The 57671-nt window shown below is 36.7% G+C and carries 58 protein-coding genes, 1 tRNA gene, 2 other RNA genes and 1 other annotated feature (2 of these 62 cut by a window edge); of the genes, 53 read left to right on the top strand and 8 right to left on the bottom strand.

What is annotated here, in order from left to right:
- Positions 1-84 (top strand) — a sequence feature (ribosomal protein L10 leader region); it begins 33 nt to the left of the window's first position.
- A gap of 27 nt (positions 85-111) precedes the next feature.
- The 17 genes from rplJ to feoB all read left to right on the top strand — a co-directional run bounded on the left by rplJ (position 112) and on the right by feoB (position 13027).
- Positions 112-648: a 50S ribosomal protein L10 gene (rplJ, locus tag ESZ47_RS05735; protein WP_148605557.1), complete on the top strand. Its 537-nt coding sequence runs from the start codon at positions 112-114 to the stop codon at positions 646-648.
- A 46-nt stretch (positions 649-694) separates the two neighbouring features.
- Positions 695-1060: a 50S ribosomal protein L7/L12 gene (rplL, locus tag ESZ47_RS05730; protein ID WP_146957043.1), complete on the top strand. Its 366-nt coding sequence runs from the start codon at positions 695-697 to the stop codon at positions 1058-1060.
- A 92-nt stretch (positions 1061-1152) separates the two neighbouring features.
- Positions 1153-1788 (top strand): class I SAM-dependent methyltransferase, encoded by a 636-nt coding sequence (locus ESZ47_RS05725; RefSeq protein WP_148605555.1) that lies wholly within the window; start codon positions 1153-1155, stop codon positions 1786-1788.
- Positions 1766-2278, top strand: a complete 513-nt coding sequence (tadA, locus tag ESZ47_RS05720) for a tRNA adenosine(34) deaminase TadA (RefSeq protein WP_148605553.1) — start codon at positions 1766-1768, stop codon at positions 2276-2278. The genes ESZ47_RS05725 and tadA overlap by 23 nt, the downstream gene beginning before the upstream one ends.
- A 47-nt stretch (positions 2279-2325) precedes the next feature.
- A complete protein-coding gene (locus ESZ47_RS05715; protein ID WP_148605551.1) occupies positions 2326-2844 on the top strand; it encodes an HD domain-containing protein in 519 nt (172 codons plus the stop codon).
- Positions 2845-2868: 24 nt separating this feature from the next.
- An RNA gene (gene ffs, locus ESZ47_RS05710) (signal recognition particle sRNA small type) lies at positions 2869-2953 on the top strand.
- Positions 2954-3097: 144 nt separating this feature from the next.
- The gene (gene dnaX / locus ESZ47_RS05705) at positions 3098-4831 is read left to right on the top strand and encodes a DNA polymerase III subunit gamma/tau (protein ID WP_148605550.1); all 1734 of its coding nucleotides are present in this window, start codon (positions 3098-3100) and stop codon (positions 4829-4831) included.
- A gap of 48 nt (positions 4832-4879) precedes the next feature.
- The gene (recR, locus tag ESZ47_RS05700; protein WP_148605548.1) at positions 4880-5485 is read left to right on the top strand and encodes a recombination mediator RecR; all 606 of its coding nucleotides are present in this window, start codon (positions 4880-4882) and stop codon (positions 5483-5485) included.
- Entirely contained in the window at positions 5482-5742 is a 261-nt protein-coding gene (locus ESZ47_RS05695) for a YaaL family protein (RefSeq protein ID WP_148605547.1), read from the top strand. Before recR ends, ESZ47_RS05695 begins: the two co-directional genes overlap by 4 nt.
- Positions 5743-5771: 29 nt before the next feature.
- A complete protein-coding gene (gene tmk / locus ESZ47_RS05690) occupies positions 5772-6413 on the top strand; it encodes a dTMP kinase (protein WP_148605545.1) in 642 nt (213 codons plus the stop codon).
- Positions 6410-6739 carry a cyclic-di-AMP receptor gene (locus ESZ47_RS05685; RefSeq protein WP_148605543.1) on the top strand — a complete coding sequence of 110 codons (330 nt, stop codon included), beginning with the start codon at positions 6410-6412 and terminating at the stop codon, positions 6737-6739. The genes tmk and ESZ47_RS05685 overlap by 4 nt, the downstream gene beginning before the upstream one ends.
- The gene (locus tag ESZ47_RS05680) at positions 6739-7635 is read left to right on the top strand and encodes a DNA polymerase III subunit delta (protein ID WP_148605541.1); all 897 of its coding nucleotides are present in this window, start codon (positions 6739-6741) and stop codon (positions 7633-7635) included. Before ESZ47_RS05685 ends, ESZ47_RS05680 begins: the two co-directional genes overlap by 1 nt.
- Before the next feature lies 1 nt (position 7636).
- The gene (gene rsmI / locus ESZ47_RS05675; RefSeq protein WP_148605539.1) at positions 7637-8506 is read left to right on the top strand and encodes a 16S rRNA (cytidine(1402)-2'-O)-methyltransferase; all 870 of its coding nucleotides are present in this window, start codon (positions 7637-7639) and stop codon (positions 8504-8506) included.
- Positions 8507-8508: 2 nt separating this feature from the next.
- Positions 8509-9240 carry an acyl-[acyl-carrier-protein] thioesterase gene (locus tag ESZ47_RS05670; protein WP_148605537.1) on the top strand — a complete coding sequence of 244 codons (732 nt, stop codon included), beginning with the start codon at positions 8509-8511 and terminating at the stop codon, positions 9238-9240.
- Positions 9241-9267: 27 nt separating this feature from the next.
- Positions 9268-10260 (top strand): UDP-glucose 4-epimerase GalE, encoded by a 993-nt coding sequence (gene galE / locus ESZ47_RS05665; protein WP_148605535.1) that lies wholly within the window; start codon positions 9268-9270, stop codon positions 10258-10260.
- Positions 10261-10438: 178 nt separating this feature from the next.
- A complete protein-coding gene (locus ESZ47_RS05660; RefSeq protein WP_148605533.1) occupies positions 10439-10912 on the top strand; it encodes a ferrous iron transport protein A in 474 nt (157 codons plus the stop codon).
- 3 nt (positions 10913-10915) lie between these two features.
- Positions 10916-13027, top strand: coding sequence for a ferrous iron transport protein B (gene feoB, locus ESZ47_RS05655; RefSeq protein WP_148605531.1), 2112 nt, complete (start codon positions 10916-10918; stop codon positions 13025-13027).
- A 535-nt stretch (positions 13028-13562) separates the two neighbouring features.
- On the opposite strand, the gene ESZ47_RS05645 is transcribed toward feoB, so the two are convergent.
- The gene (locus tag ESZ47_RS05645; protein ID WP_148605528.1) at positions 13563-14528 is read right to left on the bottom strand and encodes a LacI family DNA-binding transcriptional regulator; all 966 of its coding nucleotides are present in this window, start codon (positions 14526-14528) and stop codon (positions 13563-13565) included.
- 159 nt (positions 14529-14687) lie between these two features.
- Here ESZ47_RS05645 and ESZ47_RS05640 point away from each other — a divergent pair, with 159 nt between their 5' ends.
- The 8 genes from ESZ47_RS05640 (at position 14688) to ESZ47_RS05605 (ending at position 23100) form a co-directional block, all read left to right on the top strand.
- Positions 14688-16652, top strand: a complete 1965-nt coding sequence (locus ESZ47_RS05640) for a sucrose-specific PTS transporter subunit IIBC (RefSeq protein WP_148605526.1) — start codon at positions 14688-14690, stop codon at positions 16650-16652.
- 46 nt (positions 16653-16698) lie between these two features.
- The gene (locus tag ESZ47_RS05635) at positions 16699-17964 is read left to right on the top strand and encodes a glycoside hydrolase family 32 protein (RefSeq protein ID WP_148605524.1); all 1266 of its coding nucleotides are present in this window, start codon (positions 16699-16701) and stop codon (positions 17962-17964) included.
- A 100-nt stretch (positions 17965-18064) separates the two neighbouring features.
- A complete protein-coding gene (locus ESZ47_RS05630; protein ID WP_148605523.1) occupies positions 18065-18931 on the top strand; it encodes an ROK family protein in 867 nt (288 codons plus the stop codon).
- 418 nt (positions 18932-19349) lie between these two features.
- Positions 19350-19422 (top strand) — tRNA-Lys (locus ESZ47_RS05625).
- Between the two features lie 57 nt (positions 19423-19479).
- Positions 19480-20250 (top strand): M15 family metallopeptidase, encoded by a 771-nt coding sequence (locus ESZ47_RS05620; protein ID WP_148605521.1) that lies wholly within the window; start codon positions 19480-19482, stop codon positions 20248-20250.
- 98 nt (positions 20251-20348) lie between these two features.
- The gene (locus ESZ47_RS05615) at positions 20349-20996 is read left to right on the top strand and encodes a deoxynucleoside kinase (protein ID WP_148605519.1); all 648 of its coding nucleotides are present in this window, start codon (positions 20349-20351) and stop codon (positions 20994-20996) included.
- Positions 20997-21065: 69 nt separating this feature from the next.
- The gene (gene proB, locus ESZ47_RS05610) at positions 21066-21854 is read left to right on the top strand and encodes a glutamate 5-kinase (RefSeq protein ID WP_148605517.1); all 789 of its coding nucleotides are present in this window, start codon (positions 21066-21068) and stop codon (positions 21852-21854) included.
- A gap of 4 nt (positions 21855-21858) precedes the next feature.
- A complete protein-coding gene (locus ESZ47_RS05605; protein ID WP_148605514.1) occupies positions 21859-23100 on the top strand; it encodes a glutamate-5-semialdehyde dehydrogenase in 1242 nt (413 codons plus the stop codon).
- Between the two features lie 70 nt (positions 23101-23170).
- Here ESZ47_RS05605 and ESZ47_RS05600 read toward each other — a convergent pair whose 3' ends face one another.
- Complete coding sequence (locus ESZ47_RS05600) at positions 23171-24127, bottom strand: nucleoside hydrolase (RefSeq protein WP_148605513.1); 957 nt, start codon at positions 24125-24127, stop codon at positions 23171-23173.
- Positions 24128-24232: 105 nt separating this feature from the next.
- Between ESZ47_RS05600 and ESZ47_RS05595 the strand changes: the two genes are divergently transcribed.
- The 6 genes from ESZ47_RS05595 to ESZ47_RS05570 all read left to right on the top strand — a co-directional run bounded on the left by ESZ47_RS05595 (position 24233) and on the right by ESZ47_RS05570 (position 30468).
- Entirely contained in the window at positions 24233-25243 is a 1011-nt protein-coding gene (locus ESZ47_RS05595; RefSeq protein ID WP_148605511.1) for an NAD(P)/FAD-dependent oxidoreductase, read from the top strand.
- A 292-nt stretch (positions 25244-25535) separates the two neighbouring features.
- A complete protein-coding gene (locus tag ESZ47_RS05590) occupies positions 25536-26822 on the top strand; it encodes an ABC transporter substrate-binding protein (RefSeq protein ID WP_148605509.1) in 1287 nt (428 codons plus the stop codon).
- Complete coding sequence (locus ESZ47_RS05585; protein WP_148605508.1) at positions 26809-27699, top strand: carbohydrate ABC transporter permease; 891 nt, start codon at positions 26809-26811, stop codon at positions 27697-27699. Before ESZ47_RS05590 ends, ESZ47_RS05585 begins: the two co-directional genes overlap by 14 nt.
- Complete coding sequence (locus tag ESZ47_RS05580; protein WP_148605506.1) at positions 27692-28510, top strand: carbohydrate ABC transporter permease; 819 nt, start codon at positions 27692-27694, stop codon at positions 28508-28510. Before ESZ47_RS05585 ends, ESZ47_RS05580 begins: the two co-directional genes overlap by 8 nt.
- 10 nt (positions 28511-28520) lie before the next feature.
- A complete protein-coding gene (locus ESZ47_RS05575; protein ID WP_148605504.1) occupies positions 28521-29621 on the top strand; it encodes an ABC transporter ATP-binding protein in 1101 nt (366 codons plus the stop codon).
- A 1-nt stretch (position 29622) separates the two neighbouring features.
- A complete protein-coding gene (locus ESZ47_RS05570; protein ID WP_148605502.1) occupies positions 29623-30468 on the top strand; it encodes a metallophosphoesterase family protein in 846 nt (281 codons plus the stop codon).
- Positions 30469-30531: 63 nt separating this feature from the next.
- Here the strand turns inward: ESZ47_RS05570 and ESZ47_RS05565 are convergent, their stop codons facing one another.
- Together ESZ47_RS05565 and ESZ47_RS05560 are read right to left on the bottom strand one after the other, a co-directional pair.
- Positions 30532-31407 carry a DNA/RNA non-specific endonuclease gene (locus ESZ47_RS05565; protein WP_148605500.1) on the bottom strand — a complete coding sequence of 292 codons (876 nt, stop codon included), beginning with the start codon at positions 31405-31407 and terminating at the stop codon, positions 30532-30534.
- A 95-nt stretch (positions 31408-31502) separates the two neighbouring features.
- Positions 31503-32156, bottom strand: coding sequence for an HD domain-containing protein (locus ESZ47_RS05560; protein WP_148605498.1), 654 nt, complete (start codon positions 32154-32156; stop codon positions 31503-31505).
- Between the two features lie 237 nt (positions 32157-32393).
- Here ESZ47_RS05560 and metG point away from each other — a divergent pair, with 237 nt between their 5' ends.
- Together metG and ESZ47_RS05550 are read left to right on the top strand one after the other, a co-directional pair.
- Positions 32394-34508 (top strand): methionine--tRNA ligase, encoded by a 2115-nt coding sequence (metG, locus tag ESZ47_RS05555; RefSeq protein ID WP_148605496.1) that lies wholly within the window; start codon positions 32394-32396, stop codon positions 34506-34508.
- Between the two features lie 108 nt (positions 34509-34616).
- Positions 34617-35600: a biotin--[acetyl-CoA-carboxylase] ligase gene (locus tag ESZ47_RS05550; protein ID WP_148605494.1), complete on the top strand. Its 984-nt coding sequence runs from the start codon at positions 34617-34619 to the stop codon at positions 35598-35600.
- A 36-nt stretch (positions 35601-35636) separates the two neighbouring features.
- On the opposite strand, the gene ESZ47_RS05545 is transcribed toward ESZ47_RS05550, so the two are convergent.
- The gene (locus tag ESZ47_RS05545; protein ID WP_244307560.1) at positions 35637-36209 is read right to left on the bottom strand and encodes a biotin transporter BioY; all 573 of its coding nucleotides are present in this window, start codon (positions 36207-36209) and stop codon (positions 35637-35639) included.
- A 134-nt stretch (positions 36210-36343) separates the two neighbouring features.
- Between ESZ47_RS05545 and bioA the strand changes: the two genes are divergently transcribed.
- The 19 genes from bioA (at position 36344) to ESZ47_RS05450 (ending at position 52537) form a co-directional block, all read left to right on the top strand.
- Positions 36344-37693, top strand: coding sequence for an adenosylmethionine--8-amino-7-oxononanoate transaminase (gene bioA, locus ESZ47_RS05540; RefSeq protein ID WP_148605492.1), 1350 nt, complete (start codon positions 36344-36346; stop codon positions 37691-37693).
- Positions 37683-38360, top strand: a complete 678-nt coding sequence (gene bioD, locus ESZ47_RS05535) for a dethiobiotin synthase (RefSeq protein WP_148605490.1) — start codon at positions 37683-37685, stop codon at positions 38358-38360. The genes bioA and bioD overlap by 11 nt, the downstream gene beginning before the upstream one ends.
- A gap of 196 nt (positions 38361-38556) precedes the next feature.
- Entirely contained in the window at positions 38557-39576 is a 1020-nt protein-coding gene (gene gap / locus ESZ47_RS05530) for a type I glyceraldehyde-3-phosphate dehydrogenase (protein WP_148605488.1), read from the top strand.
- A 169-nt stretch (positions 39577-39745) separates the two neighbouring features.
- Complete coding sequence (locus ESZ47_RS05525; protein ID WP_148605487.1) at positions 39746-40555, top strand: metallophosphoesterase; 810 nt, start codon at positions 39746-39748, stop codon at positions 40553-40555.
- Between the two features lie 134 nt (positions 40556-40689).
- Complete coding sequence (gene fabZ, locus ESZ47_RS05520; protein ID WP_148605485.1) at positions 40690-41136, top strand: 3-hydroxyacyl-ACP dehydratase FabZ; 447 nt, start codon at positions 40690-40692, stop codon at positions 41134-41136.
- Entirely contained in the window at positions 41129-41587 is a 459-nt protein-coding gene (locus tag ESZ47_RS05515; protein ID WP_148605483.1) for a MarR family winged helix-turn-helix transcriptional regulator, read from the top strand. Before fabZ (ESZ47_RS05520) ends, ESZ47_RS05515 begins: the two co-directional genes overlap by 8 nt.
- 11 nt (positions 41588-41598) lie before the next feature.
- Positions 41599-42570, top strand: coding sequence for a beta-ketoacyl-ACP synthase III (locus tag ESZ47_RS05510; protein WP_148605481.1), 972 nt, complete (start codon positions 41599-41601; stop codon positions 42568-42570).
- A 75-nt stretch (positions 42571-42645) separates the two neighbouring features.
- Positions 42646-42885, top strand: coding sequence for an acyl carrier protein (locus ESZ47_RS05505; protein WP_148605479.1), 240 nt, complete (start codon positions 42646-42648; stop codon positions 42883-42885).
- 49 nt (positions 42886-42934) lie between these two features.
- A complete protein-coding gene (locus tag ESZ47_RS05500; RefSeq protein ID WP_148605478.1) occupies positions 42935-43900 on the top strand; it encodes a nitronate monooxygenase in 966 nt (321 codons plus the stop codon).
- 57 nt (positions 43901-43957) lie between these two features.
- Positions 43958-44896, top strand: coding sequence for an ACP S-malonyltransferase (locus ESZ47_RS05495; protein WP_148605476.1), 939 nt, complete (start codon positions 43958-43960; stop codon positions 44894-44896).
- A gap of 1 nt (position 44897) precedes the next feature.
- Positions 44898-45629, top strand: a complete 732-nt coding sequence (gene fabG, locus ESZ47_RS05490; RefSeq protein ID WP_148605474.1) for a 3-oxoacyl-ACP reductase FabG — start codon at positions 44898-44900, stop codon at positions 45627-45629.
- 119 nt (positions 45630-45748) lie between these two features.
- A complete protein-coding gene (gene fabF / locus ESZ47_RS05485) occupies positions 45749-47011 on the top strand; it encodes a beta-ketoacyl-ACP synthase II (RefSeq protein WP_148605472.1) in 1263 nt (420 codons plus the stop codon).
- A 3-nt stretch (positions 47012-47014) separates the two neighbouring features.
- On the top strand, positions 47015-47476 hold the full coding sequence (gene accB, locus ESZ47_RS05480; protein WP_148605471.1) for an acetyl-CoA carboxylase biotin carboxyl carrier protein: 462 nt from the start codon (positions 47015-47017) through the stop codon (positions 47474-47476).
- An 81-nt stretch (positions 47477-47557) separates the two neighbouring features.
- Positions 47558-47989 (top strand): 3-hydroxyacyl-ACP dehydratase FabZ, encoded by a 432-nt coding sequence (gene fabZ, locus ESZ47_RS05475; protein WP_148605469.1) that lies wholly within the window; start codon positions 47558-47560, stop codon positions 47987-47989.
- A gap of 1 nt (position 47990) precedes the next feature.
- Positions 47991-49364, top strand: coding sequence for an acetyl-CoA carboxylase biotin carboxylase subunit (locus tag ESZ47_RS05470; RefSeq protein WP_148605467.1), 1374 nt, complete (start codon positions 47991-47993; stop codon positions 49362-49364).
- A gap of 59 nt (positions 49365-49423) precedes the next feature.
- Positions 49424-50266 carry an acetyl-CoA carboxylase, carboxyltransferase subunit beta gene (gene accD, locus ESZ47_RS05465; RefSeq protein ID WP_148605465.1) on the top strand — a complete coding sequence of 281 codons (843 nt, stop codon included), beginning with the start codon at positions 49424-49426 and terminating at the stop codon, positions 50264-50266.
- The gene (gene accA / locus ESZ47_RS05460) at positions 50267-51070 is read left to right on the top strand and encodes a carboxyltransferase subunit alpha (protein WP_148605463.1); all 804 of its coding nucleotides are present in this window, start codon (positions 50267-50269) and stop codon (positions 51068-51070) included. It begins immediately after the preceding gene.
- A 54-nt stretch (positions 51071-51124) separates the two neighbouring features.
- Positions 51125-51482, top strand: a transfer-messenger RNA (tmRNA) gene (ssrA, locus tag ESZ47_RS05455).
- A 230-nt stretch (positions 51483-51712) separates the two neighbouring features.
- Positions 51713-52537: a VanW family protein gene (locus ESZ47_RS05450; protein WP_148605462.1), complete on the top strand. Its 825-nt coding sequence runs from the start codon at positions 51713-51715 to the stop codon at positions 52535-52537.
- Between the two features lie 214 nt (positions 52538-52751).
- On the opposite strand, the gene ESZ47_RS05445 is transcribed toward ESZ47_RS05450, so the two are convergent.
- The 3 genes from ESZ47_RS05445 to ESZ47_RS05435 all read right to left on the bottom strand — a co-directional run bounded on the left by ESZ47_RS05445 (position 52752) and on the right by ESZ47_RS05435 (position 54871).
- On the bottom strand, positions 52752-53093 hold the full coding sequence (locus ESZ47_RS05445) for a ribonuclease G (RefSeq protein ID WP_148605460.1): 342 nt from the start codon (positions 53091-53093) through the stop codon (positions 52752-52754).
- Positions 53094-53232: 139 nt separating this feature from the next.
- Positions 53233-53742, bottom strand: coding sequence for a ClbS/DfsB family four-helix bundle protein (locus ESZ47_RS05440; protein ID WP_148605458.1), 510 nt, complete (start codon positions 53740-53742; stop codon positions 53233-53235).
- A 19-nt stretch (positions 53743-53761) separates the two neighbouring features.
- Positions 53762-54871, bottom strand: a complete 1110-nt coding sequence (locus ESZ47_RS05435; protein ID WP_148605456.1) for an SLC13 family permease — start codon at positions 54869-54871, stop codon at positions 53762-53764.
- A gap of 425 nt (positions 54872-55296) precedes the next feature.
- On the opposite strand from ESZ47_RS05435, the gene ESZ47_RS05430 reads away from it, so the two are divergent.
- Positions 55297-57671, top strand: the 5' portion of a protein-coding gene (locus tag ESZ47_RS05430) for a valine--tRNA ligase (protein WP_148605454.1). 307 nt of this gene lie beyond the right edge of the window; only the first 2375 of its 2682 coding nucleotides appear in the window; the start codon lies at positions 55297-55299; the stop codon falls past the right edge of the window.

Below are 57671 nucleotides of genomic sequence, written 5' to 3'. Positions count from 1 at the left end.
GTGCTTGCATCTTAATATCCTGCCGAGGAAGTTTAAAAACTTTTCCCGTGTGTCTTTTGGCACATGGGATTTCTTTTGCAAAATAAATTTAAAGAAAGGAGAAATATCAATATGAGTGAAAAAGCTATTGCAGTTAAGGCACAAAAAGTTGAAGAAATTGCTGAACAATTTAAGTCAGCTGCTTCAGCTGTTGTTGTTGATGCTCGTGGATTGACAGTTGCTCAATCTACTGAATTACGTCATCAATTGCGTGAAGAAGGTGTTGCTCTTGAAGTTATCAAGAATAAAATCTTGACACGTGCTGCTGAAAAAGCTGGTTACGCTGAATTGAACGACATCTTTGCCGGTCCTTCAGCTGTTGCCTTTTCAACTGACGACGCAGTTGCACCAGCACGCATCTTGAAAAAGTTTGCTGATGATAACGCAGCCTTGGAAATCAAGGGTGGTGTTGTCGATGGTACTATTGCTAACATTGATGACATTAACAAGTATGCATCATTGCCTTCACGTGAAGGATTGCTTGGTCAATTGATGGCAGAATTCCAATTCTCAATTCGTTCATTTGCATATGCTGTTAAGGCAGTGCAAGACAAGTTGGAAGAGGAATCTGCAGCTCCTGCTGCAGAAGCATCTACAGATGCTGAATAACATTTAACTAAAAATACAATTAAAAATCACTTGGAGGATTTAGATCATGGCTTTTGATAAAGACGCGATCATCGCATCATTAAAGGATGCAACGATCTTGGACTTGGCTGACTTGGTTTCAGCTATCGAAGAAGAATTTAACGTTTCAGCAGCAGCTCCTGTAGCAGCCGCTGGTGCAGCTGACGGTGCAGCCGCAGCAAAGTCAGAATTTGACGTAGAATTGACTTCAGCAGGTACTGCTAAAGTTAAGGTTATCAAGGCAGTTCGTGAAGCAACTGGCTTGGGCTTGAAGGAAGCTAAAGACTTAGTTGATAACGCACCTTCAGTTGTTAAAGAAGGCTTGAGCGAAGACGATGCTAACGCATTGAAGGAATCTTTGGAAGCAACTGGTGCTTCAGTTACTTTGAAGTAATCTTTTTCAAAATAAAAGGAGAAGTACTTTGGTACTTCTTTTTTTGTACATAATCTTACCAGTGATTGCTAAATTATTAAGGAGTAGATAGAATGACGGATAAAAAAAATTCTAGCGAGCAATATTTTACAGCTAATCCCAATGCTGAACATAACTACCACAATTTTGAGTTTAATTTATTAGGTCATCAGTTAGAGTTTACAACTGATAGTGGTGTGTTTTCAAAGTCAACTGTGGATTTTGGTACAAGAACTATGTTGAATGCTTTGGAAAAAACATCGCTTCCTAACGGTAAAATACTTGATTTGGGTACCGGCTATGGTCCGGTTGGAATTAGTTTAGCGAAAGCATACCAACGCCAAGTAGATATGGTTGATGTTAACGAAAGAGCATTAGATTTGGCTCGGAAAAATGCTGAAAAAAATGGAGTTTCACAGCAAGTTATGGTTTTTCAATCAGATATATATGCGAATATAAAGGACAAATATGCCTTGATTATGGTTAATCCACCAATTCGAGCTGGAAAAATAGTTGTAACCAAAATGCTGCAAGAAGCAAAAAATCATTTGCAAGATGGTGGAAAATTAATTGCTGTTTTACAAAAAAAGCAAGGTGCGCCATCAGCACAAAAGAATATGGCAGCAGCTTTTGGCAATGCAAAAATTATTCATAAAGATAAAGGATACTATATCTTGGAGAGCATGTATGGCACAGGGACCAACATTTAGCGACGAACAAGTTGATTATTTTATGCAAGAATCTTTAAACGAAGCCAAAAGTGCACGTGATGAAGGGGAAGTACCAATTGGTGCTGTCATTGTATATGAAAATCAGATTATAGCGCGCGCGCATAATCATCGTGAAGCCAATCAGATTGCCACAGCTCATGCTGAACTATTAGCAATTGAATCTGCTAATAGTTGGCTCAAATCTTGGCGATTAGAAGATACCGCATTGTTCGTAACGCTCGAACCTTGTATTATGTGCGCTGGAGCAATTATTAATGCACGTATTCCAGTGGTTTATTATGGTGCGGAGGATTCAAAAGGTGGTGCAACGCGTTCACTATATACATTGTTAGAAGACAAGCGTTTAAATCATATTGTTGAAGTTCATGATGGTATACGTAGTAAAGAAGCAAGTGAATTGTTGCAACTTTTTTTTAGTGATATTCGTGCAAAGCGCAAGATTAAAAAAATCAATAATTTTTATTTATGACCAAAATAGTTTATAATAATTGGTAGAAATTAAAAAGAGGAAAATGAATGAAAAATCCAAACGCTTGGCGTGCTGATAGTGACTATTTGAATATTATTGATGATTTATTGCAGCGCGAAGAAGTACAAAAGCTTTCAAATTATACACAACATCATTTTTCTGATCGTTTAACGCATTCAATATCTGTATCTTATCAGTCATACTTGATCGCTAAAAAAATTGGTGCAGACGAAGTTGCGACTGCTAGGGCAGGCTTGTTACACGATTTATTTTATTATGATTGGCGTGTAACAAAGTTTGATGAGGGTTCTCATGCTTATGTGCATCCTCGCATAGCATTAAAAAATGCACGTAAAATTACAAACATTAGTGATAAAGAAGCTGACATTATTGTAAAACATATGTTTGGTGCTACTGTTGCGTTGCCAAAGTATCGTGAAAGCTGGATTGTCAGCTTAGTTGATGATTTTGCAGCAGTAAATGAGTATTTTATACCGAAAACATATTTAACATATTTCAAGTGGCACGAAAAAATAACTAATAAATTTGTATCTGTATTTGCTTAAAGCAGCAAAATTAGATATAATATAAAGGCAGGCAAGCGTTGGCTCCCGAACCGGGTCAGGACAGGAATGTAGCAGCTCTAAGGTTGTTCGATGTTGTGCTTGTGTACATAAGTGGCCGCGTAGCGGTCTTTTTTTATAAACTAAACGTTGAAAATTAGTGTTTTTTGAATTAATAACGTTCAATTGTATAAAATTATTAGCTAACATAACAGTAACACGTATGTTTGGCAATGATATATGGAGGTGATGGAAATTGGCATATCAAGCATTATACCGCGTCTACCGTCCACACTCTTTTGATGACATGGTTGGCCAAAAAATCATTACACAAACGCTTAAAAATGCAATTAAAACTGAGCAAACAGGTCATGCGTATTTATTTAGTGGCCCACGTGGAACAGGTAAAACTTCAGCAGCTAAAATCTTTGCTCGTGAGATTAATGGTATTGCATCAGATATAGAGGATTCACAAATTCCAGATATCATTGAGATTGATGCAGCTTCAAATAATGGTGTTGATGAAATTCGCAATATTCGTGATGGGGCTAATTACGCGCCAATAGAAGCAAAGTATAAAATTTATATTATTGATGAAGTTCATATGCTTTCAACTGGTGCTTTTAATGCACTTTTGAAAACATTAGAGGAACCACCAACTAATGTTAAATTTATTTTAGCGACGACTGAACCACAAAAAATACCTGCAACTATTTTATCTCGAACTCAAAGATTTGAATTCAAACGAATTGATGATGAAACAATAAAAGCTAGAATGGCTGAGATTTTAAAAAAAGAAAATGTTGCTTTTGATGATGATGCATTGCAAGTCATTGCTAATGTTGCTGAAGGTGGTATGCGTGATGCCTTATCTATTTTAGATCAGGTATTGGCTTTTGGTTTTGACCACGTAACACTTGAAAATGCTCTCCAGGTAACAGGTTCCACGGAATCCTCACAACTAATCTCTTATCTACAAAAAGTGAGTGTTTTTGATACAGAATCTGCGCTGAAAGTGCTCCATGACATACTGTTATCTGGTAAAGATGCCACACGCTTTGTGGCAGATTTATTGAGTGTTTTGCGCGATGTGATGTTAGCCCAAATTGCTCCTAATTTAGTAAAAACCACTGCACCATTGCATGATTTGCAGTTACTAACATCAGAGTTGGGCACATCACGTATTCAACAAATGATGGTCACATTGGACGATATTCAAAAGCAATTATTACAGACGATGCAGAGTGATGTGTATTTGGAATTGCTGACGGTGAAATTATCCATTTCTGATGCCAAAGAAATGACTCATGAAAAAGTAGTGTCGAAACCTGTTTTACCAAAACTAGCCACGAACAAAGAAACTAATTCACACGAAAAATCAGCTTCTGATGCTATCTTTGAAAAAGAAATGACAGTACCAGCAAAAGAGATCACTACAGCAGTTTCTGATGTCAATACTACAACGCAAGAATTGTTGGCACGTACCGGACAAAAGGCTGTTTTTGCTGTTTTAGTGGCAGCTAAGCGAGAAGCATTGATTCGAGTGAAAAATGCATGGACTGATCTATTACAACGATTTGATGTTAAGCAACAAGCATTGCTTACTATTGCTGAACCTGTAGCGGCTAGTGAAGAAGCAATAGTTTTGGCTTTTGATTACCCGGCACTACTAGAACAAGCCTTGCAAAATAAAATATTGCAAAATCAGTTAGTAGCACAATTAAAACAGCAAGCCCTTCCTACTGAAATTATTTTAATCTCACAGGATGAATGGTCTTCGGACCGAGCTACATATGTTACTAATTTACGTTCAGGAGAGACATTAAACATTCGCTTAGTAGATGTCCCTCGTGTTCAATATGTTAATTCTGGGGTAGATCAACCAAAAACTATATCTTTGCAAGAACAAGAAATACCAAATGACGATCCAAAGGTTGTTAGTGAAGCCAAAGCATTATTTGGCGAAGAACTAGTAAATATTGTTGACTAATTAGGAAGGAAAAATGTTCAGCGCTGAAGCGCGAGACAATCTAAAACTATGCAATATCCTGAACCTATCGCTAAATTAATAGATAGTTATACGAAATTACCCGGAATTGGTTCAAAAACAGCCACAAGATTAGCTTTTTATACGTTAGGCATGGCTGAGAGTGACGTGAAAAATTTTGCAAACTCATTGGTTTCAGCTAAAACTGATTTAACTTTCTGCTCTGTTTGTGGTAATATTACCTCAAATGACACAGATCCATGCGTTATTTGTCGTGATGAATCTCGTGACCAAACAACAGTTTTTGTGGTTGAAAATTCTCGTGATGTTATGGCCATGGAAAATACTCGTGATTATCATGGTTTATACCATGTATTGAATGGTGTTATTTCTCCTAGTGCAGGTACTGGACCCGAAGATATTAATTTGCCGAGTTTAATTAAACGATTATCTGAACATGAAGAAATCAAAGAGATTATTGTTGGTACCAATGCTAATGCTGAAGGGGAAGCAACAGCAATGTATTTAGCACGCTTGTTGAAACCTGCTGGTATTACAGTAACACGCTTAGCACATGGATTAGCAGTTGGGTCTGATATTGATTATGCAGATGAATTAACACTAATCAAAGCAGTACAAGGACGGACAAGATTATGATATTTGGCAAAAAAAAGACAGGGTTACGTGAAGAATATGATCGGGCACTTGTATTTCAGATTGACAAAGCGAAAATTGACTGGGATACTGCGCAAAATTCTGAAGCTGCATTACTAGATGGTCAGGTAAATTTACGTCTTATACAGGCTCAAACTGCGTTAGCTCGCTCGAAATTTAATTATTTATATCGTGAAGCTCGTCGCCGCAAAACTGTAGGCCACATGCAGACTCATGTTTTGAAAACAGATCGTATCTAAATTTTAAATAATTTTTTATAAGGAAAAATATGCTGAATCCAATATTTATATCATTTGAAGGTCCAGAAGGGGCCGGGAAAACTAGTGTTCTTAATACGCTTATTGCAGAACTAAAAATGCAGTTTGGCAATGATTTAGTCAGCACACGTGAGCCTGGTGGTAATCCAATTTCTGAGGCAATTAGAGAAATATTACAGCCAGAAGAAGACAATGGTATGGATAAAAGAACTGAAGCACTTTTATATGCAGCAGCTCGTCGACAACACCTTGTAGAAAACATTTTACCAGCATTGGCCAAAAATAAACTTGTAATATCTGATCGCTATGTGGATAGTTCTTTGGCCTATCAAGGCGGTGGACGTGATTTAGGTGTTGACAATATATGGCAAGTCAATCAATTTGCTATAGATGGACTTTTGCCAGATTTAACAATTTATCTCGATGTGCCAGTTGAGCTTGGTTTAGCACGTGTAAATGAAAATCGTCAAGGGAAGATAGATCGGTTAGATAAGGAAAGCTTAGCCTTTCATCAGAAGGTTCGCAAGACATATTTAAAACTTCAAAGTGAATTTTCTGATAGAATTAAAATAGTAGATGCTACACAACCACTTGATAAAGTTATTGATGATACGCGGACACTTATCAATCATATTTTGGAGGAAAAATCATGAAATTAGTTACTGCTATTGTTCAGGATAAAGATACAACTAAACTCAGCAATGCTTTTGTTAAAGCAAACATTCGTGCAACCCGTTTAGCGACTTCTGGTGGTTTTTTACGATCAGGTAACACCACTTTTATGATTGCTATTGAAGATGAACGTGTATCAGAAGTGATGGATATCATTAAAAAAGTTTCACAGAAGCGTAAACAATTTATGGTTCCTCCTATAAGTTTAGATGTTAGTGGTGATCATGCAGGTGCCTATCCAATTGAAATTGAAGTTGGTGGTGCAACTGTGTTTACCCAAAGTATTGATTCATTTGAACAGTTCTGATGTTGCCTGATTTTGTTAAAATTGCACAACAGAATTATCCTACTGAAGTGACTCGTTTCCAAGACTTATTAAAACGAGATAAGCTGAGTCATTTATATTTATTAGTTGGGCCAAGTCAGTCTGCAAAGCTGGCTTTTTCGCGTTATATTGCTTGGCAAGTAGTTCGTGCAGATGATCGCAATGCTTTACGAATAGCTGAGAACGAACACCCAGATGTACATATTGTTTCACCCATTGCACCTTCAAATGCACTAAAGGTCTCTCAAATCCGTGATTTAATGCCAGAATTTGTTACAACAACTACCGAAAGTGCACGAAAAGTTTTTGTTTTAGATGCTGTTGAAACTATGACCGTTAGTGCAGCCAATTCATTACTTAAGTTTATTGAAGAACCTGCCGGTCCACAGTTAATTATGATGCTGACAGAAAACCTCTCTGATGTGTTGCCAACCATTCAATCACGTGCACAAATTGTTCATCTCCTAACCGCAGAAATTAATAAGGACGATATTGATAGCGATTGGCAAAAACAAACTCAGCTTGATTTATTTAAGTGGTTTGAACTCATGATGCAACGGCGTATTGAGTCCTTTGCGTTTATTCAAACAAAAATCATTGGTCATCTTACCAATTTAAAACAACAGCAATTATTTCTGAACTGGCTACACAAATTAGCTCGAGATACAATTATTTATAATAAAGTAGACGATGAAAAATTAGCTTTTCCTAATTTAGTTGGTTTATATAAAACATTGATGCAACATTATGATGTTCATCAGCTCGTAAAGGCAAGTGATGCGATATTTGCTGATGACCAACTGCGTAAAGTAAATTTATCATTGCAAGCGCGGTTAGAAAAAATGACACTTGAAGTCATTATTGCTTTGGGGGAATGACATGCAGCAACAGAAAAGTTTTGAAAAGAGAGAGACAGGATCGCTTTTTTTAGTACCAACACCTATTGGTAATTTACAGGATATGTCGCTGAGAGCCATTGATACTTTACATCAAGTAGATATCATTGCTGCTGAAGACACACGGCATACACAACAATTATTGAATCACTTTGAAATTGCGACCAGACAAACTAGTTTTCATGAACATAATTGGCAAGCTAAAATTCCAAGTTTAATTAATGATTTAAAAAATGGAAAAGATGTTGCGCAAGTAAGTGATGCGGGCATGCCTTCTATTTCAGATCCAGGAAAAGAATTAGTTGCCGCGGCAGTAGCGGAAAATATTGTGGTTGTACCTATTCCCGGCGCAACTGCTGGTGTAACAGCTTTGATTGCAAGTGGATTAGTACCACAACCTTTCTATTTTTATGGTTTCTTACAGCGTAAGAGTAGCGAACAACTTTCAGAATTACAACAGTTATCCACAATGCGTGATACTGTAATCTTTTATGAGTCACCGCATCGACTAAAACAAACTTTATCAAATATTCAAAAAGTTATGGGCGATGAAAGAAAAGTTGTTCTGGCACGTGAACTTACTAAGCGATATGAAGAATTTATACGAGGGACAATTGGAGAAATCGTTCTTTGGGCACAGTCTAATGAAATTCGCGGTGAATTTGTTGTTATGATTGATGGTTTTCACGGTATAGTTCAGGTATCAGATGATCAATCAAACCTATCTGTTCAAGAGGCAGTTACGCTTCTCATTGAAAAGGGTCTGAAGCCGAATGCAGCTATTAAACAAGTTTCGAAGGAACGAGGTTTAGATAGACAAACAGTTTATGCTGACTATCATGAATTAGATTAATTATGAAAAAATTTGAAATCAAAAGACGTGTTGAATATTATGAAGCAGACACAACACAAAAATTATCGCTCCCAATGATTTTGAACTGGGCAGTTTTGGCCTCGAAATGTCAGAGCGATGAATTAGGTGTGGGGCAGGATTTTCACTTAGCTCGAGGTCTTGGCTGGGTTATTTTACAGTACGAAGTGAAAATTAAGCGTCGTCCAAAAATTGGTGAAATGATTCGTATTCAGACAGTCGCAACGCAATACAATCCTTTTTTTGTTCGTAGACCATTTGTATTTTTAGATGAAGATGATCATGAAATTATTCGTGTAGATTCAATTTGGACAATGATTGATATGGTTCACCGTCGTATGGCGCGATTGCCAAACGATATTATTGAAAAGTATGATGCGGAACGTGTGAAGCAAATTTCACGTATCCCAAATCCGGATAAATTTGTTGATGATGATCAGTATATAGAACGCGATTATCATGTTAGATATTTAGATATCGATGCCAACAAACATGTCAATAATTCTAAATATTTTGAGTGGATGCAAGATGTCATGCCTCCCGAATATTTGTTGACTCATGAGATTACCTATATTAATTTAAAATTTGAAAATGAAATTCGTTTAGGGCACACTATTTTGTCTCAAGTGGTGCAACAAGGACTTACAACGAAACACAGAATTATGATGAATAATGTCGTAAGTGCTGAAGCAGAATTCAAGTGGCAAGAAATTTGATATAATGGTGTGTAGAGGAAAAAAATTATGGCTATTTTAGTTCTTGGTGGAGCCGGTTATATTGGTTCACATATGGTTAAGCGTTTGGTTGAGGCCAAGCATGACGTTGTTGTCGTTGATGCGTTGTTTACAGGGCATCGCGCAGCTGTAAATCCTAAAGCAAAGTTTTATCAAGTAGATATTCGTGATAAGGCGGCGTTATCAGAGGTGTTTGACAAAGAAGATATTGAACAGGTTGTTCATTTTGCAGCATTCTCAATTGTGCCGGAATCTGTTGCTAATCCACTTAAGTACTTTGATAATAATACAAGTGGTATGATTACTTTGTTAGAAGTGATGAAGGCACACGATGTCAAACAAATAGTGTTCTCATCCACAGCTGCAACGTATGGTAATCCTGTCAACATTCCGATTAAAGAGACTGATCCACAACGCCCAATTAATCCTTACGGTGAATCAAAGTTGATGATGGAAAAAATCATGGGTTGGTCTGATCAAGCTGATGGTGTTAAGTGGGTTGCTTTGCGCTATTTCAACGTTGCTGGAGCCTCTGATGATGGTACAATAGGTGAAGATCATTCACCTGAAACGCATTTGGTACCAATCATTTTGCAAGCTGGTTTGGGTCAGCGTGAATACATTGAGATGTTTGGGGATGATTATAATACTCCTGATGGCTTTAATGTCCGTGACTACGTCCATGTATTAGATTTAGCTGACGCACATATTTTAGCATTGAAATATCTAGCTGATGGAAACGATTCGAACCAATTTAACTTGGGATCTGCCACTGGCTTCTCTGTGAAAGAGATGGTTGAGGCGGCTAGAGAAGCTACTAGTGTTGATATTCCAGACAAGATTGGACCACGTCGAGATGGCGACCCAGATATTCTGATTGCTAACTCAGATAAAGCACGTGATGTACTTGGTTGGGCACCTAAGTATGATAATGTGCAAGATATCATCAAAACTGCCTGGAATTGGCATAAGAACCATCCAACTGGTTATGATGACAAATAACTATAATTTAAAAATGTTCTTACCGAAAGAAACTATGATTTTGGTAAGAATTTTTTAGTTGTTCTCTTTTATAATGAGTTTATTGTAATTTAAAGTTCATCATTGATTAATTTTAGTGCGTGGAATATACTAGTAAGTACGTAAAAAATTACAAAGTAAAGAATAAACGAGAATAAATATGGAAATATTATCTGATTTAACTGGAAAAGGCACATATATTATTAGGGAATTAACCTGCAATCGTCGTTTAGCAAAGCGTCTCGCAGAGATTGGTATCAAAGCAGGTAAAAGCATTGAGGTTATATCATTATCTGACCACACAGCAGGTTTGATTATTTATTTTCAAGGACAACGTTTAGCTATGAGCAACGAAATTGCTAGTCAAATAAAGGTCGTACCAGTTAACGAAATAGCTAATGATAACTATAAGACATTAGCTGATATGGCTATTAATCAACCGGGGGTGGTGGTAAAAATTTTGGGAAGTAAAGCACTTCGTAAACGGTTGATGGATATGGGTCTTACTAAAAATACAGTTGTTAAAATTGAACGTGTAGCACCATTAGGTGATCCGATTGAGTTAATTGTAAGAGGATATAAATTGAGTTTAAGAAAAAGTGACGCACAAGCAGTCGTATTGACAGAGATTTAGCCTATGAGTAAACAATATACAGTGGCCTTGGCTGGGAACCCCAATAGTGGTAAAACAACACTTTTTAATCTATTAACAGGATCTCATCAGCATATTGGTAATTGGCCGGGGGTCACAGTTGAAAAAAAGTCAGGCCGTTTGAAACAGCACACGGAAACGATTGTTCAAGATTTACCTGGAACCTATTCTTTATCAGCATATAGCCCCGAAGAAATTATTACACGTGATTTTTTAATTGATGAAAGTCCGGAACAAATTGTCAATGTAATTGATGCTACAAATATTGAGAGAAATCTTTATTTCAGTCTCCAACTAATGGAAACAGGTGTTCCTATTATACTAGCATTAAATATGCTGGATTTAGTGACAAAACAAAAAAAATACCGAATAGATATAAAAAAATTGTCTTATTTGCTAAATGTTCCCGTAATCAGCATTAGTGCATTAAAAAAACAGAATATCAATTATTTAACAAAACAGATTATTACTAACAATGAAACAAAACAAATCTATTCATATCCTGTTTATGATAAACGCTTAGAATCAGCGTTATCAATGATTGAGGAACAAGTTAAAGGTCTTGTTAAAGAAAATCATTCTCGCTGGTATGCTATCAAGTTGTTTGAACGTGATGAAGAAATGAATAACTTAAACCTAACAGAAGCACAACAGGATGAAATCGATAATATTATCTCTACAGCAGAAATACTATTTAACGATGATAGTGATAGTATTATTGTGAATGCACGTTATGAATATATCGAACGAATCATGAATATGTGTGTCGTTCAAACAAGTAATTTCTCAATGAGTATGAGTGATCGTGTTGACACAGTGATAACTAATCGTATCCTTGCGTTACCTATTTTTGTTTTTGTGATGTGGTTGGTATATTTCTTATCAATTCAAACAATTGGTACAATAGGCAGTGATTGGGTTAATGATGTATTATTTGGTGAATTTATTCCAAATAACACAAATGCGATTTTATCTTATTTACATGTATCAATCTGGCTGAAAAGCTTAATTATTGACGGTATTATTAGTGGTATCGGTTCTGTGTTAGGTTTTCTACCACAAATTATAATGCTGTTCCTATGTTTAAGTATTTTAGAAGATTGCGGTTATATGGCACGAATAGCCTTTGTTATGGATCGCATTTTCCATCGCTTTAATTTATCTGGTAAGTCATTCATACCAATGTTAATTTCAACTGGTTGTGGTGTCCCAGGAATTATGTCTACGCGTACCATTGAAAGTAAAAGTGATCGTCGTATGACTATCATGTTAACTACTTTTATGCCATGTTCAGCTAAATTAACAGTCATTGCATTAATTAGTGGTACTTTTTTTCCAGAAAATTCCTGGGTTGCTCCAACATCCTATTTCATCGGTATTTTGACTGTCATTGGATCGGGTATTTTTTTAAAAAAGACAAAACTTTTTTCAGAACCACCAACACCGTTCGTGATGGAATTGCCAGCCTACCATTTACCTAGTATTGGGAATGTCAGCCATAGTGTTTGGATTAAGGCGCAGGCTTTTATAAAAAAAGCAGGAACTATTATTTTTGCTTCATGTGTGGCAATTTGGTTTTTATCAAACTTTAATTTTCACTTACAAATGGTAGACCAAAATGAAAGTATTTTACGAGATATTGGCACAATTATTGCACCTATTTTTGAGCCATTAGGGTTTGGTGATTGGCATGCTACAGTAGCTGTTATAGCTGGGTTAATTGCTAAAGAAAATTGTGTTAGTACCTTGAATATTACTTTCGGCACAACAACAACATCTTCATTTATAGATGCTTTACGCCATACCTATTCACCTATGGCTGGATATTCTTTTTTAATTTTTAACATGCTTTGTGCACCTTGTTTTGCAGCTATAGGCACAATGTACAAAGAATTTGGGGATGCACTTTGGACTTGGCGAGCAGTTATTTATCAAACAGTGGTGGCTTATATGTGTGCGCTGATTATCTATCAAGTGAGTCAGATTATACAAGGAAATATTTCAATCAATTTTGTTGTTTTGGCAACGGTAGCAATTTGCTTAATGTTTTATGGTATTTTTGTGAAACGAAGTCATCCACAGCTGGAATTATATTAGAAAGGCAATTTGATATGTCAACATTTATTATAGCAAGTGTTATTTTTGTTCTGTTTGTACTGGTTATATACAATAAGTTTTTCAAGAAGAATGCTAGTGGTGGTTGCCATGATTGCGTGGAAATTGGTTGTCCTTTAGCTGACAAATCAAAAATACTAAGCAATAAAAAAACACATAATTAGTCTATATAAACACGAAACCCCGATGAACTAACACGTTCACCGGGGATTTTTTATTATGAGAGAGAATATTTGAGAGAAGAGAATAGTATATTCGGGAGAGAATATAAGTTTATTTATAGTCGCGGGGAGAACGCGACTTGGCTCCCTTTTACCATGGGGTTTCGTGTTCCTGATGTGATGGTCATCAGTTATGCTGCTTATACTTTCAATCCTCCAAAATTTAGATTATTGTATTTATGATATTTTAAGTCAACGTAGCTTGTTGTTTGAGATAACTTGCTTTGTTGATGCTTATAATATAACCATCTAAAATTAAATACACTTAAATTGAAAATAAAGTGAATATTAAATTACTATTTTTTAGTTGAATCACGTATTGTTAGTTGACCGTCTATGACGATACGTATTTTATTAAGGGGCTTGTTATCTCGAACCATACGGAACAACTTGTATATTTGCTTCCCAGTCTGATAAAAATCATATTCAAAACTGGTTAGATTTGGCGTGACGGTAGTACTTAGATCAGATTTACCAAAACCAATGTATTGTGCATTCTGATGCATCGCTAGTCCAGCTTGAAGGGCACCAATCGTGATACGATCTGTTGCACCAATAATTAAATCAAACGTTTGAGATTGCATAGCCTTTTGTGCAACTACTTTTGCTTCTGCAATGCTAAAGTTTGAATTAACAACTGTAATGTGGGTACTCGATAATCTTTTTTGGATATTCAGGAAACGATCATGTCCGATTGCCCAATCTTTTGTTTCATCAATTTTTAAGAGTAGTACATTTTTAGGGGATAGTGATGCAGCAAACTCACCGACAATTGTTCCAGATGCCAAGTCATTCATCACTACACGGTGAAAAGAGGGTTCCTCTTGTCCCTGAATAACTACAGGAGCGTCAAAATCAGCTAATGCAGCACGTAATTCATCATTTAAGTTGGCAGTTAATACAATTAAACCGCCTACATTTTGTGTTCTAAGCTTTTCAATAGCAGCTAGCTCTCGTTCAATTGATTGATAGGTGTTCACAATTAAGAATGTATCATTCTTATTAGCTGCATCTAAACCACGTAACATTTCTACTTGCGCGGTTGAATCTAATCTTGGCACAATGACACCGACAGTGTGGTTGACTTTCTGTTTTAAACTTTGTGCAAAAGTATTTGGTTGGTAGTTATTTTCAATGACGACCTTATCGATTTTTTCACGTGTTTTTGTACTAACAGGACCACCATTTAAATAGCGAGAAACAGTACTTTTAGCTACCTGGGCTATATTAGCAATATCAGTTATTGTCAATTTTTTTTCCATAGTCACATATTACCATGAAAGCAATGAAAGCGTTGTCATTAACTTGTAATATTTAAATTAAAAAGAGTATTGCATTTATTTTTGAAAGCGTTTACAATGAAGTCATAAGGAAATGGAAACGGTTCCAAAAACAGAAAATATAATCATAGGAGCAGTAAAATGGATCATAAAAAAGTAGCAAGTCGTATTGCCGACGCCATTGGTAAAGACAATATTGTGGCTGCCGCACACTGTGCTACGCGTCTAAGATTGGTGATTAAGGATATCAAAAAAATCAATCAAGATGCTCTGGACAACGACCCAGATCTCAAAGGGACATTTAATGCGAACGGACAATATCAAATTATTGTGGGCCCTGGAGATGTTAATAGTGTATACGATGAGTTTGTTAAAATTACTGGTGTAAAGCAAGCTTCAACAGCTGATTTGAAAAAAATTGCTGCACAGTCAGGCAAAAAAAATCCATTGATGGATTTGGTTAAAGTATTATCAGATATATTTGTACCTTTGATCCCAGCTTTGGTTGCTGGTGGTCTGTTGATGGCGTTAAATAACATATTAACAGGTCAAGGAATGTTTGGTGCTAAGTCATTGGTTCAAATGTTCCCACAAATTAATGGTTTAGCAGAAATGGTTAATTTAATGGCTTCTGCACCATTTACTTTCTTACCAATTCTAATCGGATTCACGGCAACAAAACGTTTTGGTGGTAATGAAATTCTGGGTGCCGCTGCCGGTATGATGTTAGTGATGCCAAGTTTAATTAATGGATATAACGTCGCTGAAGCAGTTGCAACAGGTAAGATGCCTACATGGGACTTATTCGGATTGTCAGTTGCTCAGGCTGGATATCAAGGTCAAGTATTGCCAGTTATTGGTGTTGCGTTTATTTTAGCCAATTTAGAAAAGTTTTTCCACAAGCATTTGAAGGGGGCAATTGATTTTACTTTTACACCGATGTTAGCTATCATACTAACTGGTTTTGTTACATTTATTGTTGTTGGTCCAGTGTTACGTATCGTTTCTAATGGTATTACAGATGGATTAACATGGTTAGTTACAACGTTTGGTTTCGTTGGTTATGGTATATTTGGTAGTTTTTACTCGGCTATTGTTATTACTGGTTTGCATCAAAGTTTCCCGGCTATCGAAACACAATTATTAGCTGATATTTCTAAAACAGGTGGTGACTTCATTTTTCCAATTGCTGCTGCCTCAAACGTAGCACAAGGTGCTGCAACATTTGCTATCTATTTCTTAAGCAAGGGGAATGAAAAGGTACGCGCATTAGCTTCATCATCAGGCGCTTCGGCCATGCTTGGTATCACTGAGCCAGCAATGTTTGGAGTTAACCTTAAATACAAGTTCCCATTCTTCATTGCGTTAGGATCAGCTGGTATTTCAAGTTTGGTAATGGGACTGTTTAAAGTAATGTCATCTTCTCTTGGACCTGCCGGAGTTATTGGATTTATTGCTATTCCAGCAAATAAATGGGTAGGATTCTTTATCGCCATTATCTTGTCCTTTGTATTAGCGTTTACTGTTACATTAGCATATGGGCGTAAGCACATGCCAGTTTCATCACCAAAATCTACAGAAACACCTTCTGTTTCTGAGCATAAAAGTGGTTTTGAAGTGGATGCTCCTGTTTCTGGTCAAGTAATTCAATTATCAGATGTTCAAGATGATGTTTTTTCAACTGAAATGATGGGTAAAGGTGTTGCTATTGAACCTGTAGAAGGTACGATTTATGCCCCAGCTGATGGTGAAATTTCGGTGGCTTATGAGACAAAGCATGCTTATGGTTTGACAACCGAGGATGGTCTTGAAATATTAGTTCATATTGGTCTTGATACGGTTAATCTTGAGGGGAAAGGCTTTGAAAGCTTTGTAAAACAAGGGCAAAAAGTTAAAAAAGGAGATAAACTAGGTACTTTTGATATAAACGCCATTACAAAAGCAGGTTATCCTGTTACAACTATGATTATTATTACGAATACAGCCACATTTGAGGATGTTATTGTTGATGCAGGATACAATAGTGACGTTCAATCAGGTAATATTATTATAACGGCAGTACCAAAAACTAGCGTTACACTTACTGGTACACCAGCAGAAATATAAGAAGGGGAAATCGTATTCTTCCGGAATACGTCAAAAAAACGAATTCATGCTTATCCAAAATGACAAGAAACATTATGAAAAATACCATTTATACCCAACACATGGACTGTTAAATGATCCTAACGGCTTGATATATTTTAAAGAACAATATCATGTATTCTTTCAATGGAATCCACATGATTGCAACCACAAGTATAAGGAATGGGGACATTTTGTTTCCGATGATTTAAAGACATGGTCTCGTGTTGAAACAGCTTTGAAACCTTCTATTTCTGGCATGGATTCAGCTGGTATATATTCTGGTACAGCTTTTGTCAAAGACGATAAGTTATATGTTTTCTATACAGGAAATGTTCGTAATGATGCTGGTCAAAGTATTGAATCTCATCAAATGTGGGCCGTGAGTGAGGATGGCATTCATTTTACAAAGTTAGGAGAACTGTTTCCTCATCCAGAAGGATTTACGAAAGATGTACGTGATCCGAAGGTTTGGCAGGGCAAAAATGGACACTATTTCTTAATGGTTGGTGCACGTTCAACTGATGATGTTGGTGATATCCTGCTTTATGAATCAGTAGATTTTAATGATTGGCAGTTACACGGCTCACTCATTGAAGGCGAATTAACTGAATTTCGTGGTTATATGATTGAATGTCCTGATTTAATTGAAATTGATGGTAAATACGTACTCATGTTTTCGCCACAAGGATTACCGGCTGATTCAGTTAACCATCGCTATGAAAATATTCATAACACGGGTTATGTTGTTGGTGTTTTTGATGAAGAGACAATGCATTTCATCCCCGAGACGGAATTTAAAGAAGTCGATAATGGCTTTGAGTTTTATGCACCACAAACAATGCATGCTAAAGATGGTCGCAAGATCATGTGGGGATGGGCTGGTATGATGACGCCAGAACGTGAAATCATGACACCAACTATTGCTAATAATCAGTGGGTTCACGTGCTGAGTCTGCCACGTGAACTACATGTCACTAAAGAAAATATTTTGACACAAAAACCCATTAACGAAATACTAGATCCAAAACCCTTGAAAGACTTTAATGAAGTTAGTGTTGGACAATACACAATTGATTCGCAAGCAGACTGGCAAATATCAATTGGTAATGATGTAATCCTGACAAGAACAGGCAATCAATTAGTTCTTTCACGACGTCAGTGGGAATCTGGTGACATCGAGACAAGAGAGATTGAAGGTGACATTGACAATACATTATTGATTGTTGATACAGACATTGTTGAGATCTATACAAATCATAATCAATCAGTTATGACAGCACGTTATTTTTAATCATTGAAAATATTTGTGTAAACGATTACAATGTAATTGTAGTAACTGATTGACGTCTAACACACACGAGTTATTTCGTGAAAAAAGGAGCAAATGAAACATGAGTTTATTAGGTGCAATTGAAGCAGGTGGTACAAAGTTTGTGGTCGCAGTTGCAGATCATGATTACAATATTGTTGAGCGAACATCTTTTCCAACACTTGATGGTCAAAAAACTGTTGAGCAAGTTATCGCTTTCTTTGATAAGTTTGATGATATTGATGCAATTGGAATTGCAGCTTTTGGTCCAATTGATATTGTGAAGGGTTCTAAAACATATGGACATGTTTTAGATACACCAAAGCGTGGTTGGTCCGGATATGATTTTCTCGGCGCTATGAAAGCTTGGCGCGACATCCCTTACTACTGGACAACCGATGTTAATGGTGCAGGTTGGGCTGAATTTGAGACTGGTGCAGCTAAAGATGTTGACAACATGGTTTATTTGACTGTTGGTACTGGTGTAGGCGCTGGAATTGTTTCCGGTGGTAAGTTAGTAGCTGGCTATGGGCATCCTGAAGCAGGGCACATTTTCTTGCAAAAGCACCCACTTGATAAGTATGAAGGCCATTGTCCATTCCATGGTGATAACTGTCTAGAAGGATTAGCTGCAGGTCCAGCTATTGAAGAACGTTGGGGACGTAGTGCTAAGGAAATTCCTGATGATGATATTGCCTGGAAAATTGAAGCTTTCTACCTTGCTCAAGCTGCACTTGATTACACAATGATTTTACGCCCTGACAAGATTGTATTTGGTGGTGGTGTTCCTCACCGTGAAATATTATTTCCGTTAGTTCGTGAAAGTTTTGCTGAACAAATGAGTGATTATCTAGCTGTTCCAGACTTGGATGAATATATTGTACCTGTCGCAAATGGTGATAATGCTGGTATTCTAGGGTGCTTCTATTTAGCAAAAACATTACTTTAATTTTCAATTTATCCTCAGTTTACGTAAATTTAATTTTGAGACGTTATATTATAAACATCAACAAAGCAAGTTATCTCAAACAACAAGCCAAGTTGAATTAAAATAATTATCATCTATAAATTAAAATTTGGAGGATTGAACAGTATAAGCGGTATGACTGATGATTATCACATCAGAAACACGAAACCTCAAGGCAAAAGGGAGCCAAGTCGCGCTCTCCCTCGCGACTATAAATAACTCATATTCTCTCCCGAATATACTATTCTCTTCTCTCAAATATTCTCTCTCAAGAAATATCCCCGATGAACGTGTTAGTTCATCGGGGTTTCGTGTTTTTCTTTGAGTTATTTTCTATAAAAATGTTGCACGATGGTTAAAAATATGATAATATATTTTATGTTGTGAAACACGACATTTTGGTCAGCTAGCTCAGTTGGTAGAGCAACGGACTCTTAATCCGTGGGTCCAGGGTTCGAGCCCCTGGCTGACCACTCAAAAGAACCAGTAAACTTAGTTTACTGGTTTTTATTATTTTTAGGGAATTTATCATGAAAAAAAGCTTAAAAACACAATATGTGATTAGTCTATCGTTTTTAGTAATTATAATTGTTGGTAGTATTGCGTTCTATTCGAAACATCCTCATTCGAAAAAAGTACAATCTTCTGCCACTTCTTTAGCGAAAACAACTAAGGAGCAAAGTGAACAATTACCTCAAGGGGTTAAATCGTCAGATTGGAATTTGTTATTAGTGAACAAAAATCATATTCATCAATCAGAAATTAGATTTGACCAGGCCACGGTAGATTCAAAACAAATAGATAAGCGAATTGAACAACCATTGGCATATTTTCGCGAAGCAGCTAAAAAAGCTGGGTATGCAACTATTTTGGTATCAGGATACCGATCAATTGCTTACCAAACGACTGTTTACAATAATTCAATCAGTCAATATGAAGCAAGTGGTATGAGCACACAAGAGGCAAAAGAATTGACTGAATCGGTGATTCAAGTCCCAGGAGCTTCAGAGCATCACACAGGTCAAGCTATTGATTTAGCAGGCGCTGACGCGCTTGCTGCTCATCCCTCGTTAGAATCAGCTATGGATCAATTTAAATCTCAACAATGGTTAATCAAGCATGCACCTGAATTTGGGTTTATTTTACGTTATCCAAGCGACAACCAGTCGATAAAAGAAACAGGAATTGACTATGAATCTTGGCACTTTCGTTATGTTGGTATCGCCAATGCGGCTTATATCACACAACATCATATGACACTAGAGTCCTATATAAATATTTTGAAAAAAAATAACAGATAATACTAAATTTGACCTTCTATACATTTAGTTAGCAGGAACAATGTAATTTTGATATACTATATTAGTAATATTTTTATCGGAAACTAAGGAGAATTGGCATGATTGTACTGTCAGGCACCATCGGCGCCGGAAAAACTAGTTTAACAAAGATGTTGGCCAAACATTTAGATTCACAAGCTTTTTATGAAAGTGTTGATGATAATCCAATTCTGCCACTATTTTATAAGGATCCTAAAAAATACGGTTTTTTGCTACAAATTTATTTTTTGAATAAAAGGTTAGAGCAAATAAAAAAAGCACAGGTTAGCGAAAAAAATATTCTAGATCGTTCAATATTTGAAGATGCCTTACTATTTCAATTAACTGCTGATTTAAATCGTGCGACACAAACAGAAGTTGATATTTATAAGTCATTGGTAAATAATATGATGGCTGAAATTCCAGGAAGTGACACGTCAAAAGATCCTGACCTATTAATTCATGTTCGCGTAAGTTTTGATACAATGTTGGCACGTATTAAAAAAAGAGGTCGCTCGTTTGAACAAGTGGAAGCCAACCCAGATTTGTATGACTACTATAAACAACTTAACAAGCGCTATGACGACTGGTTTGCTGCTTATAATCGCTCACCAAAGATTCAAATTGATGGTGACCGTTTTGACTTTGTGGAAAACGAAGAATCAGGAGAAAAAGTGTTAGATATGATTGATGCTAAGTTGTCCCAAACTGGCGTATTCTTATTTTAAAAATCCCTAAATTTTTGAAATTAGGGATTTTTTTGATATAATGATTAAAATTAGTTAAGGAATATATTAATGAATAGTTGGCATAGAATTGTTGTTAAAGTTGGCACAAGTACAATTGTTAAGCAAGATGGGCAAATTAATTATCCTGTCGTTAATCGTTTAACGCAGACGCTTTCTAGTCTCCAAAAATCTGGACATGAAATTTTACTTGTCACGTCTGGTGCTATTGGTGTTGCGCTGGATCAAATGAATCTAACACAGCGGCCGCAAGGCATACCAGAACAACAAGCTTTGGCGGCTATCGGGCAAGGCTATTTAATGTCACTATACAATCAAAGCTTTGCCTTCTATCAACAGGTCGTGGGTCAAGTATTGTTAACATATGACGTTTTTGATAATAAAGTGATGTTAGAAAATACGTTAAATGCTGTTGAAATGATGTTTTCACAGCATGTCATTCCAATTGTTAACGAAAACGATGTGATTGCTGTTGATGAATTAGATCATCAGCATTCATTTGGTGACAATGATCGTCTAGCTGCGATCGTCACAAGAGAAATCAGTGCAGATGGTTTGATTATCTTAAGTGATGTTGACGCCTTGTACACGGCTAATCCAGCGATTGATGATTCAGCGCAAATTATAGACAGCGTGACTGAGATTACAGACGAAATTCGTTTAAGTGCCACTGGATCAACTTCAGGACTAGGAACAGGTGGTATGAGTACTAAGCTTGCGGCTGGTGAATTTGTCATGAATGCTGGCAGTAAGATGATACTGATTAATGGTAGTAATCCAGCGCTCATTTTAGAAGTTATTGCTGGGAAAAAAATTGGTACATTATTTCAAGGAGTATAAAATAATGAATTCAGTAGAAGAAATTGGTCGACGTGCTAAGGTAGCTGCTGCAGAAGTGGCTAATTTGCCTGCCGATATCCGTAGTCAAATATTAGTTGATATGGCAACCGCTTTGGAAGAAAACTGGGCAGCAATTGCTGCGGCTAACAAAAAAGATTTAGCGGTGGCCACAGGACTTTCTGTACCGATGCGTAATAGACTAACGCTTAATCAAAAAGTAATTCATGACATTGCTATTTCTTTGTCATCAGTAGCTGCATTGGATGACCCGCTAGCTGGTCCTTATGATCACTGGCGCCATTCTACTGGCTTTGAGATTATTAAAAAAACAGTTCCTTTGGGTGTAGTTGCGATGGTCTTTGAAGCAAGGCCAAATGTGACAATTGATGCAGCTGCTTTAACTTTCAAGTCTGGTAATGCTGTTATTTTAAGAGGTGGGAAAGAAGCTATTAATTCTAACATTGTGTTAGCAGACACTTTGCGTGCTGTGTTGTCTAATCATGAGCTTAACCCAGACATTATACAGTTGATTACAGATACGACCCACGAATCAGTCAACACTTTGTTAAATATGCGTCAATATATTGATGTACTTATCCCTAGAGGATCTGGTCAGTTCATTGATTTTGTTGTTAAAAATGCAACAGTACCTGTGATTGAAACTGGTGCTGGAAACACACATATTTATGTTGATGCGAGTGCTAAGCAAGACGAAGCTATTCGTGTGATCAATAATGCGAAAACACAGAAGCCAGCTGTATGTAATGCTGCTGAAAAATTATTAATTCATGAGGCAATTGCAGAAGAATTTTTGCCTCGAGTTGTTGGTGATTTACTTACATCAGGTGTTGCTGTGCGTGGTGATCAACAAGCAATTAATATAGACAAACGCATATCTGCAGCTACTGTAGAGGATTGGTATACAGAATACAACGATTTGATTATAGCTGTAAAAATTGTTAAAGATACAAATGAAGCTATTGAATGGATTAACGAACACACAACTCATCATTCAGAAACAATTATCAGTGAGGATACTGATAATGTTAAAGATTTTATGAATAAAATTGATGCAGCTGTCGTGTATCAAAATGTTTCAACACGTTTTACAGATGGATTTGAATTTGGCTTTGGTGCTGAAATCGGTATTTCTACACAAAAGTTACATGCTCGTGGTCCAATGGGGCTAAATGCGTTGACGACTATTAAATATGAAGTGTTTGGTGATGGACAAATTAGAGCATAGATGAAGTGTTTAGTGTACAAAAAAACGATTCACTTTACAAAGAAGTATTGTGAATCATTTTTTTATTGGATTATTTAAGTACAGATAACATCAAATTTTGAAAATCATTGACAAAGCGTTTGGCATCAACTAAAACAGCAACTTTGCTTGTTGTTGGCTCCAAAAGGCGTTCTTTATCACCGATTGTGCGACCGTAATCACCATTTTCTTGGTTGTAGGTAACATGCATAGCTAATGGTAGTGTTGTGACATAGCTTGGGTCAATTCCAACAGCAACAGCAAGTGGATCATGCAGTGCAGCACCGTTTTTATTGATATTCAGGTGATCATAAGCATCAATATAGAAATCCATCAAATCAGCAAAAACTTTACCAGCTTTGGTGTTTAATAAACGCCAATCAGCGGTTTCTTTTTTAGTTAATAACGTACGTAAAGTTACGTCAAGACCAACCATTGTGAGATTTTTTTGATGTGTGAACGCAAAATCAGCAGCTTCGGGGTCTTGATGAATATTTGCCTCGGTAAATGGTGTCACATTACCTGGAACAGTTAGTGCTCCACCCATTAGAGTAGTATTGCCGATGAGCGTTGCTACTTTGCTATCTTTTTTGATTGCTGCAGCTAAGTTTGTCAAAGGTCCGGTTGGAATGAAAATAAGGTTTTCTTGATACTGATGGGCTGCCTCAATCAGAAAATCAACAGCTGATTGTTTCTCAACTGCTCGCGGTGATTGTTCTAAGATCACGTCACCAACGCCATTTTTACCATGAATCATTTGTGAGATAGGCATGACTTCAAATTGATTGGTTGTACTTGAATGACGAGCACCAATAAATACTGGAACATCATCAGCACCAAGTAAATGTAATAAGTTCAGCGAATTTTGTGCTGCTGTTTCAACAAGTGTGTTACCATAACTAGAGATAATACCAATCAAATCGACATTTGGATCAGCTACAGCATAGGCGAGCGCGAGAGCATCATCCACGCCAGTATCTAAATCAAGAATCATTTTTTTAGTAGCCATAAATTATAATTGTGTGCAGACGCACATTTCCTCCAAGTTGTAATATATATTCATTATAACGGACGAAACTCAATTTTGTAACAATGTAGAATCGGAGAATATAAAATGACAGAAATGTATGATATCGCAATCATCGGCGGCGGACCAATTGGTATGTTTACAGCATTTTACGCTGGTTTGCGAGATACAAAGGCTGTTTTAGTAGAGAGCTTAGCTACATTAGGTGGTCAAGTCACTTCGCTGTATCCTGAAAAAAAAATACTGGATGTTGCGGGATTTGTTGGTGTAAAGGGGTCGGAATTAATTGATTCATTAACAGAGCAAATGCAGTTATTTCCTATAGAAGTGAAGACGTCCGCTACTGTGACTAACTTAACGAAAACAGATGGTTTATTCACAGTAGAAATAAACTATAAGCAAACCTTTCAAGCTAAAACGGTTATTATAGCTACAGGTAAGGGCGCATTTGAGCCAAGAAAAATGCAGGGAAATAATGTTAATGAATTAGTTGGACAGGGTGTGCACTACTTTGTGCCAAATAAACATTATTTTGACCAGCATGATGTTGCTATTGCCGGTGGTGGCGATTCAGCTGTTGACATGGCAACGATGTTAAATGAATTGACACATTCTACCACACTTATTCATCGGCGTAATCAATTTCGTGCAATGGAACAGAGTGTGAAATTGTTAGATGAATCGTCAGTGGTAAAAGAAACACCAAAGAAAGTGATGAATGTTACTAAACAAGATGATGGAAAATTGAAAATTATCTTAGCACAAGTTAAGGACGAGACAGTGGTCAATGAAATAATTGTCGATGACTTAATTATTAACTACGGTTTTATTTCCGAAAATAAAACCGTACAATCTTGGGCAGTGCAACCTGGACACAATAACCAAGAATTTAGTGTCAATCAAAATTTGCAAACAACTGTGCCAGGTGTGTTTGCTATTGGGGATGCGAGTTTTTATGATGGGAAAGCTGACTTGATAGCTGTTGGATTTGGAGAAGCACCGACCGCAGTTAACGCGGCGATAAAATTTTTTGATCCTAATCGTCGTGGGCCAGGGCATTCTAGTTCCATTGTGGTTGAAGATAGGCAATTGAAATAAGATTAAAATTAAATTTTAGGTTTATTAACAAATTGTTGATAAGCCTTTTTTATTTTCAGTAAAATAGTAGTTTCACAAAAATCATCAGTAAATAAATCATAATTTTAATTATCTAACTCTTGATAAAGATCGTTTGGATAAGGGGTAAAAACGTGATGGATAGGTAGAACAGTATAATTAATTTGAATCCTGAAGATAACAATACAAAAGGTTTACTTTATACATACAGTCTTCAGAACAAATCAAAAAAATATCGTGTTATGCTTTGGTTATCGAGAAGGGGAGAATACAAATGGAGATGAAGAAAGCAATTTGGATAGTAGTTGCCACTTCGGTTTCTGTAGTGGCTCTTGGTTACAGTGCTTTAACTAAGGCAAGTGCTAGTCGTAGCAACAAAAAAGTTGTTAAAATTTCTTACTGGCATGTTAATGCACAAACGCAGGGAGGACAATCCGTAGAGACTCTTGTTAAAGATTTTAATAGAACGCATAAATATATTAAGGTTACGGCAAAATACAATCCAAACATGTATCAAGGGTTGATGCAAAATTTACAGTCTGCACAAGCTTCGGGAAAAGTGCCTGACGTCGTGCAGATTGGTTGGGCATATACAAACTATTTTGCTGATAATTTCAAATACTTAGCACCAGCCAATGCTCAAAAAAAATTTGATACCAAAAAATCATTTATAAACACAACATTTACAAAACATACATTGTCTTTTGCCGAAGATGATAAAAGAAATCTTGTTGGCTTACCATACTCTCTGAGCACACCAGTTCTGTATTATAACAAGACGATGTTGAGTAAATATGGTGTTGATCCACAGACTTTAAGCACATGGGAAGGCGTTAGCGCAGCAGCTAAAAAAATCAAAGAAGCTAGCGGTAATTACGGCCTTTACATTCAAGAACCAGGTGATACGTGGGCGCAGCAGTCTTTGATTCTAAGTAATGGTGGCAGTATTGAAAAAAAAGGTAAAGCATCTTTTGCTAGTTCAGCGGGTGTAAAGGCTTATCAATTCTATCAAGATATGGTAAACAAAGATAAGACTGCATTACATACGCCATGGGCACAAGGCGTTGATGATTTTGTTAATGGCAATGTCGCTATCGCTTACACGACTGTAGCGCAAGCATCGCACATTAAGCAAAGTGTTAATTTTGATGTTGCGGCAAGTGTTGCACCACATTTTGAAGGACATAAGTCAGTTGTCCCTGTTGGCGGATCGATGCTTACTATCACAGCGCGCTCAATAACACAGCAAAAAGCTGCATGGACTTTTGAAAAGTATATGTATACAAATAATTCATTGGTTACTTGGAGCAAAGGAACTGGGTATTTGCCACCAACTAAGAGTGCATTGAAGTCTGAGGCTTTCAAATCTTACTTGACGGAGAATCCAATGCTCAAACCAGCTAGTAGTCAGTTAACCACCGCAGTTGCATGGACGTCATTTCCGAAAAGTGGTTTGGATGCTGAGCAAACAATGATTGACGCACGAGATAAAATTTTATCAGGTAGTGACGTTAAGTCAACTTTAAAAGATGCACAGGAAAAAATAAATGCACAACAATGATCATAAAAGAAAACTGTTGGTAACTGTTTATCTTTTGCCAACAGTAGCTATATTGTTTATTTTTATGGTTATTCCCATTATTTACACATTTTACTTGAGTTTTTTTGACTGGAATTTGATTGCACCAACCAAAAAGTTTGTTGGATTAGAGAACTATATCACCATATTCACTGATTCTGTGAATCGCAAAGTATTATTAAATACAGTATTTTATATTGTATTGTTGCTAGCTTTGAACTTTATTTTACCGTATTTCATTGCCATTGTTGTTCAGTTCTTCATTGGAAAAATGAAGGGTCCCTACAAAGTCATTTTCTTTATTCCAAGCATTTTTTCCCTAGTAGTCGGAGCAATGTTATTCTCCTGGATTATGAACCCAGTTTCTGGTCCACTAGCAATTGTCATGAAAATGGTAGGGTTCTCACTTCCAAATTGGACAAATTCAGGTGGTATGGCAATTGTGATTATTTGCTTGATTACAAATTGGAAGGTATTTGGCTATAATTTTGTTCTACTATTGACAGGATTAGGTGCGATTCCCAAAAATTTAATTGATGCTACAAAAATTGATCGTATTCCAAAATGGCGTGTTATTTGGAATATTGTTTTACCGTTAAACAAAAGCATTGCGTTATATGTTTTAATTCTTACAATCGTACAAGGTCTACAATTTGTTTTTACACCTATTAGTGTTATTACACAAGGTGGACCGTACTACGGATCTTCAAATATTTTGTATCATACTTATTTGAATGCATTCGTACTTTACAAAACGGGTAATGCTTCGGCGTTAGCGATGCTCACGTTCATTATTTTTCTAGTGTTGCTTTATGCTGAAATGAAATTCGTGGAAGGAAAATCGAATAATTATGCCTAAATCGAAAATTAGTGCGTGGCACCTATTGTTAATGCTCTTGTCATTGATGCTCTTGTTACCCGTTGTATTTATGATTTCCAATTCATTTAAAACGCTACAAGATTCGTATCATTCAATGTTGCAAATTATGCCAAGTAGAATCACCTTGGTCAACTACCAAACGCTCGCAAAGCAGGTGCACTTGTTGACTATTATTTGGAACACTTTTTTCATGGCAACTTTGGTTACACTGGGGAAAATTATTACTGGTCTGTTGTCAGCTTATGCTTTTAAGTATTTTTCGTTTACTGGTAAAAAATGGTTATATTTAATCTTTGTGTCGACAATTTTTGTTCCTTTTACAGTTGTCATGATTCCAAATTATTTGGTTATTTCAAAAATAAATTTGTTGAACACGGCTTTCGGTGTTGCTTTACCTCAATTAGCTGATGCCACAGGTATTATGCTTTTTCTTAGCGCAATGGATAAAATCCCTGTTAGTTTGACAGAGACGTTGCAAGTTGACCGCATACCCGCTCACAAAGCCTTAAGAGATGTTATTATGCCAATTATTCGTCCAAGTATTATCAGTATAGGTGCAATATTTTTTATTAACTCATGGAATGAGTATGTTTGGCCAACGTTAATTTTGAAAGATAAAAATAGTTTTACATTACCTTTGGCGCTACAAAATTACATATCTAATGAAGGTGGGACTAATTTTCCATTGGCGATGGCTTTGTCGACAATCACTATTATGGTGCCACTGTTAATCTACTTAGTATTCCAAAGATATATTTTAAATAGTATTAGCAGTTCTGGATTAAAATGAGGAGATAACTATGTCAGCTCGTCAGGCTATTCAACTAAATAATGTGACCAAAAAATTTAAAAAAACGACTGTCATTGATGAGATGAACTTACAAATAAATGAAGGGGAATTTCTTGTATTATTAGGACCTTCCGGGTGTGGAAAATCAACAATGTTAAGATTGATAGCTGGTCTAGAAAAAGCTAATAGTGGCGAAATATTAATTAATGGTCAAGACATCAAGCAAGATAGTTATTTTGCCAATAATTTTGCAATGGTGTTTCAAGATTATGCGCTATATCCTAACATGACAGTTTATCAGAACTTGGAATATGCTTTGAAAGTCCACAAAGTACCAAAAAGAGAACGGCAGACACGCCTCAATAAAGTTTTAAATATGTTAAATTTAACAGCATACCAAGATCGACTACCCGGACAATTGTCAGGTGGGCAAAAGCAACGTGTGGCTTTAGGTAGAGGCATGGTCAAAAAAAGCAACATCTTTCTTTTAGACGAACCATTGTCAAATATTGATGTTCAGTTGCGTGAAAAAGCTCGTGATGAAATTAAAAGTATGCATGATACAAGTCACCAAACTATTGTTTATGTGACACATGATCAGCTAGAAGCGATGTCGTTAGGAGATCGTATTGCAATCATGAATAATGGTGTTATCCAAATGATTGATACGCCTAACAATATTTACAACAATCCAATTAACTTGTTCGTAGCGGAATTTGTGGGTGTTCCGCAAATTAACACATTGACGGGAGAAATTATTGATGGACAAGTATATTTTGCTGGGTACTCTCTAATTGCTGATTATTCACGTCTCAACAAGTTAGGTCTAATATCGGGAAATATTTATATTGGTATTCGGCCAGAAAATATTCACGTTTCTGAACAGCCACAAAATGCGGCCTCTATTCCGGTTATTGTTGATAAAATTGTCGACTATGGTCGTTACCAAGAGTTGATGTTAATTATCGCTAATGGTCAACTGATTAAAGCAACAACAACTAACAATCAATTTGTAATCGAAGACAACGTTTATGCAACACTGGTAGATAAAAAAATATTATTATTTAATCAGCAAACAAAACAAAATATTGAATACAGTTTAGAGAATTAACATGACAAAACAAACAATTATTCATATTTCAGATACACACCTAACACCATTGGGTAGAGAACCTTCATTTAACCAAGAATTAAATCCGTATAAAAAATTACAGCGGGTTTTTGAAGATGTTCAGAAAATGGACAATAAACCTAATTATGTAGTTATTACTGGCGATTTGATACATGAGGGTCAGGCATCCGATTATGCTCACTTAAAAGAAATGCTTGCACAACAAGAAAACGAATTATTGATACCAATTTATGTGGTTTTGGGTAACCATGATCGTACGAAAGCTTTCTATTCTGGTTACTTGTCAGAACCGGCAAAACAAAAATATTATTACAAAAAGCATATCAATGAAACAGACAACTATTTTTTGGATACAACATTTGAAAACTTGGAGCAAGGATATCTTGATCAAAATCAGTTAACTTGGCTTTCTAATAATTTGTCCCAGAATCCCAATACACCAGCATTGATTTTTATGCACCATCCAATTTCTGGCGCTTCGCTAACGAATATGAGATTCAGTATTTTACAAAATGGTTCAGAGTTGTTGAATCTATGTAAAAATTTTAACGTTAAAGGAATATTTTCTGGACACATTCATTTTTCAACGACCTATTTAACGGATTCTATTTTAAATAGTGTCAGTGATTCAACAGCCTATCACATTGATTGTCGAAAACATCATCAACATTATGTCAGTGATGTCATTAGCTATAATATTATTACGCTCTCAGATGATGCCGAGCTTGGGATAGAAAATCGTTACCTTTATTGCGGTCAAAAAATCGTCAAAAAATTGACAGTAGAAAAAATAGACTTTATTAATTCTGCTACTTTTACCAAATAAGCCCGTTAAATCAAGTCAGCGCAACCAAAAAAATAGAGATGACTCGATTAGGTCATCTCTATTTTACTTAGCGGAATCAAGGACAGTAGCTTTTCCAGTAGCATAGTCAATTTGAATCCCTGGTTGAACATTGAAAATCCAATAATTTAGATTCAAAGTTTTACCATTGTCTTCGATAGATTTTGCCATGTAATGTACACCACGAGCCAAGCGTTCATTATCATTATAAAGCGGTGTTACTTGTGCACGTATGGTAATTTTAGGATTGTTGTTGATAGCGTTTCGAATGTCATTTTCTGGTACTAATTGTCCTGGATAAGCATTTTCAACACGTGTACCAGTAATCATATTTTCTGTCACCATTGTGGGTAATCCAAAGAATTGATAGCCAACAATGTGTGATTTATTCCAGAGAGCTTGTTTACCGTTGCCTAGTTTTACGTTAGGATTATCATGGTAGCCGCCGGACCACTTTGTGCCATCATATTGGTCGTTAATAAACCAACCAGATGGACGGACATCATAAGGAATACGGTCAGGACGTTTGGTTACTTTAGATATTGCTGTTTGACTAGCAATAAAATTAGCTTGCTGAGAACGGCCCAGTGAATCTAGGGATGAAAGGCTCAGACCATCCACAGGATTTAGTTTAGATGCTTGACTAGGAAAAGTATCTTTCATTTCTTGGTCTGTAAAAGTTGCCTTGTTATCATTGACATGAACAATATCACCATCTAGTGTGCCATCCCATTGCAAGGCTAATAGTGCTTGATCAGATTTAGCAGTGACTGTAGTATGTATGGGTTCTTTGGTAGTATTTGTGGGTTGATAATTTTGCCAAAGATAAAATCCAGCAACAAAAATTAAAATAATGAGGGACAGTACTTTGTTTTGTGAATTAGCTTTACCTTTACGTCTATAGGTGCGTTTTCGTGCCATATTTCTCTCTCTTTCAGTCTTTATATCATAACATGTATGGATATCTTTGTATTTATAAAATATTCAAGCGTGTCTCATGACAGAAAGACAGAAAACTAGCGTTCCAGCTGCCATTCGGATTTGAATTGTTCTAAAAATGACAACATAAATTGTTGCCGACTGTGAGATATTTGACGAGCGGTATCTGTGTTTAGTTTATCTTGAATACGCAATAGTTTTTCATAAAAATGATTAATTGTGGTACTCTTATCATTTCTGTATTCTGTTTTATCTCTAGCGATACGTGGCGGAATCGTTGGATCATAGAGTATGCGATTCTTAACGACGCCATAGGTAATGGCTCGGGTAATGGCAATAGCGCCCATTGCTTCTAATCGATCAGCATCTTGCACGATTTGTCCATTTAGTGTCAGCTGTTTAGCCCCATCAAGAGATTTAGACCAGGACATGTTATCTATAATGTAAATTATCTCATCGATAGATTCCGGTTCAACGCCTATTGATAATAAAAATGAAATCGTTTGATTTTTTGCAGCAAGTACTTCGTCATCTGTTTCGTATAACTTATCATCATACACATCATGTAAAAGAACAGTAGCACGTACTATAAATGAATCGGCTTTGTCTTCCTGAACAAGAATTTTATTTGCCAGAGCTAAAGTACGCTCAACGTGATCAACGCTATGTCCAGTTTTGTCTTGGTTAAGTATGTTTTTCATGTAATGCTCAATTAATGTTATTTTTTCCATTATTCATATTCCTTCAACTTTATTTTGATTCTATATTAATAAGTTTAAACTATACTAGCATCTTTAAGTCCAAAAATTATCGAATTCCACATAAAACCTTAAAAAATCAACATTACTCTCTATGAAAACCTATTAATTTTGGTTATAATTATTTTAATATAACTTTACCTCATACGGTAAAAGACACGCTCAAAAGAACGACAAAGTCGGGCGTTTTAAAGAAAGAGGAAGACTCATATGTCAGAACCAAATAATATTTTGTTTAACACTGGAAATCACACTGATTCGGCTGTCATTTATGACAAGTTTTCAAAAGCAGAACAGCAATTTTCAGTAAAAAAAGATAAAACTTTTTACATAACAACACCGATTTATTACCCATCTGGAAAGCTTCAACTAGGAAATACTTATACAACTGTACTTGCTGACGCAGCAGCACGCTATCATCGTTTGTTAGGTGAAGATGTGTATTTCTTGACTGGAACAGACGAACATGGGCTTAAAATTCAACAAAAAGCAGAGGCTTCTGGTGTATCAGAGATAGAATATCTAGATGGCATGGCCAAGCAAATTAAAGATTTGTGGCAACTTATGGATATTTCCTACGATGACTTTATTCGTACGACTGAAGATCGTCATGAAAAAGCAGTTGCCAAGATATTTACGCAATTACTTGAAAACGGTGATATTTATAAGGGGGAGTACGAAGGTTGGTACTCTGTTTCTGATGAAGAATATTTCACAGAGTCTCAATTAGCCGAAGTTTATCGTGATGATGCCGGAAAAGTAATTGGTGGTAAAGCACCATCAGGACACGAAGTAGAACTTGTTAAAGAAGAGGCTTATTTCTTCAAGATGAGTAAGTATGCTGATTGGTTATTGGACTATTACAAGACACATCCGGAATTCATTCAACCAGAAGCACGTATGAACGAAATGATTAATAACTTCATTGCGCCAGGGTTGGAAGACTTGGCAGTAACGCGGACATCATTTAATTGGGGTATTTCAGTACCTGGGGATGAAAAGCATGTTATCTATGTTTGGATTGATGCCTTAGCTAACTATATTACAGCATTGGGCTACAACTCTGATAATACAGAATTATTTGACAAGTTTTGGCCTGCAAATGTTCAACTAGTTGGAAAAGAAATCGTTCGTTTCCATACTATTTATTGGCCAATTATGCTTCATGCTTTGGGGTTAGAATTGCCTAAATCAGTGGTGGGGCACGGTTGGCTTGTGATGAAAGACGGTAAAATGTCTAAATCAAAGGGTAATGTAATTTATCCTGAAGTGCTTGAAGAACGTTATGGGCTAGATGCTGTTCGCTATTATTTGTTACGTTCAATGCCATTTGGTAATGATGGTGTATTCACACCTGAAGATTTCGTGGCACGTGTGAACTATGATTTAGCTAACGATTTAGGTAACTTGCTCAATCGAACAGTTGCTATGATTAACAAATATGTTGGTGGTGTTATTCCGGAACTGCATACAGGAAAAACGGCTTTTGATGAAGATTTAGTCCGGACAGTTGAAGATGCGATCGTTGGATACAATAAAAACTTTAAGGAATTGCGTACAGCTGATGCGCTTGAAGATGTTTGGAAAGTTATTCGTCGGGCCAATAAGTATATTGATGAAACGCAACCATGGGTTTTGGCAAAAGATGAAAACGAAAAAGATGTTCTATCTAGTGTAATGGCTCATCTGGCTGGTGCGTTACGTGTTGTAGCGGTATTGTTACAGCCAGTATTGACGCAAGCACCAAAGGAGATTTTTGCTCAGCTTGGCTTAGATTATTCAGACAAGGGTGTTGCTATTGCCGGATTGACGTTTAGCAAACTACCAACGGGCGGTAATGTTGTGAAGAAGGGAAAACCAATTTTCCCACGTCAAGATGTTGAAGAAGAAGTGGCCTTTATTTCTGGTTTGGTATCAAAAGATACTAAGGGAAAGGGTCGTGCCGTCAAAGAAGCTGCTAAAGAAGCTGCTAAAACTGACGATGAGTCAACTAAAGAGTTAATAACTTATGATGATTTTGATAAGGTGCAAATTTTAGCCGCCAAAATTACGGCTGGAGAATTTGTTCCTAAATCTGAAAAATTATTAAAGTTTACGCTTGATGATGGATCAGGGAAGCCACGTCAAATTTTGTCGGGTATTCGTAAATGGTATTCAGACCCTGCTGCTTTGGTGGGTAAGACGGTTGCTATTGTTGCTAATATGAAACCACGAAAAATGGCTGGTGAACTTTCTGAGGGAATGATTTTGTCTGCCGAGAAGAACGATATTGTTACTGTAACGATATTGCCAGATTCAATTGAACCGGGGTCAGGAATTGAATAATAAAAAAGCAACTTTCATGGTTGCTTTTTTTATTTGATTTGACGAAAGTACAATGGTTAACTAAAATTAACTATAAGGTAAACACTTTGATAATCGCGGAGGAAAGTTATGAGTACAGCTGATAAACTGTTGGTTTTGTTAATTAATAAATCAGGTGATTGGGTTTCTGGTGAAGCAATTGCAAAACAGTTGGGAATTACACGAACTTCGATATGGAAATCTGTTAAAAAGCTTGAGTCTCAGGGACATGTCATCGAGAGCGTTCGTGGGCAGGGATATCGATATGCAGAGGGCGCTAAAGTTTCTGCGATTGGTATTAAAAAGTATTTAAAATCTGATGTGGATTTGAGAGTGTTTGATACAATCGATTCTACTAATGTATATGCTAGGGAGAAGCTGTCTTCTGGTGAAATTACTAAAAATACAGTTATTGTTAGTGAAAGTATGTCAGCTGGAATTGGTCGTTTAGGAAGAAAGTTTTTTTCACCGAAAAACACAGGTATGTATGTCACCTTTGCTTTGCCATTACCTGTAGAGACAACAGTGAATCCAGGTCGGTTAACCACTAGCACTGCAGTAGCAACGTCAAAAATGATTAAAGAAGTATTTGATATAGATATTCAATTTAAGTGGGTTAATGACTTATTGTACAACAATAGGAAAGTTGGCGGTATTTTGACAGAAGCTATTACAGATTTTGAAAGTCAGCAATTTTCATCGTTGGCTGTAGGTATTGGGATGAATCTTGCCACACCTGACGGTGGATTTCCGGAAGAAATCGTTCAAAAAGCGGGGGCACTTACTGATAAAATGACTGTATCAAGAAATGAAGCCATTGGCTCTTTGATTAATCATTTTTTTGACATGTACCAGGACTATCAGGATGGCCGTTACATACCGGAGTATCGTAAAAAGGTGGTTGGTGTTGGACAAGAAGTGGAGTTGAAGCGTGGTCAGATAAATCTAATAGGTACCATTAAAGAAATAGATGATGATGGTTGCTTAGTGCTTGATACAAAGCAGGGAATAGAACGGATTAATTCTGGTGAAATTACTAAATTATTGCTACCGAATAATAGTTATCAAGGTTAGATATAAAAAGCAACTACACAGACGGTAGTTGCTTTTTTAGTGGATTCTTTTGATGATTTGTAGCTCCGATAAGGTGACAAAAAAGATGAGACCAACATCAATTAAAAAATCAAGTAAACTAGTAATACCTAATATACCAGTCACGTTAATTATGTCACCTATATAAAACTTAATAATAAAACATTTGTATGCAAAACCAATTAAATGAACTATGATCAAACAGACATAGTTACTTAACAAAGTATTTAGAAATCGATGGTGGCTAAATAACTTGTTGCTCTTTCTAACGAGAGCAGCAAAAAATGGCATCAACGTAAAAGCAATTAAAAAACCAAACGTTGTCTTGAAAATATAGCTTGGTCCACCACCGGATGCAAATATGGGTAACCCTAGTAGTCCAGATACGAGGTACAAGAAGGTTAACCACGAGCCATACTTAGCCCCAAGGATAGGGTAGACTAAAAAGATAAAAGCCGTTTGCAGCGAAATGTAGTCGTAGAATGGAATTGGAATAGCTACTTTGGAAGAAACCACTAATAAAGCAAAGTAAATTCCGATTTTACACATAGTTTGTGTATTTATTCTAGCGTTCATTGGTTGATACATCATATAGAATCCTTTCAATATTAGATGTTACCTTTTTTTATTAAAATGGATGACAAATATAATTTACTATAAATGCATTTTCTTGTCAAATGTGTTACCCTTTTTATATAAAAAGGGTAACAGAAATGGAGGGAAGTATGGATTATAAGAAACGCAGTCAAGAAGTATTATGGCTACCATTTACACAAATGAAAGTTTATGATGAAGAACCGATGGTAATTGAAAGTGGTCAGGGGCTCAAATTACGTGACACGGACGGTAATGAATACTTTGACGCTAATTCATCGGTTTGGTTAAATGCATTGGGGCATCATAATAATGAATTGAATCAAGCAATTATTGACCAATTAGATCAAATTGCGCATTCATCAACTTTAGGGATGGCTAACATTCCTGCTATTAAATTAGCGGACAAATTGGTGCAGTTAACGCCCACTGGATTGGATCGTGTTTTTTATTCTGACAGTGGAGCGACAGCAATGGAAATTGCTATGAAAATTGCTTTTCAGTATTGGTTAAATACGGGTATAACAACTAAAAAAAGATTTATTACCATGCAAAATGGTTATCATGGTGATACGATTGGGGCTATGAGTGTTGGTGATATTGACATTTATCATAAGATTTATGAACCTTTACTGTTCCAAAATTTCGTTGCGCCTTATCCGAATGTTTATCATCATGAGTCACATGACGCAAAGAAAACGAAGCAAGATTGTTTAGAAAAATTAGAAAACATTCTTCGAGTACATCATGATGAAATTTGCGGGCTGACGATTGAGCCTTTAATGCAAGGAGCCGCTGGAATGATTGATATGCCAATTGGATTCTTAAGTGGTGTCCGTGAACTTTGTTCAAAATATAATATTTTAATGATTGCTGACGAAGTAGCAGTTGGTTTTGGCCGAACAGGTAAGATTTTGGCATGTACGCATGAGAATGTTGTTCCTGATATTTTGGCTGCTGGGAAAATGTTGACAGGGGGGTATTTACCATTAGCTATTACTATGGTATCTGAGACAATCTATCAAGCCTTTTATGATGATTACGATGAAATGAAAACATTATTTCATGGACATTCTTACACTGGAAATCAATTAGGTTGTGCGGTGGCTTTGAAAAACTTAGAGTTGTATGAAAAATATAATATTCTTGATAATGTGACAGAAAATACATTATTTATGCGTAATGAATTACAGCAATTGTATGATTTGAAAATTGTTGGTGACATACGACAGGTGGGGTATATGGTCGGCATTGAATTAGTTAAAAATAAAAAAGAACGGCAAGCTTATGATGCTAATTTAAGGGTAGCTTGGCGAGCAACATTAATCATGCGAAAACTTGGTTTACTCACAAGACCATTAGGGGACACGATTGCTTTCTTACCGCCTTTGATTTCAACAAAAGAAGAAATAAGGCAAATGATTGCTATCATTAAAGAAGGTATTTATCATGTCATGGAAGAAATGAATCATGAAGAATAAAGGGTATTTTATTACAGGAACGGATACTGAAATTGGTAAAACTTTTGTAACAGCTGTGCTGGCAAGTTATTTTAATAAGCACAATCAAGATATTGGTGTCTTTAAACCTTTGATGAGTGGCGCACGTAGAGAAGATACTAGTAGTGATGCCTATATTTTGAAAGACAGTGCAAATGTTAAGGATAGTTTAGAAGAAATTAATCCTTTTCAATGGGATGAAGCACTAGCACCAGCCTTAGCTCAAAAGCGTGCAAAAACAAACTATACATTAGATGATGTACTAAAAAAATATAATATATTAGCTCAAAAACACAACGGTATGCTTGTTGAAGGAGCGGGCGGCATTACAGTTCCTTATGGGGATAATTTTACTGTGACGGATTTGGCACGTGAATTGAAGTTACCGTTGATTATTGTTGCACCAAACAAACTAGGTGTGATTAATCATATTATACTAACCATCGAATTTGCTAGAAACCATCATCTCAAGATAGCAGGAATTATCTTTAATGGTGCCAAACATAGAGGGACGGTAGAAGATACTAATTTAGCACTATTAAAAGAGATGACAAATGTCCCGATAATTGGTGAATTACCGTGGATAAATCATCAAAGTCCAACAGCGATACTTTTAGAAAAGTATTTAAATTTAAAACCAGTAATGTGATTTTTTGATCATAATAAAGAATTAGATTAAATAAGAAAATATATTACAAATTTTGAGAATAATAAGTGCACTATCTGCACCTATGTTAGGAAAAAACAAACTATTATATTGAATAGGTACATTCGCTCAAAACTGCACTTTGTGCTATAATAATGGTGTTGACTAAAGTCAAAAATTTTTGGAGGATCTAAAACACATGACTGTTAAGATTGGTATTAACGGATTTGGACGCATTGGTCGCTTGGCCTTCCGTCGTATTCTTGAGTTGTCAGACAAGGCTTCAGATATTGAAGTTGTTGCTATCAACGATTTGACAAGCCCTGATATGTTGGCATATTTGCTTAAGTATGACTCAATTCACGGTACTTTGCACGCTGATGTTTCATCAGATGATACAGGTATTATCGTTAACGGTAAGCACTATGCTGTTTACTCAGAACGTAACGCTGCTGACTTAAAGTGGGTTGCTAATGATGGGGTTGATTACGTATTGGAAGCTACTGGTTTCTATACATCAGCAGAAAAGTCACAAGCTCACTTGGATGCAGGTGCTAAGAAGGTATTGGTTTCAGCTCCAGCCGGTGCAGTTCCTACAGTTGTCTACGGTGTTAACCAAGACATCTTGACTGCAGACGACAAGATCGTTTCTGCTGGTTCATGCACAACGCAATCATTGGCTCCAATCGCTAACGTATTGGAACAAGAATTCGGTGTTAAGACTGGTTTGATGTTGACAGTCCATGCCTACACAGCTTCACAAAGCTTGCAAGATGGTCCTAAGTCAGCTAAGTTTGCAAAGCGTCAAGCTAACCGCGATGCAGCTTCAAACTCATTGCCACATTCATCTGGTGCCGCTAAGGCTATCGGAATGGTTGTTCCTTCATTGGATGGTAAGTTGACTGGTTCAGCTATCCGTGTTCCTGTTCCTGATGGTTCAATCACTGAATTGACTGCAGTCTTGAAGAAGGACGTTACAGTTGAAGAAGTTAACGCAGCTATGAAGAAGTACGAATCAGATTCATTTGGTTACAATGGTGATGGTTTGGTATCAACTGATATCATCAATGATACACACGGTACAGTCTTCGATCCAACACAAACTGAAGTTGTTTCTGGTGAAGGACAACAATTAGTTAAGGTTGCCGCATGGTACGATAACGAATACGGTTTCACTTCAAACATGATCCGTACATTGTTGCACTTTGCTACTTTGTAAAATATAGTATTTGGAAAAACACGTTTAGTCGTGTTTTTTTATTTAAGAGGTACTATTATGTATATTTTCCAATAGAAGGCAAACAATTCTTAAACAAATCGCATGTTCTAGGCACTTCTGATAAAAAATATGATATACTTTATTCAATTATCGAACAGGAGTTCTATTTGTGAAAATTGCATTTTCATCTGACAATCATTTTGATTTAAATAAAATTAATGTTGAACGCGCCATGCGTGCACAAGCACTATATTTGTTGAACAAAAATGTTAACGTATATGTTATCGCTGGGGATTTGTTTAATGATTTTAATCAGTCTCTAGCCTTTGTGCGTGGTATGCAATCATTAGTTAAAAATAAAATGACAATTCGTTTTCTCGCTGGAAATCATGATATGGGTAAAAATGTGACCTATGAAGAGTTGGAAAGTGATGTCGATGATTTATACTTTCATAATAAATTTATTGATTTGACTGATAATGTGCGCTTAATTGGTAATAATGGTTGGTACGATTATGGATTTGTCGGTCACGATTATCCCGAACAAGAAATTCAACGATTTAAAAATAGTTTTTGGTATGATCGACGAATTAAACAACCAATGTCGGATAAAGAACGCTTCAATATTAATTTGAAGCAAATTCAAAAGCAACTTATCGCCGCAGGAAATAAACAAACAATTGTTGTTACGCATTTTGTACCACGGGCCGATTATATTAAGCGGTTCCCTAATGGAAACACACGTTTAGATATAGCCAATGCTTTTTTGGGTAGTCCCAAAATTGGACAAGCGGTAGACCAATCTTATACAATTGCAACAATTACAGGACATTTACATTTACATCCGGCGCCACTTAAATTTGGTAATAATATTTACTATAATGCCGCTGTTGGCTATAGCACTGAACGTGTTCATGAATGGTCAAGTGATGATTTTATGACAGAGTGGCAAAAGCGACTCGTTATACTTGATGTTTAAACACCGGCAGGTGTTTTTTTATTTATTAAAAAAGTCCTACAATTTTGAGATAGTTTGACAATCGAAATAAATTATGATAATATTTTGACTATCAGATATTTCGATTATCAAAGTATTTTAAAGAGGAAGCAATAATGCCAGTTCTTACAACAACAGAAATTATGGACCTTATTCCCAATCGTTATCCTATTCTTTATATGGATTTCGTCGAGGAAATGGTACCAGATGAATCAATCGTCGCTGTTAAAAACGTGACAATCAATGAACAGTTTTTTCAAGGACACTTCCCTGGAAATCCAGTTATGCCAGGCGTTCTAATTATTGAATCATTAGCTCAAGCGGCTTCAATTTTGATTTTATCATCACCACAATTCCAAGGTAAGACAGCTTACATGACGGGAATTGATAATGCTAAGTTTAAAAGAATGGTTAAACCAGGCGATGTATTGAAGTTACATGTCACATTCGGTAAGTTACGTGCTAACATGGGAAGTGTGTTAGTTGAAGCCAAAGTCGATGGTAAAACAGCTACATCAGCCGAGTTGATGTTTGTTGTGGCACCAGATGAAAAAGATGAATGAAGCAATTACAACTGATTTTGAACAAATAAATACTGAGCTTGTTGGTGTTTTTAACAATGTGATGTGGATTGAGGAAGCTGCGTTAAAACGCAGCTATTTCTCTGATATAACATTGAAAGATATGCACACAATTGAGGCTATTTCAATGTACGATGAAAAAAGTGCTTCGCAAGTTGCCAAAATTATCCACTTGACACCTAGTTCTATGACAGCTGCCATAGATAAGTTAGTTGAAAAAGGCTACGTTGAACGACGTCGTTCTAGTAAAGATAGGCGTGTTGTACGATTAGGATTAACGCATAAAGGGCGTGTTGTCTATCGTGCACATCAGGAATTTCATCGTGATTTAACACATAATCTGGTAAAAAATATGTCACCAAAAGACGTGAGCATTGTTAAACAAGCGATTCATAATTTGGTTAGCTATTTAGCGCAGATAATTAATCAATAAAGAGGGGAATTATGGAACAATTGAAAATCGTTGCTTCAGCACGTCAAATTCCTGACCGAAAAGTGACAAACCAAGAACTCAGTACAATGATGGAGACTGATGATGAATGGATTTATACTCGGACAGGAATTCATCAGCGCAATGTCGTTACGTCAGAAAATACTAGTGATTTAGCTAGTAGTGTGGCAAAAAAAATTTTAGACAAAAGTGGTGTTTCACCAGAAAGTATTGATTTTATCATTGTTAGCACAATGTCACCAGATAGCTTGTCGCCAAGTACTGCTGCAATTGTTCAAGCTAACATTGGCGCTACGAATGCTTTCGCTTTTGATTTGAGTGCAGCTTGTTCCGGATTTGTGTATGGTATGAGTATTGCTTCAAGCCTATTAATGACACGTTATCAGCGTGGCATAGTTATTGGTGCTGAAGTATTATCAAAGCTAGTTGACTGGAAAGATCGGACAACAGCAGTGTTGTTTGGTGATGGCGCTGCTGGCGTTCTCGTAGAGCGCACACAAGAAAATATTGGGCTACTAGGTGAAGAATTAAGAACTTTTGGTGCAAAAGGTGATAATTTAGTAGCAGGACAGTTTGCTAATACAAATCCATTTTCAAATGAAATTAGTCCATTAGACCCTTATTTTCACCAAAATGGACGTGAAGTATATAGTTTCGCAACGCGCGAAGTACCGGAAGCACTACAAGTTGCATTAGAAAAAGCGCAAGTTTCTGCAGATGATGTAGATTATTATTTGTTACATCAAGCTAACTCACGTATTGTGTCCTCAATCGCTAAGCGTTTTGGACAACCACTATCTAAATTTCCAATTAATATGGCTTTGAATGGTAATACAAGCGCAGCAAGTATTGGTATTTTATTAGATGAGTTGATAGAATCAAAACAGATTCATGCTGGTCAAACAATAGCGTTTGCAGGATTTGGTGGTGGGCTAACTGTTGGCGCTCAAATTTGGAAAATATAAGTTTATCGGTGTAGTCGGCTGCACCGTAAAAATCTAACGAAAATACATATAACGGATTTTAGGAGAAAAAGACTCATGACAGATGCAGAAATTTTTGACAAGACAAAGGAAATTTTGGTTGATCAATTCGATTTGGAAGATGATGAAGTTTCATTAACAACTGATTTGACAAATGATATTGATGCCGATTCATTGGACTTGTTTGAAGTTTTGAACCGTGTCGAAGATGATTTTGATATCAAGTTGGCTGTTGCTGAAGATATTAAGACAGTTCAAGACTTGGTTAATAAGATTAAGGAACAATTAGCAGCATAATTTAGGTGACCTTGGTCACGTACATAATATAATTTTTAAGGATGAGAACATGACAGTGAAAACAATGAACCCTATTTTTGAAAAATTAGGCATGAAATACCCAATTGTTGAAGGTGGGATGACGTGGGCTGGAACAGGTGCCTTAGCTGCAGCTATTTCAGAAGCTGGTGGTCTAGGTTTTATCGGTACTGGTTATTGGCATGGTGATGATGTTCGTAAAGAAATTCAACGTGTAAAAGCGTTGACAGATAAGCCTTTTGGTGTCAATGTAATGCTTTTGAGTCGTCATATACGAGAAGTATTCGATGTAATTATTGAAGAAGGCGTTAGAGTTGTTGCCACAGGTGCCGGAGATCCTTCACCATTTTTAGACGAATTACATGCGGCGGGTATTATAGTTATGCCTGTAGTACCTTCGGTTTCATTAGCACGTATGATGGAAAAGAAAGGTGTTGATGCGGTTATCGCTGAGGGTATGGAATCTGGTGGGCATATCGGTATGTTGACTACGATGGCACTAGTCCCTCAAGTGGCTGATGCTGTTGATATTCCAGTGATTGCAGCCGGAGGTATTGGTGATGGACGTGGTGTTGCTGCTGCCTTTATGTTGGGTGCTTCTGGTGCACAAATGGGGACAAGATTTTTGACAGCAACGGAATCAGAAGTTCATCCTAATTTTAAGGCCAAGATACTTAAGGCCAAAGACATTGATACGATTGTTACAGGCAATTTATTGGGTAATCGTGCGCGAGTTTTGAAAAACAAAATGGCCAAGTCTTTTGTTAAAAATGAAGTGAACGAATTACAAAAAGAAAAGCCAGATGCTGCAGCTATAGAGAAACTTGAATCAGGCACACTACGCCGTGCTGTTCAAGAAGGTGATAAAGAGGGTGGCGCATTTATGGCTGGTCAAATCTCTGGTTTAATTAAGGACGAAAAACCAGCTGCAGATATTCTTGCAGATATTTGGTCACAAGCTACTGATTTGATGGGCATCGAGAACACAACGTTGTAAGTGGAAAATTCGATTAATTTCGGTTTTATTATTTACATATAGTATATGGGGTTTAACATGAAAATTGGATTATTGTTCAGCGGGCAAGGCGCACAGCAAGCCGGCATGGGCTCAGATTTGTATGAAGCACTTCCCGAGTATAAATCAACAATAGATCGTGCATCTAAGGTTTTAGGATATGATTTATCTGAACTGACGAAAGATGCTGATAAAATTGCACAGACACAATATGCACAACCGGCTATTTTATCAATGAGCAACGCAATTATAAATGCTTTGGGTAATGCTTTGCCACAACCAATTGCTGCCTTAGGATTGAGTCTGGGTGAGTATTCAGCGTTAACTGCAGCTGGTGCAATGAACTTTGAGCAAGCAGTCGCTATTATTAAAGACCGTGGTCGATATATGCAAACTGTTGGAGATGAAAATCCTGGCAAAATGGCTGCAATCATGGGCGAAAATCAACAATTGATTGAAAATGTTTTAGCTAAGTTACAAGTTGAAGGTAAACGTGTTTATCCAGCAAATTATAATACATTTGCTCAATTAGTAATTGGTGGTATTGCCGCCGATGTTGATGATGCGGTAGTAGCCCTAACCGATGCGGGAATTAAGCGAACAATTGATTTACCGGTATCTGGCGCTTTCCATACGCCACTATTGAAAGACGCAGCAGTACAATTATCTGAACGTTTGGAAAAAGAAGCTTTTTCCGATTTGAATTATCCGGTTTATTCCAATACTACGAGCGAACCATTCGTGATCGCGTCGTTGCATGAAACTTTAACTAAGCAAATTGTGTCACCTACTTATTTTGCACAAGCGATGCAAAAGATGTTAGATGCCGGAGTAGATACATTGATCGAAGTAGGACCTTCAGACACGTTGATTAAATTCGCTAAAAAAATTGCTCCTAAAGATGTGAACCGGTATGCTATTAAAGATTTAGAAAGCTTTAATCAAGTAAAAGAATTGCTCACAGCAGAAGAGGTATAATATGGCAGACTTTACAAACAAAACTGTATTAGTAACAGGATCATCACGAGGTATTGGTCTAGCAGTTGCGAAAGCATTTGATGCAGCAGGAGCAAATGTTATTTTACACGCACGTTCAGAAATAAATGCGGAAGTGTTGTCAGAATTTAAGTCAAAACCACAAACATTACAATTTGACATTGCTGACGCTGAAGCAGCGGAAGCAAGTTTAAAAGCGCTATATAAGCAAGAAAATTTTCCAGGCATTGATATATTGATTAACAATGCGGGTATTACAAAAGATCAACTCGCCATTGCAATGACACCAGCAGATTTTGCACAGGTTGTTAATGTGAACTTAAATGGTACGTTTAATGTGACACAACCTATATTTAAGAAAATGATACGACAAAAGCACGGGGTTATTATTAACCTAGCATCAGTTGTTGGCTTGATGGGCAACATGGGGCAGGCAAACTATGCAGCATCAAAAGCTGGCTTGATTGGCTTGACTAAAACGCTTGCTAAAGAAGGTTCACGACGTCATATCAGAGTAAATGCTATTGCTCCGGGAATGGTTGTGTCGGATATGACGGGTGCTTTGCCAGAAAAAACGCAGGAAGAAATTTTGAAAAATATTCCATTATCACGTTTTGGTGAAGCTTCAGAAATTGCCGATGTGGCTCTATTCTTAGCAGGTAATGATTATATTACTGGACAAACAATTACAATTGATGGCGGTTTATACATCTAGGTTGTGATGTTGATGTTATGCACTCAGAACATAAAGAAAGGAAATGCGTTTGCGGTCGTTTAATTTAAATTTATGTTGCTATGAATTTTTATTTGATGTCTGTTCACGCTCTTAATATTATGACACGCGTAGTAATTACAGGACTTGGCGCAGTAACGCCATTAGGAAATGATACACAGTCTTTCATGGACGGTATTTTCAATGAAAAAATTGGTATTAAGCCAATTACTAAGTTTGATGCTTCAGAAACGGGGATTACCGTTGCTGGGCAAGTTGATGGGTTTGACCCAGCAGCTCGTGTTGGAAAGCGCGATGCACGTAAAATGGATTTGTTTTCACAATATGCCATTGATGCTGCCGATCAAGCCTTAACTAATGCTGGCTTAAAGTCAGAAGAAGGTGCTGAAGCACCAACTACAGTCGCGGATCCAACTCGTTTTGGTGTTATTTTGGGTAATGGAATTGGTGGTTTAACAACTATTCAGGAACAAGTCATTAAAATGCATGACAAAGGGCCACAACGTGTGAGCCCACTGTTTGTCCCCGAATCAATTCCAAACATGGTTTCTGGAAATGTTTCATTACGCTTTGGTGCCAAGGGCATTAACTCAACAATTGTTACTGCCTGTGCATCTGCAACCAATGCTATTGGGGAAGCTTTCTGGCGTATTCAATCAGGTAAAGCTGATGTTATGTTGACAGGTGGATCAGAAGCCACAGTTAACGAAATTGGGATCGCTGGTTTCGCAGCTTTGACTGCTTTATCAAAGGAAGAAGATCCAAACCAAGCCTCAAAACCATTTGATAAAAATCGTCATGGGTTTGTCTTAGGTGAAGGTTCAGGAATTTTGGTTATTGAAAGCTTAGAACATGCCCAAAATCGTGGAGCGAACATTATTGCTGAATTAGTTGGCTATGGTGCATCATCTGATGCTTACCATATGACTTCACCATCCCCAGACGGTGAGGGGGCTGCGCGTGCTATTCGAGATGCACTGAATGATGCAAACTTGGAAGCTAATCAAATTTCTTATATCAATGCGCACGGAACGGCTACGGGTGCAAATGATTCAGGTGAAGCCCATGCTATTGCTACCGTATTTGGAGAGAATACAGTACCAGTGTCTTCAACAAAGGGTATGACGGGACATTTGCTTGGTGCTGCAGGTGCTATTGAAGCGGTAATTTCAGTTGGCGCATTGACGCGTGGTGAATTGCCAGTCAATGTTGGCCTTGATGAACAAGATGAAGACACTAAGGTAGTGAATTTAGTTAATCAAGAGAATAAGCATCAGGCACCAGAATACGTAATGAGCGCTAACTATGGTTTCGGTGGGCACAATGCCGTAATTGTGTTTAAGAAATGGCACGAAGGGGTTTAATTAATGAGTTTAAATATTGAAGAAATTCGTGGCTTAATTGCAGATTTAGAGAATAGTTCTTTGCGTGAATTTAAAGTTGTTGATGGTGAATTCAGTTTGCATTTATCTAAGAATAAAAGTGAGTCGATTGCTAATACACCTGTTCAAACGCCAATTGCTACCCCTGATACAATTAATCCAGCTGCAGTACCAGCGCAACCAGCAGAAGATGAAGTCGCTAAATCAGGAACTGAGATTGTTGCACCGATGGTTGGAACGGTTTATTTGCAACCAAAGCCTGATGCACCAATGTTTAAACAAGTTGGTGACAAAGTGGCTGTTGGTGAAACCGTGGCTGTGATTGAAGCGATGAAGCTAATGACAGAAATCCATAGTGAAACTAATGGTACAGTTGCTGAAATACTCGTTTCTAATGAAGAAGTTGTTGACTATAATAAGCCACTTTATAGAATCACAACTGATTAAAATATAATTTAAAAGTTTGTATTGATATTTTGAAATTTTAATAAATATTATGCAAACGTACATAATACAAAGGAGCCGAAAATGTCGATTCTAAATACTCAACAAATTCAAGAAATTTTACCTCACCGTTACCCAATGCTAATGTTGGATACGGTGGAAGAACTCGTTCCCGGTGAAAGAGCAGTAGCAATTAAAAATATTAGTGTTAATGAAGAAATTTTTCAAGGTCATTTCCCTGGTAACCCAACGTTTCCTGGTGCATTAACGGTAGAAGCATTAGCTCAAACTGGTGCAGTTGCATTACTTTCTATGCCAGAATTTAAGGGTAAAACAGCATATTTTGGTGGTATTAAAAAGGCTCGTTATCGTAAAATGGTTCGTCCAGGAGATCAATTACGTTTAGAAGTTACTTTAGATCGTTTGCGTGGGCCAATTGGTACGGGTAAGGGTATCGTTTGGGTCGGTGACAAGAAAGCGACAACCGCAGAATTGACGTTTATTATTGGAGATTAAAATGTTCAAAAAGGTACTAGTGGCAAACCGTGGCGAAGTTGCGGTACGTATTATCCGGACGTTGAGAGAAATGGGTATTGCGTCAGTTGCTATTTATTCAATAGCTGACAAAGATAGCCTACATGTTCAAATTGCTGACGAAGCTATCGCAGTTGGTGGGGTCAAGCCGACAGATTCGTACTTGAATATGAAAAATATTTTAAGTGCAGCTTTGTTAACAGGATCCGAAGCCATTCATCCTGGCTATGGATTTTTATCAGAAAATGCGTTGTTTGCTGAAATGGTCGGCGAAGTTGGCATTAAATGGATTGGACCACGTCCAGATACAATTGAATTAATGGGTAATAAAGCCAACGCTCGTGAAGAGATGAGGCAAGCTGGTGTGCCAGTTATTCCTGGATCAGATGGCTTTATTCGTGATTTTTCAGAAGCAAAAGCTGTTGCTGATCGTATTGGATATCCATTATTGCTGAAAGCTGCTGCCGGTGGTGGTGGAAAAGGAATGCGTTTTGTCTATAGTGAAGCTGAGCTGAGTGATAAGTTTGATGATGCTCAAAACGAAGCACGACTATCTGTTGGTGATGATCAGATGTACATCGAAAAAGTGATGGAACATGTTCGACACATCGAGATGCAACTTTTACGAGATGAAAATGGACACGTCGTGTATCTACCAGAACGTGATTGCTCGTTACAACGTAAAAATCAAAAAGTGTTAGAAGAGTCACCTGCGGTTGGTGTGACACCTGAAATGCGCGCTTATTTAGGTAGTATTGTCACAAAAGCTGCACAAGCTATAAAGTATGAAAATACAGGAACTATTGAATTTTTGCAGGATCATGAAGGTAATTTTTACTTTATGGAAATGAACACACGTATTCAGGTGGAGCATCCAGTGACTGAAATGGTGACGGATTTGGATCTTGTTAGATTACAAATTGAAATAGCTGCCGGTTATGATTTACCAATAACACAAGATGATATTCAAATTAACGGTCATTCTATTGAAGTTCGTTTAACGGCTGAGAGACCCGAAAATAACTTCGCACCTAGTGCTGGAACAATTGATTTAATATTCTTGCCTACAGGTGGACCGGGTGTTCGAATTGACTCTGCGTTGTTTGTCGGAGATAAAGTACAACCTTTTTACGATTCAATGATTGGTAAACTAGTTGTTAAGGGTGATACGCGTGAAAAAGCTGTGAATAAAATTCATCGCATTGTTGATGAAACTGTTGTACAAGGCATTTTTACCAGTTTAAGTTTTCAAAAAGCGTTGTTAGAAGATGATAATGTCAAGCGAGGTGAGTTTGATACACGTTATCTGGAAAATGATTTTTTACCACGTTGGACGGAAACTCTGTCAAATAATTAATAAATTAATGCCGCATGCGTTTGACGTGTGCGGTATTCTAGTAAATGGAGACATTTCATATGGAACTATACAGTAATAAAAAGAACGACACTTCAAAGATTAAAAAAGATGCATCAGTTAATGATCGTATACCAGATGGCCTTTTCTTAGCTTGTCCATATTGTGGCGCGCAAATGTATAATAAACAGCTTGGTAAGTATCGTGTTTGTGCGAAATGTGGTTATGGATTTCGACTACAAGCTCGAGAACGAATTGAGCTGCTGACTCAAAATTTTGAGGAAATGGATGCTGACATCCAAATGGATCATCCTGATTTTCCTGGTTATGCAGAAAAATTGAAACGTGCACAGTCTCAAACAGAATTAGCCGAGTCAGTATTAACAGGTTTGGCAGATATTGAAGGGGAACGAGTAGCTTTAGGTATCATGGATTCATATTTCATGATGGGATCTTTGGGTTCAATGACAGGTGAGAAAATTACTCGATTGTTTGAATATGCTACGGCGCATAGATTACCTGTTGTTTTGTTTACGGCTTCGGGCGGTGCGCGTATGCAAGAAGGCATTAATTCTTTGATGCAGATGGCTAAAGTATCGGCTGCTGTTGCGGCTCATCAAGAAGCTAAACTACTTTATCTAGTTGTATTAACTGACCCTACAACTGGTGGCGTAACAGCTAGTTTTGCGATGCAAGGGGATATTACTTTGGCTGAACCACATGCACTCGTTGGGTTTGCTGGGGCCAGAGTTATTGAATCAACAATTCATGAGAAATTACCTAAAGATTTTCAACGTGTAGAAACGTTACTAGAAAATGGTTTTGTGGATCAAATTGTTCCGAGATCGGAATTAGCACGATTAATTGCTCAGATTGTTAGATTACACACAACGGAGGCCGAATAAATGCCTGATATTCTAAGTGGATTGAAATTATTTAAACGCGAATTAACACCAGCGCAGGTTGTTAAAAAATCACGTGAAGACCGTTTTATGGCTCGAGAGATTATTGATGGTATTTTCACAGAGTTTGTTGAATTGCATGGTGATCGTCTTGGCGGTGATGATATGTCTATTATCGGTGGTATTGCTCGTTTGGGAACTATGCCAGTGACCGTTATCGTTGTGGATAAAGGAATCGATATTCATGACAAGTTAAGTAAGCGTAATGGTTCTCCTGAGCCTTGGGGATATCGTAAGGCGCAACGGCTAATGCAACAAGCGAATCGATTTAATCGTCCGATTATTATGTTTGTAAATACACCTGGGGCTTTTCCAGGTAAAGAAGCAGAAGCACAAGGACAAGGGGAAGCCATTGCTAAATCAATTTTGGATTCAATGAAATTGACTGTGCCTATGATTTCGATTATCTATGGTGAGGGTGGTTCTGGGGGCGCGCTTGCTTTAGCAACAGCTGATCAAGTGTGGATGTTTCAAAATGCAACATATTCAATATTATCCCCCGAAGGATTTGCTTCTATTTTGTGGAAAGATAGCAAGCGTAGTGAGGAGGCTGCAGAAATTATGGGCTTAACAGCTAAAGATTTGTTGGAGAAGAATATTATTGAATATATTATTCCTGAGTCTCGTAATCATCCAAGAGTATTTAATCTAATCCGCAAACGGCTGACTGATGAAATTAGTTCCTTAAATCAATTAACACCGGATGAATTAATAGTTAAGCGCCGTAACCGTTTTAGAGCGTTTTAAAAAGATAAATATGTTATAATGAAAGTCCCCAAAGGTATTTGGTGGATTTTTTAAGGGTCTGTTTTTGGAATTCGACAGGTTACTTAGAGCATTGATTGCGTTTCGCCGTCCGGGCGCAAAACGGGCAGAAATTTTAACTGCAAAAAACGAAAACTCTTTCGCTATCGCTGCCTAAAACACAGTGATGCGTAGCTTAATCTTGGTTGCTGGTGTCTGAGATTAGGCCATAAAAAGCCAGATCGTGGTGGTCTTTACATCTGGAAGAACATCATTAAATTAATCAGATTAGTTGTATTGGTTGGCCTTGAGCTGCGGCGTACGGTACAATGAAATTTAAGTAGTGGCTCTATAAGCGTAGATATTGATGTATCAGGTGATTTGGACAGGGGTTCGACTCCCCTCAGATCCATTTAGCATTTCATGGCGTTGCACAAGGTTTCAAAAACCTTGATGTAGCGCCTTTTCTTATGAAAAACGTTGCACTGTATTTCGTACAAAAAAGTAAAAATTACATATAAACTAATCTTTTTTATGATTAAATGAAAAATTAATTTTTTTAAACTGAATTATTTATATAAATAATAGTACCCTTATTTTATTGGAGTGATAGCATAGAGAAAGAGAGAATGGGGAGAAAAATTGATGACAAGAAAATTATTTTGTGAAATATCACCACTAACATATAAAATATCTTATGAATCACATATTATAAAGCGAAAAATTGTTGATATTGTAAGTCGAAATGTGGCCAAAGACAAATATGAGAAAGAATTACCTTATCTTGTCTTTAAACATGAGTCATTGATGCGCAGAAGATTACGTAAAGTACCAGTCCCTGTTGAAGAGGCAAAGGTAAATAATTTGAAGATTGCGGCTCCTAAGGTTAGCCACATATTAATTAAGCCAGGGGAAACATTTTCTTTTTGGAATTTGGTTGGAAGGTGTACTGTTCAAAATGGCTATCAATCTGGATTAATGGTTGCTAATGATGGACAACTAAAAAAAGGGACAGGTGGCGGATTGTGTCAGTTTAGTAATTTAATTCACTGGATGATTTTACATTCTTCCTTAGATGTAATTGAAAAGTATCATCATGAGCAGGTAGATATGTTTCCTGACTCTGACAGGCAAGTGCCATTTGGCAGTGGAACGTCCATCGTATACAACTATCTTGATTATAGATTTAAAAATAATACAGAGGCAACATATCAATTAATTACATATGTTGGGGATAAATATCTTCATGGTGAATTACGTATGTCTGAGGCGCCTAAACATAGCTATGAAGTAAAGATGATTGACGAGAAATTTATTGAAGAGGGTGGACAAGTGTATCGCTGTGGAAAAATATATCAATATGTACATGATGATGGTAAGTTAATCTCTAAAAAGTTAATCAAAACTAACCATGCTAGAGTAGCTTACGATACAAGTAATTTAAAGGTTATTAAGGAGGCAAGTGAATAGTTTTATTTTGGAGTAAACTATTATCAGCTATATAATTCAAATTTTTTTAAGAATTCTGCAATATTTAAAAGCTTAGCACCAATTGTATAGTATAAACAAGATAACTAATAATTTGGTTAGTGTCAACAAAATGAAAATATAAAAAAATCACGGTCAAAATATGAATCCGTGATTTTTTTATATATTTTTATAGTAACTAATAATAAAGTAAGATTTAGTATGTTTGATTATTTAGAATAGCTGAAACCATAGCACTAATAAACAGTAAGTACAACACTAACAAGGCAATGCCAATAATGAATTGCACTAATCCGGCACGATTCCAAGTAGCTTGTACAGCTTTAAAAGTTTCAACATCTTTGTACTCACCTTTTTGCCAAGCCCATTCATTTCCTTTAAATCCGCATACAAACATCCAAAAAATGTTAAATATAGGAATTAAGCAGAGTAAAGGCAAATAGGTTTTGTTGCCAATACCCCAAAATATATGGTAAGCAAACGCCCCCCAGTTCCATCCCTTAACTTCATCTGGTACATACTTTCCATTCTCATCCATAATATTTCTCCCAAAAACTTTTAACGTGGTTCAATGCACGTCTCTTTAGAAAATACTCTTGTCTATAGTATATGACAGATAAGTGAAAAAAGTCATATAATTTAGTAAAAAAAATCTTTGAAGTTCATTTTAATATAATTCACAGAGAAAAGTTCTTCCATTTTCGTATTTTGGTTCGAAATGTTTTAAAAGGTGCAACAGAATTAATATGGATCCATTTCCAGACAGGCCACTGAGCGGCTGATGTTGCCCATTTGCGTTTATTTGGTTCAAATAGAATGTTGTCAGGTAATTTGTCTACTAATTCACACAAATTTGTTACTTGTATGTTAAGCATATTGATTAGTTCTGCCAAAGTATATTGGCTGTAGGTTAGATAAAACGATTGATATAAGCCACCTAGATTATTCCATTTATAACCTTCAGCGGGAACAATGACATCTTTTCCAGCTAATTCGTCCTTTTCCCAACTCAATAAAGCAGTTATCCATCCTAATTGATAGGAAAGATTTTCAGCAGGCGTCCTGTCAACACCTTCCACTCGTTTGTTTTTTAGTTCGTTTGGGATGTTGATAAATTCATCAATATATTTTTTATAGTTTGTATTTATAGCTTGAATTAATTCATTTTTGTTATTGTACGATTGCATCGGTATACTCACTTTTGATTTATAAATGTAACAAAATTAATCCTATCAGTATAAATAATAGCAGAAATACAATGTTTAAAAGTGTAAATTTTTTTAAGAATTGAAGGCTAGTGTGGTTGTGTGTGTAACCATTATATTGTCTCAGTGCTAATAGGTTAGCTAATGAAGCTATAATAGTTCCTAATCCACCGACAGTTACACCTAAAAACAAAGGATAATTGTCGGTGGTGAATTTTGATAGTAAAACGGTGGCTGGGACATTACTAATTAATTGACTTGTGATAACAGCTGAGAAAAAAATAGAAATTTGATTTTGTGTATGTGTATGAATTAGTTCACGAATCGCATCAATTTTGCTGACAGCACTAATGATAATAAAAAAATTAATAAATGTCAGTATGATAGCATAATCAATGCGTTTGAATACTTTTTTACTAAGTAAAATACCACTTAATATACTGGCAACAAGTGATATAGAAATGGGAATAATTGATAGTATACCCATTAAAACGATAGCACTAGCGACAAAGAGATAAATGACCTTTTGATGATTAATTTTTATATTTACAGTCAAGTTGGTTTGAATGGCAATATTTTTAATAAAGAGGGGACACATGAATAAAGTAATCAATGCCAACACACCGATACCCAATGACATTGTTAAAAAATGAGGAAGACTAAGATTGTAGAATGAAACAATATAAATATTTTGCGGGTTGCCAAAGGGGGTGATTGCACTGCCTAAATTTGCATAAACTGTTAGTAAGCTAACCGTTAAGATGCTAGGCAATGATGTCAGGTGTTTTTTAATGTTAAAAAATATAGGGATAAGTGTCAAAATAGCTACATCATTAGTAAATAGCATAGAGCCAAAAAATGAACAAAGAAGTAAGACTAAAAAAACAGTGCGAGTAGATTGACATCTAGCCACGATATAGCTAGCAACATACTTTAGAATACCTAACTCTTGGTAGATAGAAACGGTAATTAATAAAGCTGATAACGAAAAAATAGTTTTGAAGTCAATGTCTGAAAAATTCACATGACCGTATTTCAAAGATATAATAGACAAAACTAGCGTTACCATGAAAGTTTTATCGGATACTATTCGTTTGGCTAAAGTTAACATATAAAAAAGATACTTTCCATTTGACAACTTAATCTTATGTCAAATTATTTGTCTATGTAATTGGATTCATTGTTACGTGTATGAGTAATATATTAATCATAAGCAGATGACAAAAAATATGCAATTATTGTCGCTCTGAATTGGTATATAGATAGTGCTGCTTGACGTACAAGTGAATTTACGGTAGTATTAAAATATTCTTAGAGGATTAAGCAAGCGCACGTTTAGAGAGTTGATGTTTAGTGAAAATCAATCGTGTTAATGCCCAAGGTTGCTAAGGCTTTGAATTATAATTGTAAATAAAATAAAGCGGTCGCTTTGAAGCGACAAATTAGGTGGTACCACGGTGAAAATCGTCCTAATCTCTATGGTTTTGAGATTAGGACGATTTTTTCGTGTTACCGCCTAAAAGAAAGGAATTAACCATGCGTGATATTGACATGTCAACAAAATATGATCCAACTTCTGTTGAAGCTGGTCGTTATGATAACTGGCAAAGTAAAAAATTATTTGCACCAGAATCAAACAAAGAAATTCAAGGCAATGAGCCAGAGCCTTATTCTATAGTTATTCCACCACCTAATGTTACAGGGAAACTTCACTTAGGTCATGCGTGGGATACAACATTACAAGACATGATTATCCGCCAAAAACGTATGCAAGGTTTCGATACCTTATGGCTACCAGGCATGGATCATGCTGGTATTGCAACGCAGGCAAAAGTTGAACAAAGATTACGTGGTGAAGGTATTTCACGTTATGATTTAGGTCGTGAAAAGTTTGTTGAACAAGTATGGGACTGGAAAAATGAGTATGCTACTACCATCAAGCAGCAATGGGGTAAGATGGGACTGTCACTTGACTTTGACCGCGAACGTTTTACGCTTGATGAAGGTTTGAATAAGGCTGTCAATAAGGTATTTATTGATCTATACAATAAAGGATTAATTTACCGTGGGGAATATATCATTAACTGGGACCCACAGGCAAGAACTGCCTTATCTGACATTGAAGTTATTTATCAAGATGATGCAGGCGCCTTTTATCACGTTAAGTATCCATTTACAGATGGAACAACATTTGACGGGAAAGACTACATTGAAATTGCAACAACTCGTCCAGAAACAATGTTTGGGGATGTCGCTGTTGCTGTCCATCCTAGCGATGAACGGTACAAAGATTTAATAGGGAAAAAGGTTTTGGTACCATTAGTTGGTCGTGAAATTCCAATTATTGCGGACGAGTATGTAGAAAAAGACTTTGGAACTGGTATGGTGAAAATCACACCAGCCCATGATCCTAATGATTTCCAAGTGGGTAATCGTCACGATTTGGAACGCATTAATACGATGACTGAAGACGGTCATTTAAATGAATTTGCTGGTAAATACAATGGCATGGATCGTTTCGAGGCTCGTAAAGCAATTGCCGCTGACCTTGAAGCTGGCGATTACATGCTAAAAGTAGACCCAATTGTTCATTCTGTTGGTCATTCAGAACGTACAGGTGTCCAAGTTGAATCACGTCTATCAACACAATGGTTTGTTAAAATGGAGCCATTGGCTGAACAAATTTTAGACATGCAAAAGAATGACGATGAAAAGGTTGAATTTGTACCAGCACGTTTTGAAGATACATTTTCACGTTGGATGGAAAATATTCGTGACTGGGTTATTTCACGTCAATTGTGGTGGGGTCATCAAATTCCTGCTTGGTACAAAAATAAAGGAACAGATCAAGAAGAACTTTATGTTGGTACGGAAGCACCAGCAGGTGACGGTTGGGAACGTGATCCAGATGTTTTGGACACATGGTTCTCATCTGCCTTATGGCCATTTTCAACCATGGGTTGGCCAGAAAAGCTAGATGGTGACTTTGCCCGTTATTATCCAACAAATACATTAGTAACTGGTTATGATATCATTTTCTTCTGGGTAGCACGGATGATGTTCCAGGGGAAAGAATTTACTGGACAACGACCTTTTAAAAATGTCTTGATTCATGGTTTAATTCGCGATGGTGAAGGGCGTAAAATGTCAAAATCATTGGGTAATGGCGTTGACCCGATGGATGTTATTGAAAAATATGGTGCTGATGCATTACGTTGGTTCCTAGTAACGGGATCAACTCCGGGACAAGATTTACGATTTACTTACGAAAAGATGGATTCGGCTTGGAACTTTATTAACAAAATTTGGAATGCGTCACGTTATGTTATTATGAATTTGGATGAAGATACACCATCTACGTTACCAGATATGAGTCAATTAACATTGGCCGACCAATGGATTTTGTCACGCTTGAATACAGTGGTTGAGAATGTAACACGTAATTTTGACAAATTTGAATTTGGTGAAGCAGGACGTGAGTTGTACAACTTTATTTGGTCTGATTTTGCCGATTGGTATATCGAAATGACCAAGGAAACATTGAATGGTGATAATGACAAGGCACCAGTGCAACAAACTTTGGCCTATGTGTTGGATCAAACATTACGTTTATTGCAACCAATTATGCCGTTCGTTACTGAAGCTATTTGGCAAGAAATGCCGGCTCAAGGTAGCAAAAATGCTGATTTTGCTATTGTAAAATATCCGGTAGTACATGAGGAATTAAACAATCTTGAAGCAGAAAAAGCTTTCAAATCATTGCAAGATTTAATTGTAGCTGTTCGTAATATTAGAGCAGAAGCAAACGCCCCTATGTCGACTCCTATTGATTTGCTGATTCAAACAGCGGACGAGGGATTGAAGAGAATTTTTGAAACAAATGCTGATTATATCAACCGCTTTGCTCACCC

This window comes from Leuconostoc litchii, from assembly GCF_008107645.1.
GTDB classification, from domain to species: Bacteria; Bacillota; Bacilli; order Lactobacillales; family Lactobacillaceae; genus Leuconostoc; species Leuconostoc litchii.
Note: the sequence above shows the minus strand (reverse complement) of the source record. Positions and strands in the feature narration are given on the sequence as shown.

Bases quoted from the DNA above. Each gene is read 5' to 3' on its own strand.
- ESZ47_RS05440 (WP_148605458.1), bottom strand. From the start codon at position 53,742: ATGCAATCGTACAATAACAAAAATGAATTAATTCAAGCTATAAATACA.
- ESZ47_RS05590 (WP_148605509.1), top strand. From the start codon at position 25,536: ATGGAGATGAAGAAAGCAATTTGGATAGTAGTTGCCACTTCGGTTTCT.
- ESZ47_RS05550 (WP_148605494.1), top strand. From the start codon at position 34,617: ATGAGTACAGCTGATAAACTGTTGGTTTTGTTAATTAATAAATCAGGT.
- ESZ47_RS05560 (WP_148605498.1), bottom strand. From the start codon at position 32,156: ATGGAAAAAATAACATTAATTGAGCATTACATGAAAAACATACTTAAC.
- rplL (WP_146957043.1), top strand. From the start codon at position 695: ATGGCTTTTGATAAAGACGCGATCATCGCATCATTAAAGGATGCAACG.
- bioD (WP_148605490.1), top strand. From the start codon at position 37,683: ATGAAGAATAAAGGGTATTTTATTACAGGAACGGATACTGAAATTGGT.
- ESZ47_RS05680 (WP_148605541.1), top strand. From the start codon at position 6,739: ATGTTGCCTGATTTTGTTAAAATTGCACAACAGAATTATCCTACTGAA.
- galE (WP_148605535.1), top strand. From the start codon at position 9,268: ATGGCTATTTTAGTTCTTGGTGGAGCCGGTTATATTGGTTCACATATG.
- ESZ47_RS05600 (WP_148605513.1), bottom strand. From the start codon at position 24,127: ATGGCTACTAAAAAAATGATTCTTGATTTAGATACTGGCGTGGATGAT.
- ESZ47_RS05605 (WP_148605514.1), top strand. From the start codon at position 21,859: ATGAATTCAGTAGAAGAAATTGGTCGACGTGCTAAGGTAGCTGCTGCA.
- rsmI (WP_148605539.1), top strand. From the start codon at position 7,637: ATGCAGCAACAGAAAAGTTTTGAAAAGAGAGAGACAGGATCGCTTTTT.
- ESZ47_RS05445 (WP_148605460.1), bottom strand. From the start codon at position 53,093: ATGGATGAGAATGGAAAGTATGTACCAGATGAAGTTAAGGGATGGAAC.
- ESZ47_RS05595 (WP_148605511.1), top strand. From the start codon at position 24,233: ATGACAGAAATGTATGATATCGCAATCATCGGCGGCGGACCAATTGGT.
- ESZ47_RS05500 (WP_148605478.1), top strand. From the start codon at position 42,935: ATGACAGTGAAAACAATGAACCCTATTTTTGAAAAATTAGGCATGAAA.
- ESZ47_RS05505 (WP_148605479.1), top strand. From the start codon at position 42,646: ATGACAGATGCAGAAATTTTTGACAAGACAAAGGAAATTTTGGTTGAT.
- ESZ47_RS05615 (WP_148605519.1), top strand. From the start codon at position 20,349: ATGATTGTACTGTCAGGCACCATCGGCGCCGGAAAAACTAGTTTAACA.
- ESZ47_RS05640 (WP_148605526.1), top strand. From the start codon at position 14,688: ATGGATCATAAAAAAGTAGCAAGTCGTATTGCCGACGCCATTGGTAAA.
- fabZ (WP_148605469.1), top strand. From the start codon at position 47,558: ATGTCGATTCTAAATACTCAACAAATTCAAGAAATTTTACCTCACCGT.
- fabZ (WP_148605485.1), top strand. From the start codon at position 40,690: ATGCCAGTTCTTACAACAACAGAAATTATGGACCTTATTCCCAATCGT.
- ESZ47_RS05510 (WP_148605481.1), top strand. From the start codon at position 41,599: ATGGAACAATTGAAAATCGTTGCTTCAGCACGTCAAATTCCTGACCGA.
- feoB (WP_148605531.1), top strand. From the start codon at position 10,916: ATGAGTAAACAATATACAGTGGCCTTGGCTGGGAACCCCAATAGTGGT.
- ESZ47_RS05725 (WP_148605555.1), top strand. From the start codon at position 1,153: ATGACGGATAAAAAAAATTCTAGCGAGCAATATTTTACAGCTAATCCC.
- ESZ47_RS05645 (WP_148605528.1), bottom strand. From the start codon at position 14,528: ATGGAAAAAAAATTGACAATAACTGATATTGCTAATATAGCCCAGGTA.
- ESZ47_RS05695 (WP_148605547.1), top strand. From the start codon at position 5,482: ATGATATTTGGCAAAAAAAAGACAGGGTTACGTGAAGAATATGATCGG.
- ESZ47_RS05685 (WP_148605543.1), top strand. From the start codon at position 6,410: ATGAAATTAGTTACTGCTATTGTTCAGGATAAAGATACAACTAAACTC.
- ESZ47_RS05635 (WP_148605524.1), top strand. From the start codon at position 16,699: ATGCTTATCCAAAATGACAAGAAACATTATGAAAAATACCATTTATAC.
- ESZ47_RS05575 (WP_148605504.1), top strand. From the start codon at position 28,521: ATGTCAGCTCGTCAGGCTATTCAACTAAATAATGTGACCAAAAAATTT.
- accA (WP_148605463.1), top strand. From the start codon at position 50,267: ATGCCTGATATTCTAAGTGGATTGAAATTATTTAAACGCGAATTAACA.
- ESZ47_RS05470 (WP_148605467.1), top strand. From the start codon at position 47,991: ATGTTCAAAAAGGTACTAGTGGCAAACCGTGGCGAAGTTGCGGTACGT.
- fabF (WP_148605472.1), top strand. From the start codon at position 45,749: ATGACACGCGTAGTAATTACAGGACTTGGCGCAGTAACGCCATTAGGA.
- ESZ47_RS05570 (WP_148605502.1), top strand. From the start codon at position 29,623: ATGACAAAACAAACAATTATTCATATTTCAGATACACACCTAACACCA.
- ESZ47_RS05450 (WP_148605462.1), top strand. From the start codon at position 51,713: ATGACAAGAAAATTATTTTGTGAAATATCACCACTAACATATAAAATA.
- tmk (WP_148605545.1), top strand. From the start codon at position 5,772: ATGCTGAATCCAATATTTATATCATTTGAAGGTCCAGAAGGGGCCGGG.
- accB (WP_148605471.1), top strand. From the start codon at position 47,015: ATGAGTTTAAATATTGAAGAAATTCGTGGCTTAATTGCAGATTTAGAG.
- ESZ47_RS05660 (WP_148605533.1), top strand. From the start codon at position 10,439: ATGGAAATATTATCTGATTTAACTGGAAAAGGCACATATATTATTAGG.
- ESZ47_RS05630 (WP_148605523.1), top strand. From the start codon at position 18,065: ATGAGTTTATTAGGTGCAATTGAAGCAGGTGGTACAAAGTTTGTGGTC.
- ESZ47_RS05515 (WP_148605483.1), top strand. From the start codon at position 41,129: ATGAATGAAGCAATTACAACTGATTTTGAACAAATAAATACTGAGCTT.
- ESZ47_RS05620 (WP_148605521.1), top strand. From the start codon at position 19,480: ATGAAAAAAAGCTTAAAAACACAATATGTGATTAGTCTATCGTTTTTA.
- metG (WP_148605496.1), top strand. From the start codon at position 32,394: ATGTCAGAACCAAATAATATTTTGTTTAACACTGGAAATCACACTGAT.
- proB (WP_148605517.1), top strand. From the start codon at position 21,066: ATGAATAGTTGGCATAGAATTGTTGTTAAAGTTGGCACAAGTACAATT.
- ESZ47_RS05435 (WP_148605456.1), bottom strand. From the start codon at position 54,871: ATGTTAACTTTAGCCAAACGAATAGTATCCGATAAAACTTTCATGGTA.
- accD (WP_148605465.1), top strand. From the start codon at position 49,424: ATGGAACTATACAGTAATAAAAAGAACGACACTTCAAAGATTAAAAAA.
- ESZ47_RS05580 (WP_148605506.1), top strand. From the start codon at position 27,692: ATGCCTAAATCGAAAATTAGTGCGTGGCACCTATTGTTAATGCTCTTG.
- tadA (WP_148605553.1), top strand. From the start codon at position 1,766: ATGGCACAGGGACCAACATTTAGCGACGAACAAGTTGATTATTTTATG.
- gap (WP_148605488.1), top strand. From the start codon at position 38,557: ATGACTGTTAAGATTGGTATTAACGGATTTGGACGCATTGGTCGCTTG.
- ESZ47_RS05495 (WP_148605476.1), top strand. From the start codon at position 43,958: ATGAAAATTGGATTATTGTTCAGCGGGCAAGGCGCACAGCAAGCCGGC.
- ESZ47_RS05715 (WP_148605551.1), top strand. From the start codon at position 2,326: ATGAAAAATCCAAACGCTTGGCGTGCTGATAGTGACTATTTGAATATT.
- recR (WP_148605548.1), top strand. From the start codon at position 4,880: ATGCAATATCCTGAACCTATCGCTAAATTAATAGATAGTTATACGAAA.
- fabG (WP_148605474.1), top strand. From the start codon at position 44,898: ATGGCAGACTTTACAAACAAAACTGTATTAGTAACAGGATCATCACGA.
- ESZ47_RS05565 (WP_148605500.1), bottom strand. From the start codon at position 31,407: ATGGCACGAAAACGCACCTATAGACGTAAAGGTAAAGCTAATTCACAA.
- ESZ47_RS05670 (WP_148605537.1), top strand. From the start codon at position 8,509: ATGAAAAAATTTGAAATCAAAAGACGTGTTGAATATTATGAAGCAGAC.
- ESZ47_RS05585 (WP_148605508.1), top strand. From the start codon at position 26,809: ATGCACAACAATGATCATAAAAGAAAACTGTTGGTAACTGTTTATCTT.
- bioA (WP_148605492.1), top strand. From the start codon at position 36,344: ATGGATTATAAGAAACGCAGTCAAGAAGTATTATGGCTACCATTTACA.
- rplJ (WP_148605557.1), top strand. From the start codon at position 112: ATGAGTGAAAAAGCTATTGCAGTTAAGGCACAAAAAGTTGAAGAAATT.
- ESZ47_RS05545 (WP_244307560.1), bottom strand. From the start codon at position 36,209: ATGATGTATCAACCAATGAACGCTAGAATAAATACACAAACTATGTGT.